Source organism: Bradyrhizobium sp. NBAIM08 (assembly GCF_020193935.1).
GTDB lineage: Bacteria > Pseudomonadota > Alphaproteobacteria > Rhizobiales > Xanthobacteraceae > Bradyrhizobium > Bradyrhizobium yuanmingense.
This window is the reverse complement of sequence record NZ_JADYVR010000018.1, coordinates 55,269-104,853: the sequence shown is the minus strand read 5'-3', so window position 1 is coordinate 104,853 and position 49,585 is coordinate 55,269. Positions and strand designations below refer to the sequence as shown.

Annotated in this window: 52 protein-coding genes and 5 pseudogenes (1 of these 57 running past the window's edge); 32 read left to right on the top strand and 25 right to left on the bottom strand. The window is 64.6% G+C overall.

The genetic code is table 11. The annotated features are described in order from the left end of the window. Positions 1-249: 249 nt before the first annotated feature. Positions 250-691, bottom strand: a pseudogene (locus tag I6F37_RS35545) (transposase); the annotation flags it as partial. 171 nt (positions 692-862) lie between these two features. Here I6F37_RS35545 and I6F37_RS35540 point away from each other — a divergent pair. The 3 genes and pseudogenes from I6F37_RS35540 to I6F37_RS35530 form a co-directional block, all read left to right on the top strand. Next, positions 863-1,048, top strand: a pseudogene (locus I6F37_RS35540) (transposase); the annotation flags it as partial. Between the two features lie 71 nt (positions 1,049-1,119). Further along, positions 1,120-2,490, top strand: a complete 1,371-nt coding sequence (locus I6F37_RS35535; RefSeq protein ID WP_225127598.1) for a transposase — start codon at positions 1,120-1,122, stop codon at positions 2,488-2,490. Between the two features lie 67 nt (positions 2,491-2,557). Then, positions 2,558-2,818 (top strand): annotated as a pseudogene (locus tag I6F37_RS35530) (transposase); the annotation flags it as partial. Positions 2,819-3,126: 308 nt separating this feature from the next. Here the strand turns inward: I6F37_RS35530 and I6F37_RS35525 are convergent. Further along, positions 3,127-4,345 (bottom strand): annotated as a pseudogene (locus I6F37_RS35525) (IS110 family transposase). A 264-nt stretch (positions 4,346-4,609) separates the two neighbouring features. On the opposite strand from I6F37_RS35525, the pseudogene I6F37_RS35520 reads away from it, so the two are divergent. Both I6F37_RS35520 and I6F37_RS35515 read left to right on the top strand, forming a co-directional pair. Next, positions 4,610-4,825, top strand: a pseudogene (locus I6F37_RS35520) (transposase); the annotation flags it as partial. Between the two features lie 794 nt (positions 4,826-5,619). Further along, positions 5,620-5,883 carry a reverse transcriptase/maturase family protein gene (locus I6F37_RS35515; protein ID WP_225154027.1) on the top strand — a complete coding sequence of 88 codons (264 nt, stop codon included), beginning with the start codon at positions 5,620-5,622 and terminating at the stop codon, positions 5,881-5,883. 11 nt (positions 5,884-5,894) lie between these two features. On the opposite strand, the gene I6F37_RS35510 is transcribed toward I6F37_RS35515, so the two are convergent. The 3 genes from I6F37_RS35510 to I6F37_RS35500 all read right to left on the bottom strand — a co-directional run bounded on the left by I6F37_RS35510 (position 5,895) and on the right by I6F37_RS35500 (position 8,264). Then, positions 5,895-6,233, bottom strand: coding sequence for a helix-turn-helix domain-containing protein (locus I6F37_RS35510; RefSeq protein WP_225127596.1), 339 nt, complete (start codon positions 6,231-6,233; stop codon positions 5,895-5,897). Between the two features lie 452 nt (positions 6,234-6,685). Further along, positions 6,686-8,104 (bottom strand): recombinase family protein, encoded by a 1,419-nt coding sequence (locus tag I6F37_RS35505; RefSeq protein ID WP_225139713.1) that lies wholly within the window; start codon positions 8,102-8,104, stop codon positions 6,686-6,688. After that, complete coding sequence (locus I6F37_RS35500; protein WP_225127594.1) at positions 8,097-8,264, bottom strand: hypothetical protein; 168 nt, start codon at positions 8,262-8,264, stop codon at positions 8,097-8,099. Before I6F37_RS35500 ends, I6F37_RS35505 begins: the two co-directional genes overlap by 8 nt. A 515-nt stretch (positions 8,265-8,779) precedes the next feature. On the opposite strand from I6F37_RS35500, the gene I6F37_RS35495 reads away from it, so the two are divergent. Next, positions 8,780-9,205, top strand: coding sequence for a reverse transcriptase domain-containing protein (locus tag I6F37_RS35495; protein ID WP_225127609.1), 426 nt, complete (start codon positions 8,780-8,782; stop codon positions 9,203-9,205). Positions 9,206-10,193: 988 nt separating this feature from the next. Here the strand turns inward: I6F37_RS35495 and I6F37_RS35490 are convergent. Beyond that, positions 10,194-10,397, bottom strand: a complete 204-nt coding sequence (locus I6F37_RS35490) for a hypothetical protein (protein WP_225154025.1) — start codon at positions 10,395-10,397, stop codon at positions 10,194-10,196. On the opposite strand from I6F37_RS35490, the gene I6F37_RS35485 reads away from it, so the two are divergent. Continuing rightward, positions 10,396-11,238, top strand: a complete 843-nt coding sequence (locus I6F37_RS35485; RefSeq protein ID WP_225154024.1) for a tripartite tricarboxylate transporter substrate binding protein — start codon at positions 10,396-10,398, stop codon at positions 11,236-11,238. The genes I6F37_RS35490 and I6F37_RS35485 overlap by 2 nt on opposite strands. A gap of 161 nt (positions 11,239-11,399) precedes the next feature. On the opposite strand, the gene I6F37_RS35480 is transcribed toward I6F37_RS35485, so the two are convergent. The 3 genes from I6F37_RS35480 to I6F37_RS35470 form a co-directional block, all read right to left on the bottom strand. Further along, positions 11,400-11,696: a hypothetical protein gene (locus I6F37_RS35480; protein ID WP_225154022.1), complete on the bottom strand. Its 297-nt coding sequence runs from the start codon at positions 11,694-11,696 to the stop codon at positions 11,400-11,402. Positions 11,697-11,855: 159 nt separating this feature from the next. Further along, the gene (locus I6F37_RS35475; RefSeq protein WP_036003836.1) at positions 11,856-12,182 is read right to left on the bottom strand and encodes a hypothetical protein; all 327 of its coding nucleotides are present in this window, start codon (positions 12,180-12,182) and stop codon (positions 11,856-11,858) included. A gap of 212 nt (positions 12,183-12,394) precedes the next feature. Further along, positions 12,395-12,748 (bottom strand): hypothetical protein, encoded by a 354-nt coding sequence (locus I6F37_RS35470; protein ID WP_225112605.1) that lies wholly within the window; start codon positions 12,746-12,748, stop codon positions 12,395-12,397. A gap of 129 nt (positions 12,749-12,877) precedes the next feature. Here I6F37_RS35470 and I6F37_RS35465 point away from each other — a divergent pair, with 129 nt between their 5' ends. The 5 genes from I6F37_RS35465 to I6F37_RS35445 all read left to right on the top strand — a co-directional run bounded on the left by I6F37_RS35465 (position 12,878) and on the right by I6F37_RS35445 (position 16,680). Then, positions 12,878-13,837: an N-carbamoyl-D-amino-acid hydrolase gene (locus tag I6F37_RS35465; RefSeq protein WP_225154020.1), complete on the top strand. Its 960-nt coding sequence runs from the start codon at positions 12,878-12,880 to the stop codon at positions 13,835-13,837. Between the two features lie 77 nt (positions 13,838-13,914). Beyond that, positions 13,915-14,535, top strand: coding sequence for a TetR/AcrR family transcriptional regulator (locus tag I6F37_RS35460; protein ID WP_036003843.1), 621 nt, complete (start codon positions 13,915-13,917; stop codon positions 14,533-14,535). A gap of 82 nt (positions 14,536-14,617) precedes the next feature. Then, positions 14,618-15,811, top strand: a complete 1,194-nt coding sequence (locus I6F37_RS35455) for an MFS transporter (RefSeq protein ID WP_225139710.1) — start codon at positions 14,618-14,620, stop codon at positions 15,809-15,811. A gap of 121 nt (positions 15,812-15,932) precedes the next feature. Beyond that, the gene (locus I6F37_RS35450) at positions 15,933-16,352 is read left to right on the top strand and encodes a hypothetical protein (protein ID WP_036003874.1); all 420 of its coding nucleotides are present in this window, start codon (positions 15,933-15,935) and stop codon (positions 16,350-16,352) included. 130 nt (positions 16,353-16,482) lie between these two features. Continuing rightward, positions 16,483-16,680 carry a hypothetical protein gene (locus I6F37_RS35445; protein WP_036003876.1) on the top strand — a complete coding sequence of 66 codons (198 nt, stop codon included), beginning with the start codon at positions 16,483-16,485 and terminating at the stop codon, positions 16,678-16,680. A 237-nt stretch (positions 16,681-16,917) separates the two neighbouring features. Here the strand turns inward: I6F37_RS35445 and I6F37_RS35440 are convergent, their stop codons facing one another. Then, entirely contained in the window at positions 16,918-17,895 is a 978-nt protein-coding gene (locus tag I6F37_RS35440) for a LysR family transcriptional regulator (protein ID WP_225154019.1), read from the bottom strand. 119 nt (positions 17,896-18,014) lie between these two features. Between I6F37_RS35440 and I6F37_RS35435 the strand changes: the two genes are divergently transcribed. From I6F37_RS35435 to I6F37_RS35390, 10 genes are all read left to right on the top strand, one after another. Beyond that, the gene (locus tag I6F37_RS35435; protein ID WP_057027006.1) at positions 18,015-19,052 is read left to right on the top strand and encodes a class 1 fructose-bisphosphatase; all 1,038 of its coding nucleotides are present in this window, start codon (positions 18,015-18,017) and stop codon (positions 19,050-19,052) included. Positions 19,053-19,064: 12 nt separating this feature from the next. Then, entirely contained in the window at positions 19,065-19,940 is an 876-nt protein-coding gene (locus I6F37_RS35430) for a phosphoribulokinase (RefSeq protein WP_036003856.1), read from the top strand. Between the two features lie 16 nt (positions 19,941-19,956). Continuing rightward, positions 19,957-21,975, top strand: coding sequence for a transketolase (gene tkt / locus I6F37_RS35425; RefSeq protein WP_225154016.1), 2,019 nt, complete (start codon positions 19,957-19,959; stop codon positions 21,973-21,975). Positions 21,976-21,987: 12 nt separating this feature from the next. After that, the gene (gene fba / locus I6F37_RS35420) at positions 21,988-23,073 is read left to right on the top strand and encodes a class II fructose-bisphosphate aldolase (RefSeq protein WP_036003862.1); all 1,086 of its coding nucleotides are present in this window, start codon (positions 21,988-21,990) and stop codon (positions 23,071-23,073) included. Between the two features lie 38 nt (positions 23,074-23,111). Next, entirely contained in the window at positions 23,112-24,572 is a 1,461-nt protein-coding gene (locus I6F37_RS35415; protein ID WP_036003865.1) for a form I ribulose bisphosphate carboxylase large subunit, read from the top strand. 11 nt (positions 24,573-24,583) lie between these two features. Next, positions 24,584-24,991, top strand: a complete 408-nt coding sequence (locus I6F37_RS35410; RefSeq protein WP_036003868.1) for a ribulose bisphosphate carboxylase small subunit — start codon at positions 24,584-24,586, stop codon at positions 24,989-24,991. A gap of 99 nt (positions 24,992-25,090) precedes the next feature. Continuing rightward, entirely contained in the window at positions 25,091-26,023 is a 933-nt protein-coding gene (cbbX, locus tag I6F37_RS35405) for a CbbX protein (protein ID WP_225154015.1), read from the top strand. Then, on the top strand, positions 26,020-26,757 hold the full coding sequence (gene rpe, locus I6F37_RS35400; protein ID WP_036003883.1) for a ribulose-phosphate 3-epimerase: 738 nt from the start codon (positions 26,020-26,022) through the stop codon (positions 26,755-26,757). Before cbbX ends, rpe begins: the two co-directional genes overlap by 4 nt. Before the next feature lie 252 nt (positions 26,758-27,009). After that, positions 27,010-28,866 (top strand): bifunctional diguanylate cyclase/phosphodiesterase, encoded by a 1,857-nt coding sequence (locus I6F37_RS35395; RefSeq protein ID WP_225154012.1) that lies wholly within the window; start codon positions 27,010-27,012, stop codon positions 28,864-28,866. Positions 28,867-29,034: 168 nt separating this feature from the next. Next, positions 29,035-29,247: a hypothetical protein gene (locus I6F37_RS35390; protein ID WP_036003891.1), complete on the top strand. Its 213-nt coding sequence runs from the start codon at positions 29,035-29,037 to the stop codon at positions 29,245-29,247. An 18-nt stretch (positions 29,248-29,265) separates the two neighbouring features. Here the strand turns inward: I6F37_RS35390 and I6F37_RS35385 are convergent, their stop codons facing one another. After that, entirely contained in the window at positions 29,266-30,102 is an 837-nt protein-coding gene (locus I6F37_RS35385) for a universal stress protein (RefSeq protein WP_036003894.1), read from the bottom strand. A gap of 205 nt (positions 30,103-30,307) precedes the next feature. Here I6F37_RS35385 and I6F37_RS35380 point away from each other — a divergent pair, with 205 nt between their 5' ends. Both I6F37_RS35380 and I6F37_RS35375 read left to right on the top strand, forming a co-directional pair. Then, positions 30,308-31,861: a Do family serine endopeptidase gene (locus I6F37_RS35380; RefSeq protein ID WP_225154010.1), complete on the top strand. Its 1,554-nt coding sequence runs from the start codon at positions 30,308-30,310 to the stop codon at positions 31,859-31,861. A 269-nt stretch (positions 31,862-32,130) separates the two neighbouring features. Beyond that, entirely contained in the window at positions 32,131-32,493 is a 363-nt protein-coding gene (locus I6F37_RS35375; protein ID WP_036003965.1) for a hypothetical protein, read from the top strand. 6 nt (positions 32,494-32,499) lie between these two features. On the opposite strand, the gene I6F37_RS35370 is transcribed toward I6F37_RS35375, so the two are convergent. Beyond that, entirely contained in the window at positions 32,500-32,817 is a 318-nt protein-coding gene (locus I6F37_RS35370) for a DUF6496 domain-containing protein (protein ID WP_036003905.1), read from the bottom strand. Positions 32,818-32,907: 90 nt separating this feature from the next. Further along, entirely contained in the window at positions 32,908-33,102 is a 195-nt protein-coding gene (locus I6F37_RS35365) for a DUF3072 domain-containing protein (protein WP_036003909.1), read from the bottom strand. 115 nt (positions 33,103-33,217) lie between these two features. Here I6F37_RS35365 and I6F37_RS35360 point away from each other — a divergent pair, with 115 nt between their 5' ends. Further along, positions 33,218-33,439, top strand: a complete 222-nt coding sequence (locus I6F37_RS35360; RefSeq protein WP_225154008.1) for a hypothetical protein — start codon at positions 33,218-33,220, stop codon at positions 33,437-33,439. 113 nt (positions 33,440-33,552) lie between these two features. Here I6F37_RS35360 and I6F37_RS35355 read toward each other — a convergent pair whose 3' ends face one another. Both I6F37_RS35355 and I6F37_RS35350 read right to left on the bottom strand, forming a co-directional pair. Beyond that, positions 33,553-33,795, bottom strand: coding sequence for a hypothetical protein (locus I6F37_RS35355; RefSeq protein WP_225154007.1), 243 nt, complete (start codon positions 33,793-33,795; stop codon positions 33,553-33,555). A gap of 96 nt (positions 33,796-33,891) precedes the next feature. Further along, a complete protein-coding gene (locus I6F37_RS35350; protein ID WP_036029986.1) occupies positions 33,892-34,149 on the bottom strand; it encodes a hypothetical protein in 258 nt (85 codons plus the stop codon). Positions 34,150-34,290: 141 nt separating this feature from the next. Between I6F37_RS35350 and I6F37_RS35345 the strand changes: the two genes are divergently transcribed. Continuing rightward, positions 34,291-34,512, top strand: coding sequence for a hypothetical protein (locus tag I6F37_RS35345; protein ID WP_225112618.1), 222 nt, complete (start codon positions 34,291-34,293; stop codon positions 34,510-34,512). Here I6F37_RS35345 and I6F37_RS35340 read toward each other — a convergent pair. Both I6F37_RS35340 and I6F37_RS35335 read right to left on the bottom strand, forming a co-directional pair. Next, positions 34,509-35,996 (bottom strand): HWE histidine kinase domain-containing protein, encoded by a 1,488-nt coding sequence (locus tag I6F37_RS35340; RefSeq protein ID WP_036003924.1) that lies wholly within the window; start codon positions 35,994-35,996, stop codon positions 34,509-34,511. The two genes, I6F37_RS35345 and I6F37_RS35340, sit on opposite strands and share 4 nt — an antisense overlap. A gap of 13 nt (positions 35,997-36,009) precedes the next feature. Beyond that, the gene (locus I6F37_RS35335) at positions 36,010-42,303 is read right to left on the bottom strand and encodes a HAMP domain-containing protein (RefSeq protein ID WP_074447528.1); all 6,294 of its coding nucleotides are present in this window, start codon (positions 42,301-42,303) and stop codon (positions 36,010-36,012) included. 283 nt (positions 42,304-42,586) lie between these two features. Here I6F37_RS35335 and I6F37_RS35330 point away from each other — a divergent pair, with 283 nt between their 5' ends. After that, a complete protein-coding gene (locus tag I6F37_RS35330) occupies positions 42,587-42,880 on the top strand; it encodes a hypothetical protein (protein WP_036030987.1) in 294 nt (97 codons plus the stop codon). Positions 42,881-42,882: 2 nt separating this feature from the next. Here I6F37_RS35330 and I6F37_RS35325 read toward each other — a convergent pair whose 3' ends face one another. Then, a complete protein-coding gene (locus tag I6F37_RS35325) occupies positions 42,883-43,395 on the bottom strand; it encodes a DUF4142 domain-containing protein (RefSeq protein ID WP_225112620.1) in 513 nt (170 codons plus the stop codon). Positions 43,396-43,490: 95 nt separating this feature from the next. On the opposite strand from I6F37_RS35325, the gene I6F37_RS35320 reads away from it, so the two are divergent. The 3 genes from I6F37_RS35320 (at position 43,491) to I6F37_RS35315 (ending at position 44,200) form a co-directional block, all read left to right on the top strand. Next, the gene (locus I6F37_RS35320) at positions 43,491-43,685 is read left to right on the top strand and encodes a hypothetical protein (RefSeq protein WP_074447527.1); all 195 of its coding nucleotides are present in this window, start codon (positions 43,491-43,493) and stop codon (positions 43,683-43,685) included. Positions 43,686-43,796: 111 nt separating this feature from the next. Then, positions 43,797-43,925 (top strand): hypothetical protein, encoded by a 129-nt coding sequence (locus I6F37_RS45655; protein ID WP_260346296.1) that lies wholly within the window; start codon positions 43,797-43,799, stop codon positions 43,923-43,925. Between the two features lie 71 nt (positions 43,926-43,996). Beyond that, positions 43,997-44,200 (top strand): hypothetical protein, encoded by a 204-nt coding sequence (locus tag I6F37_RS35315; RefSeq protein WP_036003938.1) that lies wholly within the window; start codon positions 43,997-43,999, stop codon positions 44,198-44,200. Positions 44,201-44,345: 145 nt separating this feature from the next. On the opposite strand, the gene I6F37_RS35310 is transcribed toward I6F37_RS35315, so the two are convergent. Then, positions 44,346-44,591 (bottom strand): hypothetical protein, encoded by a 246-nt coding sequence (locus I6F37_RS35310; protein WP_036003940.1) that lies wholly within the window; start codon positions 44,589-44,591, stop codon positions 44,346-44,348. 167 nt (positions 44,592-44,758) lie between these two features. On the opposite strand from I6F37_RS35310, the gene I6F37_RS35305 reads away from it, so the two are divergent. Beyond that, positions 44,759-44,926, top strand: a complete 168-nt coding sequence (locus tag I6F37_RS35305) for a hypothetical protein (protein WP_167361644.1) — start codon at positions 44,759-44,761, stop codon at positions 44,924-44,926. 97 nt (positions 44,927-45,023) lie between these two features. Here the strand turns inward: I6F37_RS35305 and I6F37_RS35300 are convergent, their stop codons facing one another. The 6 genes from I6F37_RS35300 to I6F37_RS35275 form a co-directional block, all read right to left on the bottom strand. Further along, the gene (locus I6F37_RS35300) at positions 45,024-45,512 is read right to left on the bottom strand and encodes a DUF3147 family protein (protein ID WP_225154005.1); all 489 of its coding nucleotides are present in this window, start codon (positions 45,510-45,512) and stop codon (positions 45,024-45,026) included. Beyond that, a complete protein-coding gene (locus I6F37_RS35295) occupies positions 45,512-45,859 on the bottom strand; it encodes a DUF3147 family protein (protein ID WP_036003946.1) in 348 nt (115 codons plus the stop codon). Before I6F37_RS35295 ends, I6F37_RS35300 begins: the two co-directional genes overlap by 1 nt. After that, positions 45,856-46,584: a phosphatase PAP2 family protein gene (locus tag I6F37_RS35290; RefSeq protein WP_225154003.1), complete on the bottom strand. Its 729-nt coding sequence runs from the start codon at positions 46,582-46,584 to the stop codon at positions 45,856-45,858. The genes I6F37_RS35295 and I6F37_RS35290 overlap by 4 nt, the downstream gene beginning before the upstream one ends. Before the next feature lie 14 nt (positions 46,585-46,598). Then, positions 46,599-47,153, bottom strand: coding sequence for a DUF4142 domain-containing protein (locus I6F37_RS35285; RefSeq protein ID WP_036003951.1), 555 nt, complete (start codon positions 47,151-47,153; stop codon positions 46,599-46,601). Positions 47,154-47,239: 86 nt separating this feature from the next. Then, complete coding sequence (locus tag I6F37_RS35280) at positions 47,240-47,467, bottom strand: hypothetical protein (protein WP_225154001.1); 228 nt, start codon at positions 47,465-47,467, stop codon at positions 47,240-47,242. Between the two features lie 8 nt (positions 47,468-47,475). After that, on the bottom strand, positions 47,476-49,263 hold the full coding sequence (locus tag I6F37_RS35275) for a thiamine pyrophosphate-requiring protein (RefSeq protein WP_225153999.1): 1,788 nt from the start codon (positions 49,261-49,263) through the stop codon (positions 47,476-47,478). A 145-nt stretch (positions 49,264-49,408) separates the two neighbouring features. On the opposite strand from I6F37_RS35275, the gene I6F37_RS35270 reads away from it, so the two are divergent. Continuing rightward, positions 49,409-49,585, top strand: partial view of a PRC-barrel domain-containing protein gene (locus I6F37_RS35270; RefSeq protein ID WP_036003959.1) — the beginning only. Its footprint extends 198 nt past the window's final position; 177 of the gene's 375 nt are visible here — the first part of the coding sequence; it begins with the start codon at positions 49,409-49,411; the stop codon falls past the right edge of the window.

The window sequence follows — 49,585 nt, the reverse complement described above, 5'->3', positions numbered from 1 at the left end:
TCAACGTCCTTCGTCACGTAAACGACGCGCTCGCCCGCTGGACGAGGCGGAAATACAAGCGGTTGAAAGGCCGGAAAGTCGCCTCAGTATATTGGTTGGGACGGCTCGCACAGCGCGATCCGAACCTACTCTATTTGTGGCGAGTCGGCATTCGACCTGCGGCTGGAAGATAGAAGCCGGATGAATCGAGAGGTTCACGTCCGGTTTCGTGAGAGCCTCGGGGTGCAATTCCCCGGGGGCTACTCGACCGACCGTGACCCGCTTGAGGTCCTGGCTGCGCAACGCGCCGGCCTCGTGTGCCACCCGCAAGCTCTCGGCCAGCAACAGCTCCAGCTTGTCGCCGAGCCGCTTGCGCCAGTGGCTCAGGTCCGAGCGCTCCTGCGGGAATGCGTGCTGGAAGAACTCTTCGCCGGTAAAGTACTGGAAATATGGGTCGTGGACCCAGCGCTCGCACACCCCCCTCATCGGACAGCCCGTAAATGTGCTTGAGCAGCAACAGCCCGATCATGAAGCGGCTCGCGATCCCGGGCCGACCATTCTCGCTGTAGAGCGGCGCGATCTCGCCGTCGATCCAGTCCCAATCGACCTTGCCGGCGAGCTGAACCAGCTCGTGCTTCATATTGATGATTTGGTCCAGCCTGGCCCGGAACAGATCGCCCGATCCCGTCGTCCTGTGCTTCTTCGGTCGCATCGCCACCTCCGATGCGATGACGGAATCATGGTTGGCGATTCGACCGAATCCTGAAAATGAAATTGCAAGGTTCCGACGCCCGAAGCATCAAACCCCTGCAAACGCAAAACAGTCCACAACGACAAATGCGATTCTAGCTCAATCGCTTAGCCACTCTTCACGGACGACTACGGCCGGCGTGAAGTTCTCGGCATGGACATCGGTCCCTCGGAGGCCGAGACGTTCTGGACCGCGTTCTTGCTCAAGCTCGCTCGGCGCGGGCTTCGTGGCGTCAAGCTCGTGATCTCCGATGCGCATGAGGGCATCAAGGCCGCCGTCAGCAAGGTGCTCAACACCGCCTGGCAGCGCTGCCGCGTGGGATCGTTGAAAAAGTCCGAATTGACTGATTCCATTCTTGTCGGCGATTCGCGATCGGCGGAGCAAACGAGATGCTGGGGCGCAAGGAGCGGGATCAGCTTGAGCTCTTCATCACCGGCTCGCTCAAACAACTCGTCCCAGACGAGCACGTGCTGGCGCGGGTCGATCGTGTGCTCGACCTGACTTGGCTAAGGCAAGAGGTCACCGACTGTTACTGCGCGAATGACGGCCGGCCCGGCATCGATCCCGAAGCGGCGGTACGGCTGATGCTCGCCGGTCTGCTCAGCGGCATCGTGCACGATCGCAAGCTGATGCGTGAAGCTCAGGTCAACATCGCGATCCGCTGGTTTGTCGGTTATGGCCTGCATGAGCAACTACCGCACCATTCAAGCCTGACGCGCATTCGCCAGCGCTGGGGCGAAGAGCGGTTCCGTAGGATCTTCAAGCGCACGGTCGAGGCCTGCCTGAAGGCCAAGATCGCCACTGCGGAGGTGGTCCACATCGATGCGTCGCTGATCCGCGCCAATGTGAGTTGGGACAGCCTCACCGAGCAGCATGTGGTGGATGTCCTGAGCGAAAATCAAAACGAGGATGAAAGCGAGGCTGAGAAAACGGGCCGACAGAGTGGCAAGTACAAGAAGGTCTGCACGACCGACCCCGATGCGACGATGGCCACGAATGCCCGCAACCGGCGGCTGGAGCCCTCTTACAAGCAGCACACGGCCGTCGATGACAAGGTCGGAGTCATTTTGGACGTCGCGGTCACAACTGGACAAACGAACGAAGGCGAGATGATCGAGCCGCAAGTCGACGAGGTTGAAGCGATTACAGGCATTGACATCAAAACGGTCACCGCCGATGCCGGCTATGCCTACGCTAAAGTATACGGTGCTCTCGAACGGCGCGGCATCGATGCCCTGATCCCAGCTAAAGCTGAACCGATCAAGAGTCGCGTACCGCTCAGGCGCTTCCGGTACGACGCCAAGCACGACATCCTGAAGTGCCCGCGAGGACGTGTCTTGCGGCCCGCGCGACCCATCAAGCACGGCCGTTTCTTTTACTCAAAGGCAAAGGATTGTGCCCGGTGTCCGCTCAAGGGTGATTGCCTATCGAAGGGGCGAGTTAATAAGGCAGTTGTTGTAGGGAACGATTATCCGGCACTGCTCCGCGCCCGGCGCCGTCGCGAACGATGGAGCTGGCAGGATCGACGGCTCTATCAGCGTCATCGCTGGCGTTCAGAGGGCTTCCATGGCGAAGCCAAGACCTGGCATGGGCTGGCGCGCGCCATACGGCGTGGTCTACCGAACATGAAGATCCAGGCCTATCTGACGGCCGCCGCCATCAACCTCAAGCGGCTGGCAGCCGCTCTTGTTGCGCTTCTTTTGTGCTTGATCGCCTCCCTCGACGCGTCTCCGTCGGCATCGCGCGGAGTGCCGGGTTGATGTGAAGGCATGAATGGGCCGGTCGCTGCATCGAGCGGATTCGGTGAACCACTTGTTCAACGACGCCCGCGTCCACTTCATGCGCAACGTCCTGGCCCATGCCGGCAAGAGCGGAAGACGCGTCGTCTCCGCCTTCATCGCCACCGCCTTTGCCCAGGACGATGCCGAAGCGGCCAGGGCTCAGTGGCGCAAGGTCGCCGACCAGCTCCGTCCCAAACTGCCAAAGCTCGCCGCCTTCATGGATGAGGCCGAGCCAGACGTGCTCGCCTATATGAGCTTCCCGCCTCAGCACCGTGCCAAGCTGCATTCGACGGATGAGATGGACAAGCGATTTTTAAATGATCGCCCCGATGACTATGCGGAAATCGCGTCCATTCTTTTGTTCGGCCGCGGCGCGGGCCATTCTTCCGTCCCGGTCACCGATCTCGCAGCCGCCGCGCGCAGGGTCGGTCAAGGCTGGCCGCGTTTGCGGCCACCGCACGGCTTGGCCTTGACCGGCCCGAGCACGGCGGCATGCTGGCGTGGAACGGGACTGCATTCCTGGCTGGCACTGCCGTCAGCGGCGGTTATGGTTGTCCGGCGCGGGCGACCTCGTGGCGAAGCGTGACGCGTCGGCTGAAAGCGTCACCGGACTGCCTATTTTGTCCTGCCGAGCTGAGGCGCCCGCGCGCCAGGTTTTGGCCGCCGCGGTTTCCATTGCGACACCAATTGTTCGTAGTTTCGCTCCGCCTGGGCGGCAATCAACATCTCACGGTCGCGCAGCGCCTTGATGTTGTAGGCATAGGCTGGTCCGCAGCCGGCTGCCCTTCTGTTGCGGATGTCCAGCTTGAAGTTGCATTGCGCGGGTCTTGTTGGCGACCAGCGCCGGACGCGCCCACAGCTAATCTTCGCCCTTCGTCAACAAATGCCAGCAGAGCACCGTGAGCTTGCGAGCCACGGCCACCGCGGCGACCTGATGGCCACGCCGGGCGCGAATCCGCACGAAAAAAGCATGCAGTGGACCGGGCGCCTTGGCCGCGGCCCAGGCGGCCTCGACCAGCATGGCGCGCGCGTGACTGCGGCCGATCTTGCTGATGCGACCGTGATGGGCGGCTCCCAGTCCCGACTGCCGCACCCGCGGGTTCAGCCCGAAATAGCTCACCAGCTTCTGCGGGCTGTCGAACCGGCTGATGTCGCCGATCGCCGCCACGATGCCGGCGGCGACCGCCAGATTGACGCCGGTGATCGTCATCAATCTGTTGACCGCGAGGTCGTCGATGGCGTCCTGAGCGATCTCACGGTCGAGCAGAGCCAGGTCTTCCGCCAGCCGGTCAAGCTCACGGACATGCCGATCGATGGCCGCGCGCTCATCGTGCGGCAGCTGTTGGGCGGCCAACCACGCCCGGCCGCGGGCGTTGAAAAGATCGGCATGCGGGCACTTCGGGATTAGGTGCGCGTGCAGGATCGAATGCACCTCGTTCTTGAGCCGCGTGCGATGCCGCACGACCTGGTAGCGCCGCGCCACCAGCCGACGCTTGCGTTCGGTCTCCGCGTCAGGCGTCCAGATCTGCGGCAGGTACCCGGCCGCCTGCAGACTGGCGAGCGTGCCGGCATCGATCTTGTCGGTCTTAACGTGAGCCTGGGCGATCGCCTTCACCTGCAGCGGATTGGCGATAATCACCCGTGCCACGAACGGCGCCAGAACCCGCGACACCGCCATGCTGTTGGCAGTCGCTTCGAGCACCACCTCATCACTGGCCAGCAGGGTCTTGCCAAATCCCTCCAGCGCAGTCCGCGTCATATCGATGCGGCCCGCATGTCGGAGCCTGCCGTCCTCCCAAAACACCACCTCGCCGAAAGTTCGGTGGACGTCGATGCCAATCACCCGTCGCATTCGCACCTCCTGCCAGACATAATGACGGGAGCTGCGGGCGACACGACAACTACGGATTCGCGCTCCCAGCGCAACCGGGCGAGTCGCAGAGGCGGCCAGCTACTAACTCGAGCTCTCGGCTCATCGAATAACATCGGCCTGCCCGCACTTCGTGCTCCCGGTGCCTCTGTCCCGATGGTCGCACCATACGCCACGATGTAGAACACCGCAGCGGGAACGTTGGCACCGAGACATCTCATACCGGTTACCAATCCGATCGAGCGCCTCAACGGCGAGATCAAGCGGCGGACCGAGGTGGTTGGCATCTTCCCAAATGAAGACGCCATCGTTCGCCTGGTCGGCGCGATCCTTCTCGAGCAGAACGACGAGTGGGCGGTTCAGCGGGCCCGCTACATGACGCTGGAAACCATCGCGCCGTTGAGTAATGATCCAACCGTCAGCCTCCCGGCTATCGCCAGCTGACTAGTCCGGCTCTTGCCGGCGAACGCGGTATCCCACCGCCAGTTACACCACGCTCAGGGAGTACGTCATGCCAAGCTGATGATTGCTTGTGGGTGCAAGTCCCATCCGGCCAAAGCCGTAGCAGGCAAGCCGGGACCGAGTCTTGCGGGCGTCGCGGCAACGCTGGAGTCCGAAGTGTAGACAGGAGTCGTGCGGGGTGCGGGAATGAGCCTCGAAAGGTGGATGTTCGCGGAGGCCGAGTGTGTTCCCTAAGCAGAGGCTGCATGAGCATCGTCGATACGCGAGACGATGCCGCTCCGTCGGGGTCGATGGCCGCATCACGCACGGAAGGCAATCATCGGAACATGAGAGGCCCGACCGGGTCCGCTGGATTGATCTCCAGCGGGGGACAGCGGCAAGGCACTGCCAGAGCCGTTGTCCGAGCTGAGGTCGGGAGTCGGACTGGTCCATACTACCTGTGAAGTCGTCGAAGGTAACGAGACGCATGGAGGGAAGGGACCAGCCCGAGGGGAGCCTGCGCGAGGAGGCCAAGGTCCGGACACAGAGCCGGGTTACCTTGCCGCCGAACCTCAAGCGGGTGAGCGCGGCAGCCAAGCAAGCTGTCCAAACCCGGTTCACGGCCCTGCTGCACCATGTCGATGACGACGCTCTTCTTCGGGCGTTTCGACGACAAAAGCGGCAGGCCAGCGCGGGGGTCGATGAGGTGACGGTGGCGAAGTACGAAGAGAGGCTGACGGATAACCTCCGCGACCTCTGCGGACGGGTCCACTCCGGTCGTTACCGGCCACAGCCCGGTGCGGCGCGTCTACATCCCCAAAGCCGATGGCGGTAAGCGGCCTCTCGGCGTGCCGGCGCTAGAGGACAAGATTGTCCAAAGCGCGGTGGCCGAGGTGCTGAGCGCCGTCTACGAGGCCGACTTCCTCGGGTTCTCCTATGGCTTCCGGCCGGGGCGGAATCCTCACATGGTGCTTGATGCTCTGCATACGGCGATCATGAGCCAGCACGTGAACTGGGTGCTCGATGCCGACATACGCAGCTTCTTGGACGTGGCTTCATAATACCCCCTGGTTCATGCGGTTTGGTCGAAAAGGCCGGCTTGCGGGGCTAAGACCTTGATGCGGAGTCCTTTTTGCTTCCCGCGCACAACGTGCACGGCTTCGAGTTCGCCGCGCTTGACTCGCTGCAAGACGGTTTGGCGCGAGACCCCGAGCGCCCGCATAGCCTCGCGCATCGGCAGAAAGTCGTCGGACGTTTCACTGTTGAAGCGGGCCTTGAGTTCATCGGTCAGGCGAATGCGCCAGGGAGCGCCTGGCGTGAGCTGCTCGCCGGCGATAATGCCGTCGTTGAGCAAACGATGGATCGTCGAGGGAGCGACACCAAGCGCGGCGGCGGCTTGCTTGATGGTCAAAAGATCGGGCCGGCGGCTTGCGGTTTATCTTGGAAGCCTGGGATCTTCCAGTGCCGGCGTAAATTACCGACGCGGTTGCGGTCGAGCGGTGGCCGTAGGCCGTTGTGCGGCTCTGCCGGTTGAGGATGCCGGCGATCACGGCATCGGGATAATGCACTGCCAGTCGTCGCAGGAGCGCAACTGTATCCTCGTCGGTGCGGATCGTCGCTGGCCGCGATCGGGGCAGGCCGAGATCAATCTCGGTCAGCGCGCCGCCCTTCCAGCGCAGCGTCAAATGGGCGGCAAAGGCCTCGCGATCGACTTTGACGATGACCTCGTCGAGGAGCGTCCGCAGCAACTCTTTCCGGTCGCGCGGCGTCGTCGTGCTTGCGTTCCAGACGGAGACGAGATCAGGTCCGAGCGCGAGCAGGCGGTCACGCTCCTGTTGGCTGATCGTATGGGGGCGAGCAGCCTCACGACGCGCAAGATCGGCCTTGGCGGCCTCCAGCGCCTTCAGGCACGCTTCCCACTCTCGCTCGAGAACCGCGCGCGACGAGACGGTTATCGGGATCGACGGCGCGATAGCGCCGTTCTGCACGCCGGGCTTCGTAGCTGGCGCGTTCCGCGGCAAGTCGCCATTGCTTGAGCCCCGCCTCGCGATCCGCCTCAAGCCGTTCCGCGGCGGTGAGTGTCGCGGTCAGCTTTGCGGGTTCTAAGGCGGCGATGAACGCTTGGGTGATGGCGTGGTCGATTTGAACGCCGCCGATATTGAGGCAGTAGACGCCTCGGTTCTCGACCAGCACTTTGCCAGCACAGTGATAGCCTGGCGAAGCATTGCGTCCGCGATAGTGGGTGTGCAGGCGGCGGCCGCAATGGCCGCAACTGGCAAGACCTTGCAGGAGGGCGCCACCCTCTCTCACGGCACCGCCGCCCTTGTGCGGCTGAGGTCGCGTGTTCGCGGCGAGACGTTGCTGATTTGCTTCATAGGTCTGCCAATCGATGAAGCCTGGATGATGCTCGGGGATGAGAACCTGCCATTGGGAACGCGGCAAGAATCGAATCCGCTGCTTGCGCGCGCCAGTGCCATCGAGAATCGTCTCATGGCGCGTTTTGCCATAGACATAGGCGCCGGCATAGACGGGATTGGTCAAGACCTGGTGGATGGCGGTGTAACTGGCCTCGACCCAGCGGATCTCGGCGCGGGCGTGCAGCTGCAGCGGGAACGTGAGCCCCTCGGACCGAAACCAGAGCCAAACGCGACGTGCCGATCCCATCTCGGCAAAGCGCGCAAAAACATGGCGAATGGCGGTAACGACAGCCTCATCGGGATGGAAGCGGACCTCGCCATCAGTCTCGCCCCAGACGAAGCCGACCGGCAGACCGCGGCGCAGTTCGCCGCGCGCCGCCTTGTTGCGGATTCCACCGTTGAGGCGAGCCCGCAGCACGTGCAGTTCGGCTTCGCTCATCGTGCCTTTGAGCCCCAGCAAGAGACGGTCATTGAACATGGCCGGATGATAAATGCCGTCGGCATCGCCGATCAGCGTGTCGGTGAATCCGGCCAGATCAATCAGGCGGTACCATTCGGCGTTATTACGCGCGAGCCGCGAGACTTCGAGACCGAGCACCAGTCCGACGCGCGCGAGCGCCACTTCGGCGGTGAGGCGGGCAAAGCCCGAACGCGCCACCGTGCCCGAACCGGAGAGGCCAAGATCCTCGTCGATAACGATGATGCGGTCATCGGGCCAGCCGAGGTCGCGCGCTTTGCCGACAAGTGCATATTGCCGCTCGGTCGATTCGCGGTTGTGCTCGACCTGTGCGGCGCTGGATTGGCGCAGATAGACGACGGCCTGTCGAGAGAGATGAATTGACGTAATCTTGACGTGCTCATTCATCGCTTGCCTCCGTCGCCGGGCCGCTCTGAAGCAGGCGTGACATGAGGCGCGCCAGAAGCTCGATTGCCGCGATGCGGGCGGCTTCGTCGATTTGGTCCCACGCGACTGGCGCGCTTGGTGGAACCTCGGGCTGATCGAACAAGTCCAGGTTCAATTGCATGGCGGCTCTCCTTGCACGGCGCCGACTCGGCACCCCGGATGCAAAGAGCGTCGACCAGCTTGCGCAAGTGGAGCAAATCACCGAGCCTGCCGAGATCGTGGACAGCGTCATCGGCATCGATTGGCGGCGTGCCTCCAAGCGGCTCCACCTTCCAATCGGTCCAGCTCGCCGGAATCAACGACCGACTGCCATCCGGCAGAACCGTGAGGAGAAAGTGGATGCCGCGCCGCCTGATGGTACTGATGACGGCCAGCGTCCGACCTTCGAAAGCGTGACGCGTGCGCGTGATCGTTACCGAAGCCGGAATATCTTGGCGATGGGCAGTCTGTGGCCGCTTCCTTCGACTCGGTCGACCACGAGTGGCTGTTGCGGATGCTGGCGCACAGGATCGCCGATCCTCGCATCTTGCAGCTCATCGGGCTGTGGCTGCGAGCCGGCGTTCTTGAGAGCGGCGAGAAGCAAGAGACGGACAGGGGCACGCCGCAAGGGGCGGGCATCAGCCCGCTCCTGCCAACATCTTCCTGCACTACATCCTCGATCTCTGGACCCAGAAATGGCGTCATCGCCACGCACGCGGTCGTATCGTGATCGTGCGCTACGCGGACGACTTCGTCATGGGCTTCGAGAACAAGGCAGATGCGCGGGAAATGCTGTTGGCCCTCAAGGCGCGGCTGGCCAGCTTCGGCCTGACGCTCCATGAGGACAAGACGCGGCTGATCGAGTTTGGCCGGTTCGCGGCCCTCTCGCGTCAGCGGCGGGGCGAGCGGCGGCCAGAGACCTTCGCCTTCCTCGGCTTCACCCACTACTGCGGGCGGACCCGAGATGGCCGGTTCATCGTGAGGCACAAGACGGAAGGGAAACGCCTGACGCGCAAGCTGACGGCGTTGCGCCAGGAGGCCTGGCGGCTCATGCACGCGCCACTGGCCACGCAGCACGAGTAGTTCGCCGCCGTTCTGCGCGGGCACTATGGCTATTATGGCAGGCCGCACAATTATCCAGCGCTCAACGGCTTCTACCGCGAAGTGCGTCGGACCTGGCTGCGTTGTCTGAGACGGCGTAGCCAGAAAAGTCGGCGCATGGGCTGGCCGGAGTTCGAGACCCTGACGGCACGCTTCCGCCTGCCAACTCCACGCATCACTCGCACATGGGCGCAGGCGCGGATATGACGCGGGTTACCCTCGGGAAGAGCCGGGTGCGGGAAAGCCGCCTGCCCGGATCTGTGAGGGCAAAGCCAAATGGCCGAGCTACTCGACCACGATCCCGCGACCCGGCCCCAGAGCGCGTGATCTACACATGTGACGGTTTGAGTCGCACGGAACGGACCGTCTTCAGTGATCTATTCGTTGGCTTCTCCCCTTTAGCAGTCCCGGATTTCGCATTTTCGTGATCACGGGCGCCTCCGGTGGCATCGATGGGCGGTGATTCTGACAAACGCGGCTAAATCAGCAGATCCAAGTTCAAACCAGCGCGCACACTTGTGCCCCGTTCCCCCAGAGAACGCCGCAACGAAATCGCAACGAATTGGGTGAAACGACCGTGAACAAAACGGGACGGTAACCGCTGCCACCTCGATAAAAATCAATAACTTAGAAGATATTCACTGCGTTCGGGACGCAGGGGTCGCAGGTTCGAATCCTGCCACTCCGACCATTCTTCCAAAAGTCGACGTTTTCCAGAGTCTTGGCAGACCGGCTGCCGGCGCGTCAGGACGCCTTTTTGCAACGATTTCGGGATTGGGTCCACGGCCGATTTGGCGGGGCAGGGTGGCCTGTCGCGGTAGCATGGCTTGCCAGAAGCGAGCGCCGGCGGTTCCGACTTGCGGAGCTAGGTCAGGGGCCTACCGCCGCGCCATCAGCACACCCACCAAAAACGCCACCATCAGCGCCGGGCCGTGGTGCCTCGCCGGTTGCCCTCCAGTCATCCCGACGGCTAGATGAGTCCCAAGCTGATCGCGCGCCTGAGGCGCGATCGGCCAATAACAAAAACAGGGCTGGAAATCATGAACAATAAAATCATCGCGCTCGCTACGGCTTTTGGCTTCGCGGCCTGCGGGTCGGCATGGGCCGCGTGGCCCGACGACAAGCCGATCGAAGTCGTCGTCGGCTTTGCGCCCGGCGGCGGCACCGATGTCATGGCGCGCAAGCTCCTTCCCTTTGTCGAGCGTGTGCTGGGCGGCAAGGCGAAGTTCGTCGTCCTGAACAAGCCCGGCGCCGGCGGAGAGATCGCGTTTGCGTCGATCGCGCGCGCGGCGCCCGAGGGCTATTCGATCGGTGTCGTCAACGTGCCAGGCTACAACTTCCTGCCAATGACCCGCAAAACCCAATACACCACGGATGAAATCCGGCTGGTCGCTCGCGTCGTCGAAGATCCGAATGTCATGGTGGTGCCTGCCGATAGCAGATTCAGCAATCTGCCGGATGTCGTTGCCGCACTGCGCAGCAAGCCGGGCTCGGTGACCTTCGGTCACAATGGTGCCGGCACGAACGGTCATCTGGCCATTCGCATGCTTGCGGCAGCCGCGAAAGTCGAGCCCAACGAGATCTCCTACAGAGGAACGGCCGCACAGCGGACCGATCTCCTGGGCGGGCATCTGGACGTCGGCATGGTCACCCTCAGCGAGATCCCCGAGTTGCATGGCACCAACAAGGGGCCACTTCGCGTCATCGCGATCCTATCGAAGAAGCGCTTTCCATCGCTGCCGGGCGTTCCGACGGCAGAGGAGGCGGGCTTTCCGGTCATGACGACGGCGGAACGCGGCTTCGCGGTCCCCAAGGGCGTTCCGGACGACATCGTCAAGAAGCTGGAAGCCGGGATCGCCGAGGGCCTGCGTAGTCCAGAGTACCTGACGGGTTCGCCCGGCGACGAGCCGGTGATCGCCTTCCTGCCTGGCGCGGAGTGGCAGAAACGCCTCGACGACATGTCCGAAGCCCTGCGTCCTTTTGCCGAGCAGATGCGGGCAAGCGAACAGAAGTGATTGATCCTGCTCTGGCAGGCGGTTGCTAAGACTATTCGTCATGCTTCGGGCCGCTGCAAATCAAGGTCTCGATGGCCGCGCCGCCTCATGTTTGCCACCCTCCAACGCAAACGGCGCGGCCGTGATCGACCGCGCCGCTGTGATCTTCTGATGTGAAGGGCCTAATCTTCGTAGGGTGCGTAGGCTGATGTGCCCCAGCGAGGCCCGTCATAGCCGTAACCCGGGCCCGGGTAACCGTAGGTGTTGGTGGGGTGCCAATCGCCGATGCGCTGGCATTGGCCGATGCCGGCCATCAACTGGCCGCCGCTCATGGCGGGCCCGGCGGCGCCGACTGCTTCTCCAGCCGGTGGGGTGCACGGGCCGGGACCGCGTGCCGCAGCGAGGCTGGGGCTTACAGTTGCGAGCGGCAAAATCGCGGCCAGAGTTGCGGCGACGCTCACGAGTTTCGTACGTGTCATGGTTGTCTCCATGTTCGAGGCTTAACGGGGGGACCAATCCCTCCTGCCGCGAGACGTTCCGCGCGGAACGGTCGCGTTTTCGCGAGCAAAAAAGGTTTCCTCGGGTTTCACGGAACGCCGCGATTTCCATTGACATGAGCGCGTCATCGCGAGCGCGCATTATCTGCGAGCGACCAGCACACCGACCAGAAAGGCCACCAGCAGCGACGGCAGCGGGGCGTCGCGCACCATGCCGCGGACGACGTCTTGCCAGTGCTGCTCCGGCACCAGTCTCGGCGATCGCACGTTGGGCGCGGGCTGGATACCCCAGTGTGATGCGAGCTCGGCGACCTCGCTTTGCGCGAGTCGCACGCCGTCGCGGACGCGATAGATCGCGGCCTCGGACCGCTCACGCGGTGCGAGCAGCATCAAGGTCTCGACCGCGGTGCGCAGCGTCATCTCGCCGTAGCCTTGCAGCCTGACCTGCTCCTCGGGATCGGACGTCATGCAAAATCCCTCACAGCGTCAAATTCTTCACAATGAGAAATGGCGCGCGATGGTGAAGGCCGCCGCCGTGCACAGAACCAGCGTGGGCCCGGCCACGTCGCGCGCGAGATCGGCGCGCGTCAGCTGCCTGCTCATGGTCTTGCTCCATGCTTTGCATGGAAATGGCCGCCGCCGCGCTTGGTTCCCTGCGCCGGCGCGAATCGGCAGGCCGACTATTTCCGCAGCAGCTCGCTCAAGGCCGCCGTCGCTTCGGCGCAGCGGATGTCGTCGATCTCCCGCGACAGGCTGAGCGCGCTCGATCTCAGCTCCTCGAGCTTCCAGCTGTCCGGATGCTGGTTTTCGAGCTGACCGAGACGCTTGTTCAGATCGTCTAATCTCGATTGAAGCTGCCCGATGCTGGCGGCCCCATTCACTTTCCAAACGCGTTGTGCGCGCATCGTCGTTCCCCTGATAGTCTCACGGCCTTGTGAGAGCGGTTCATGGCCGGAATGGGAGTTTGTTTTGTCCGGCTTCAGACGGCGGGGAACCGTTGCAGATCGGCAACGAAGTTCCTGTTTGGTGCTCACCCAGCGCCGCACGATGATACCCGCAGGCCCGGAATTTGATTGTGCCCTCAGTACGGGGCGCCGAGGCGGCCTGTGCGTGCGGGTGATAGGCTCTGGCCGGGCGCACTCGAAAAAGATGAGGAACGACGCGTGACGAGAACTGTGACCATTGCAGCCGGCCAGCTCGGACCGATCGCGAGGAGCGAGTCGAGGTCCGCGGTGGTGGCGCGACTGATGGCGTTGATGCGCGAGGCGCGGGCCTGCGGCTGCGACCTGATCGTCTATCCCGAGCTGGCGCTGACCACGTTCTTTCCGCGCTGGTACTTCGAGGACCAGGCCGAGATCGACAGCTTCTTCGAGCGCGAGATGCCGGATGCCGAGACACAGGCGCTGTTCGATCTCGCCCGCCAGCTCGGCATCGGCTTCTGCCTCGGCTATGCCGAACTGACGCCCGAGGTCGGGATTGTCAGGCGCTACAACACGTCCATCCTCGTCGACAAGAGCGGCGCGATCGTCCTGAAATATCGCAAGGTGCATCTGCCCGGCCATGCCGAGCACGAACCGTGGCGCGAATTCCAGCATCTGGAGAAGCGCTATTTCGAGCCCGGCAGCGGCTTCGGCGTGGTCGATGCCTTCGGCGGCGTGATCGGGATGGCGATCTGCAACGACCGCCGCTGGAGCGAGACCTATCGCGTGATGGGCCTGCAGGGCGTCGAGATGGTGCTGATCGGCTACAACACGCCCGTGCACAATCCGCCCGCGCCGGAGCATGACGATCTCTCGCTGTTCCACAATCATCTGGTGATGCAGGCCGGCGCCTATCAGAACGGCACATTCGTGGTCGGGGTCGCCAAGGCCGGTGTGGAGGAGGGCGTCGACCACATCGGCGGCAGCTGCATCATCGCGCCCTCGGGCGAGATCATTGCGGCCTGCACGACAAAGGGCGACGAGATCGCGCTGGCGCGCTGCGATCTCGATCTCTGCAGTTCCTACAAGCGCACCACCTTCAATTTCGACGTGCACCGCCAGCCGCGCGCCTACGGCATGATCGTCGAGCGGAAGGGCGTGACGATCATGGCGGATGGGACGCCGGTGCCGCGGAGGGGGTGACGCTCTCTCCTTCGTCATTGATTTTCTTCACGACCACGTGTGTTTATTCGGAAACGTTCATTCTCTATTATCCCGCAATGCAAAAGACCGCCCGCCGCTCCCGACCTGCCGCCCGTCTGCCCGGCCGTCCCCGGGAATTCGACATGGACACCGCGCTCGACCGCGCCGTGCGCGTGTTTCGTGAGCGCGGCTATCATGCCACCTCGATCGGGGACCTCACTGCGGCGATGCGGCTCGCGACGGGAAGCATCTACAAGGCGTTTCGCGACAAGCATGCGGTGTTTCTCGCCGCCTTCGAGCGCTACACGGCCCTGCGCCAGCAGCAGACCCGCAGCGCGGCGGCGCGTGGTGCAAACGGCCGCGAGCAAATCCGCAACGTGCTGCTGTCCTATGTCGAGCATTCCCGGGGCAGCGAGGGGCGGCGCGGCTGCCTCGTGGTCGGCAGCGCGGTCGAACTGTCCGCGCTCGATCCGGTCGTGGGTGCCCGCGTCAGCACACAGCTCGCGAGCAACGAGAGCTTCATCGCCGGCCTCATCCGCGCCGGACAGGCCGATGGCTCGATCCCCCGCCATGTCGTAGCCGACGACACCGCGCGGCTAATGCTCTGCATCACGCAGGGAATGCGCGTCGTCGGCAAGGCGCGTCTGCCGCTCGACGCAGAGCGTCTCGTCGGCGCCGCAATGAAGCTGCTCGCCTGAATTTTTTGTCAGAATAGGGAATGACCATTCCCTATACCTTACCTAACGGCCATTCCCTGCGCCTTACCTGGAGACCATGCGAATGACGATGAATGCCACGATCGAGACCGCGCCGGGGCCGGATGCGGTGTCGCAGCGCCTGACCTTCGTGCTTGCCGCGGCCTGTGGCATGGTCGCCGCCAACATCTATTATGCGCAGCCGCTGATCGCCCCAATCAGCGCCGCGCTCGGCCTGTCGCATGCAGCTAGCGGGCTGATCGTGACGATGACGCAGATCGGCTACGGCACCGGGCTGCTGCTGATCGTGCCGCTCGGCGATCTCGTCGAGAACCGCGCGCTGATCTGCTCGGTGATCATGCTCGGCGCCGCGGCGCTGCTCGCCGCGGCGTTCGCAACCCATGCGCTGCCGTTCCTGCTCGCCGCACTGTTCATCGGCCTCGGCTCGGTCGCGGTGCAGATCATCATCCCCTATGCAGCGCATCTGGCGCCCGAAGCCATCCGCGGCCGCGTCGTCGGCAACGTCTCGACCGGCCTGATGCTCGGCATCATGCTGGCGCGTCCGGTGTCGAGCTTCGTCACCGCCTTGCTGTCGTGGCACGCAGTGTTCTTCGCCTCCGCCGCGCTGATGATCGTGCTCGCAGCCGTGCTCTGGATGACGCTGCCGAAGCGCAAGCCGGTCACGCGGATGCATTACGGCCAATTGCTGCTGTCGATGCCGGACCTGGTGCGGGCCACGCCGCTGCTGCGGCGCCGCGCGCTGTACCAGGCGAGCCTGTTCGGCGCCTTCACCCTGTTCTGGACGGTGGCGCCACTCCAGCTCGCCGGCGAGTTCGGCTTCTCCCAGCGCGGCATCGCGCTGTTCGCGCTGGCCGGCGTCGCCGGCGTGTTCGCAGCACCGATCGCCGGGCGCCTCGCGGACCGCGGCCATAGCCGGATCGCGACGCTGGTCGCGATGCTGCTCACGGCCGCCGGCTTCCTGGTGACCTCCATCGGCGCGTCCGGCTCGATGCTGAACCTCGCCTGTCTGGTGGTGGCCGCGATTGCGATCGATATCGGGGTCCAGGGCAATGTGGTGCTGGGCTTCCGCGCCATCTTCGCGCTCGGGCACGAGCACCGCAGTCGCCTCAATGGTCTCTACATGGCGACGTTCTTCGCCGCCGGCGCGGTCGGCTCGGCGGTCGGAGCATGGGCGTTCGCACAGGGAGGCTGGATGCTCGCATCGGCCATTGGCCTTGCTTTGCCCGTCGCGGGGTTGCTCTACGCGCTGACCGAGTAGCGGCCGTCGCCCGAACGGTGCGACCGACCTCGCGATGACGCAATTTGCATCTCGCGGATTGGTTGCGGTTGTAGTACTTTCGTCGCAACGCACCTGGTTAACGGGCGGCAGGGGGATGCTGATGAAACGTGCGGGGCTGTTTGGCGCACGGCGGGTACGGCCATGGTCGTGGGGGGCGTTTCTGCTCGGGCTCGCCGTCGTCGCGGTTTCGGCCGTGGTTCAGGGCATCTGCGTCCTGCTCGGCGCAAAGTTCTATTTCGCAGCGTTCCTGCCCGGCCTGTTCGTGCTTGCGCTGATGGCGGGTGCACCGGCGGCGGCATTCGCCGCGCTGCTCACCGTGCCGCTGGTGTGGTGGGCGTTCATCCCGCCGTTCTTCGAGCTCAATGCGCTGACCAGCGCGCATGCCGATTCCATCAACCTGTTCTGTCTTCTTGCCGTCCTCCTGATCGGCCTTGCCGATCTCTGCCGCGCGACGATGACAATCGTCAGAAGCGGCGGGCTGAAGCCTTCGGGCGAGAGCGCGGCAACGAATCCGCAATAGATCGCGCCGCGCGCGTTGCGCCCCGAGCAACAGTCCGGCAACCATCCGCGAACTTGCCGCGCGCCGCTAACTTTTCGAAAAAGATTTGGCCGCAGTTTCTCCCGCGGGAATGACGAGGGAGTTTTCGGACATGAACGGTCACGCCATCCTGGAGAACGTGCGCCGCTACCGCGGCATCGCATCGCTCTATCGCCAGACCGCAGCGTTCCGCCCGGGCCAGAGCTGGTCGCTGCTGGAGCAGGCGAGCGAGTGGGAGGCGCGGGCGCTGTCGGAGCTGGAAGCCTATTTCGCCTCGCGCACGGACCACACCGCCCCGCTCGCGGCCTGATCGCCGGCCATCGGCGCGCCCTGAACCGGCTCGCCGAAGGCGCGACCGCCACGGGCAACTACGGAGTTGTCTCCGCATCCTTCTGTGCTAGCAACGGCCGAGAGATTCTTCTTCACGTCGGCCGGGGCACGCGATGACCACCTTCAACCGCATCTTCACGACGGAGCGCCTGCTCCAGATCATCGTGGTGCTGGCGGCGACGCTCGCCATGAAGCTGATGAGCTGAGCGAAGGCCGGCTATCGTCCGCCTAGCTCGGGCAAATCAGGCAGATAATTCGAGCCTTCCGAGCCGAGGAAATCGAACATCGCCTGCGCGGGCGGCAGCAGCACCTTGTCGCTGCGGCGGATCACGTACCATTGCCGCACGATCGGCAGGCCCGCGACGTCGAGCACGACGAGCCGGCCCTCGGCGAGCTCATGCGCCACGGTGTGAGCCGAGATGAAGGCGATGCCGAGCCCGGCGATGACCGCCTGCTTGATGGTCTCGTTGCTGCTCATCTCCATGCCGATGATCGGCTCGAGATCCGATTTCTGGAACATGCCCTCCATCAGCGTCCGCGTGCCCGAGCCGGGCTCGCGGGTGAGGAAGGTCTCGTGCACGAGATCGGTCAGGCTGAGGCCGGAATCCTTCTCCAGCCAATGGCCCTTGCGCGCGACGATGATGTGCGGGTTGCGCCCGAGCTGGCGGACGTCGACGGTGACGTCGGCCGGTGGCCGACCCATTACCGCGAAGTCGAGGTCGTAGCCGTGCATGGCCTCGCGGATCTCCTCGCGATTGCCGATGGTCAGCTTGATCTCGATCTTGGGGTAGCGCTTGGAGAACGCCGCGATCGCGTGCGGCACGAAATATTTCGCGGTCGAGACCGCGCCGAGATGCACGGTGCCGCCGGTCCGCCCCGCGAGCAGGTCGAGCGCGCCCTGGCAATCGGTGATCGCGGCTTCGACCCGTTCGGCCAGCGCCAGCACCTCCCTGCCGGCTTCCGTCAGCAGCATGCCGTCGCCGGTTCGCTGCACCAGGGGCAGGCCGGCCAGGTCCTGCAGCTGCCGCAGCTGCTGGGTCACGGCCGGCTGGGTCAGCCCGAGATGGCTCGACGCCGCCGTCACGCTGCCTTTGGCCGAGAGCGCCGCAAGCGAGCGCAGCTGCCGGATCGTCAGATGCCGGAGCTGGGCCGCTGCATGGCCGGCGCTATTATAAGAAAATTCTTTGAGGCTCATTATGATTAGAAATTTTCCTTATTAAGCCGCTCCTGTCAATCTCCTGAATGCCGGCACTGACCGTGACCTGCCTCCACCAGGAGGGAATGGTTGCGGCACCGGCAAGGGGATGGACGCAGATGACCGGGCAACTCAGGCTGGACGACCACCTTCAACGGTATTCTGAGACCGCGCCGCATGCGTTGGCCGTGGCAGCCGCGGTCGATGCCATCGCGGCCGCGGCGATCGAGATTGCCGATCTCATCGCCAGCGGCGATCTCGCCGACGCCTCGGGCCTGACCACCGGGCGCAACAGCGACGGCGATCTCCAACGCGACCTCGACGTCCAGGCGGACGCGATCCTGCGCCGCTGCCTCGGCCGGCTGCCGATCGCGGCGCTGGCGTCGGAGGAGATGCGTGAGGCCCAGATCGTCGATCGTCAGGGGCGAATCTGCATCGCGATCGATCCGCTCGACGGCTCCTCCAACATCGACATCAACATGACCGTCGGCACGATCTTCTCGATCCTGCCGGCCCCCGATGATCTCTCACTCGCCTTTCAGCAGCGGGGCTCGGCGCAGCTCGCGGCGGGCTTCGTCACCTACGGCCCGCAGACCTCGCTGGTGCTGACGCTCGGCGACGGCGTCGACATTTTCACGCTCGACCGCAAGGCGGGCTGCTTCCGCTTCGCGCGCAGCGGCGTGCAGATCGCCGAAGCCTGCGAGGAGTTCGCGATCAACGCCTCGAACCGCCGGCATTGGGATCCGCCGGTGCGCGCCTTCATCGACGAATGCCTCGCCGGCGTCGACGGGCCCGCCAACCACGATTTCAACATGCGCTGGATCGGGTCGCTGGTCGCGGAGGCCTATCGCATCCTCACCCGTGGCGGCGTGTTTCTCTACCCTTCCGATGCGCGGCCCGGCTACGGCGACGGCCGCCTACGCCTGACCTACGAAGCACACCCGATGGCGATGATCATCGAGCAGGCCGGCGGCTCGGCCTCGACCGGGCGCGAGCGCATCCTCGATCTATCGGCGCAGAGCCTGCACCAGCGCGTGCCGCTGATCATGGGCTCGAGCAACGAGGTGCGGCGCGTCGAGGAGCTGCATTGCGATCCGCTGCTGGTTGCCAGCGTCTCGGCGCCGCTGTTCGCGCGGCGCGGATTCTTCCGGCTCTGAGCGAGGCGTCCGATGTCCAGGAAGCATCCGATCATCTCCATCACCGGCTCCTCCGGCGCCGGCACCACCTCCGTCAAGAAGACCTTCGAGCAGATCTTTTTCCGCGAGAAGGTCAACGCCGTCTACATCGAGGGCGACGCCTTCCACCGCTACGACCGTGCCGAGATGCGTGCGCAGATGGCGAAGGAGGCCGAGCGCGGCAACAAGCACTTCAGCCATTTCAGCCCCGAGACCAATTTGTTCGAGGAGCTGGAACGCGCCTTCCGCGACTACGGCGAGACCGGCACCGCGGTGACGCGGCACTACGTCCACGACGCCGAGGAATCGGCGCTGCATGGTGCGGCACCAGGCACCTTCACCGACTGGAAGCAGCTGCCGGAGGATTCGGACCTTCTGTTCTACGAGGGCCTGCACGGCGCCGTAGTCACCGATAAGGTGAACGTCGCGCGCTATGCCGACCTCAAGATCGGCGTCGTGCCCGTCATCAACCTCGAATGGATCCAGAAGCTGCACCGCGACCGCAGCGCACGCGGCTATTCGACCGAGGCGGTCACCGACACCATCCTGCGGCGGATGCCCGACTACATCCACTACATCTGCCCGCAATTCACCGAGACCGACATCAACTTCCAGCGCGTCCCGACCGTGGACACCTCCAATCCATTCATCGCGCGCTGGATCCCGACGCCGGACGAATCGATGGTGGTGATCCGCTTCAAGAATCCGCGCGGTATCGACTTCCCCTATCTGCTCTCGATGCTGCCGCAGAGCTGGATGTCGCGCGCCAATTCGATCGTGTGCCCGGGCGCGAAGCTGGACCTGGCCATGCAGCTGATCCTGACGCCGCTGATCATGCAGCTGATCGAGCGCAAGCGCAGCCTGAAGTGAACAGGGAGAGACTCCGATGAACATCTCCGTCCATGCCGAAGCCGACCTCAATGCGGTCACGCACAACGATCTCGCCAATGCCGTCCGCTTCCTCGCGGTCGACGCCATCGAGGCAGCGCAGTCAGGCCATCCCGGGCTGCCCATGGGCATGGCCGACGTCGCGACTGTGCTGTTCTCGCGCTTCCTGAAGTTCGACTCGGCGCATCCGAACTGGCCGGACCGCGACCGCTTCGTGCTGTCGGCGGGGCACGGCTCGATGCTGCTCTATGCGCTGCTGCATCTCACCGGCGGCGATATCAGCCTCGACGACATCAAGGCCTTTCGCCAGTGGGGCTCGAAGACGCCGGGCCACCCCGAATATGGCCACACGGCTGGTGTCGAGACCACGACGGGACCGCTGGGCCAGGGCATTGCGACCGCGGTCGGCATGGCGCTCGCCGAGCGGATGGCGAATGCGCGGCATGGCGATGGGCTCGTCGATCACTTCACCTATGTTATCGCGGGCGATGGCTGCCTGATGGAAGGCCTCAGCCATGAGGCGATCTCGCTGGCCGGTCATCTCGGGCTCGGCCGGCTGATCGTGCTGTTCGACGACAACGGCATCTCCATCGACGGTCCGACCTCGTTGGCGACATCGGACGACCAGCTCGCGCGCTTCGCTGCCTCCGGCTGGTCGGTGCGCCGCGTCGACGGACATGATCCCGAAGCGGTGGCGCAGGCGATAGCGGAGGAGCGGGAGACCGCGAAGCCGTCGCTGATCGCCTGTCGCACAATCATCGGCTATGGCGCGCCTGATAGACAGGGCACCGAGAAAGTGCATGGCGCGCCGCTCGGCACCGAGCAGACGGCAGCGGCGCGGCGGACGCTGGGTTGGGACTATCAGCCTTTCGTGGTGCCGATCCCGGTGCTCAAGGCTTGGCGGATGATCGGGCAGCGCGGGCAGGTCGATCGCCTCGCTTGGCTCGATCGTTACGAAGGTGCGACGCCGGAGCAGCGCGACCTGTTCGTCGAGGGCAAAGCCGCGGCTCTGCCCGCCTCCTATGCGCTGGCCGCGGCGAAATTGCGTGAGCACTTTGCATCCGAGCGGCCGAAGCTGGCGACGCGGCAGGCCTCGCAACAGGTGCTCGAGGGAATCGCAGGAACAATTCCCGGCCTGGTCGGCGGCTCCGCGGACCTCACCCATTCGAACCTGACGCATGCCAAGGCGCAGGCGCCGGTCAAGAGCGGTGCGTTCGCCGGCGACTACATCCACTATGGCATCCGCGAGCACGGCATGGCCGCAGCGATGAACGGCCTGGCGCTGCATGGCGGCTTCATCCCCTATGGCGGCACGTTCCTGGCGTTCTCCGACTACAGCCGGCCGGCGATCCGACTTGCAGCCTTGATGCGGCTGCGCGTCATCCACGTGATGACGCACGATTCCATCGGCCTTGGTGAGGACGGACCGACGCACCAGCCGGTCGAGCATCTCGCGGCACTGCGCGTGATCCCCAATCTACTGGTGTTCCGCCCCGCCGATGCCGTGGAGACGCTGGAGGCCTGGGATTGCGCGCTCGCGGCGGAGCATCGCCCCTCAGTGCTATGCCTGTCGCGGCAGGCCTTGCCGACATTCCGCAGCGATGGGCGCGGCAGAAACCGCGTCGCGAACGGTGCCTATCTCGTCGTCTCGCCGGACGGCGGCCGTGACGTGACGCTCATCGCAACCGGCTCGGAAGTCTCGATCGCGCTGGAAGCCGCACGCCTGCTCGCGACCGAGCACGTTCGCGCCGCCGTGGTCTCGGCTCCGTGTTTCGCACTGTTCGAGGAGCAGCCGGAGGATTACCGCGCCTCGGTGCTCGGCACCGCGCCGCGCGTCGGCATCGAGGCAGCTGTCGCCGGCGACTGGCATCGCTGGATCGGCGCTGACGGCGAATTCGTCGGCATGCGCGGCTTCGGCGCCTCGGCCCCCGCCCCGGTGTTGTACCGCGAATTCGGCATCACACCGCAAAGCATTGCGGAAGCGGCTCGCCGGGCGATGGCCCGCAAGAGCCAATAAGGAGGACGAATCTTGGCCCGTATTACTCTCCGCCAATTGCTCGATCACGCTGCCAGCCACGGCTACGCCGTGCCGGCGTTCAACATCAACAACATGGAGCAGGGCATCGCGATCATGCAGGCGGCGGCCGCGGTCGATGCGCCGGTCATCATCCAGGCCTCGCGCGGCGCGCGCAGCTATGCCGGCGATCTCATGCTTTCGCACATGATCGACGCGCTGGAGCGGACCTATCCCGACATTCCGCTCTGCATGCACCAGGACCACGGCAATGACGAAGCGACCTGCGCCTCGGCCATCGCCCATGGCTTCACCTCCGTCATGATGGATGGCTCGCTCAAAGCCGACGCCAAGACGGCGGCCGACTATGACTATAACGTCGCGATCACGCGCCGCGTCGTCGATCTCGCTCATTGGGTCGGCGCGTCCGTCGAAGGCGAGCTCGGCGTGCTCGGTTCGCTCGAGCACGGCGGCGGCGAGCAGGAGGATGGTCACGGCGTCGAGGGCAAGGTCGGCCACGATCAGCTCTTGACCGATCCGGACCAGGCCGTCGACTTCGTCCGTGCAACCAAGGTCGATGCGCTCGCGATCGCGATGGGCACCTCGCACGGTGCCTACAAGTTCAGCCGCAAGCCGGATGGCGATATCCTGGCGATGCGGGTGGTCGAGGAGATCCACGGCCGGCTGCCGAACACGCATCTGGTCATGCACGGCTCGTCCTCGGTGCCGCAGCCGCTCCAGGACATGTTCAACCAGTTCGGCGGCGAGATGCCGCAGACCTGGGGCGTGCCGGTCGAGGAGATCGTTCGCGGCATCCGAAGCGGCGTGCGCAAGATCAACATCGACACCGATTGCCGGCTGGCGATGACCGCGGTGTTCCGGAAGGTGGCGGCGGAAGCGCGCTCCGAATTCGATCCGCGCAAATTCCTGAAGCCGGCGATGGACGCAATGCGCGAATTGTGCCGCGAGCGGTTCGAGCAGTTCGGTACCGCAGGCCACGCCAGCAAGATCAAGGTCATTCCAATGAGCGAGATGGCGCGGCGCTATCGCGCCGGCGAGCTCGATCCGCGCATCGACGCCCGCGAGCCGGTTGCCGCTTAGCCAATCAGAAAGAGCAGAGAAAAGAGCAGGAGAGAGACATGAACGCACATGCAGGCACGGTCCGCGGCAAAGAGCGCTATCGCTCCGGCGTGATGGAGTACAAGCGCATGGGCTATTGGGAGCCCGATTACACGCCGAAGGACACCGACGTCATCGCGCTGTTCCGCGTGACGCCGCAGGAGGGCGTCGACCCGATCGAGGCCTCTGCCGCGGTTGCCGGCGAATCCTCGACCGCGACCTGGACGGTGGTGTGGACCGATCGCCTGACGGCGGCCGAGAAGTATCGTGCCAAGTGCTATCGCGTCGATCCCGTTCCGGGCTCACCCGGCTCGTATTTCGCCTACATCGCCTATGATCTCGACCTGTTCGAGCCGGGCTCGATCGCCAACCTCTCGGCCTCGATCATCGGCAACGTGTTCGGCTTCAAGCCGCTGAAGGCGCTGCGCCTCGAGGACATGCGCTTTCCCGTCGCCTATGTGAAGACGTTCCAGGGACCGGCGACCGGCATCGTGGTGGAGCGCGAGCGGCTCGACAAGTTCGGCCGGCCGCTGCTCGGCGCGACGGTGAAGCCGAAGCTCGGTCTGTCCGGCCGCAATTACGGCCGTGTGGTCTATGAGGCGCTGAAGGGCGGGCTCGACTTCACCAAGGACGACGAGAACATCAACTCGCAGCCCTTCATGCATTGGCGTGATCGCTTCCTCTATTGCATGGAGGCGGTGAACCGCGCGCAGGCCGCCTCCGGCGAGGTGAAAGGGACCTACCTGAACGTCACCGCGGCCACCATGGAGGACATGTACGAGCGTGCGGAGTTCGCCAAGGAGCTCGGCTCGGTGATCGTGATGATCGACCTCGTGATCGGCTACACTGCGATCCAGTCCATGGCCAAGTGGGCGCGGCGCAACGACATGATCCTGCATCTGCATCGCGCCGGCCACTCCACCTATACGCGGCAGAAGAGCCATGGCGTGTCGTTCCGCGTCATCGCCAAATGGATGCGGCTTGCCGGCGTCGACCACATCCACGCCGGCACGGTGGTCGGCAAGCTCGAAGGCGATCCCAACACCACACGCGGCTACTACGATGTCTGCCGCGAAGACTTCAACCCGACCAAGCTCGAGCATGGCCTGTTCTTCGACCAGTCCTGGGCGAGCCTGAACAAGATGATGCCGGTGGCCTCCGGCGGCATCCATGCCGGGCAGATGCACCAGCTGCTCGACCTGTTAGGCGAGGACGTCGTGCTGCAGTTCGGCGGCGGCACGATCGGTCATCCCATGGGCATTGCGGCCGGCGCGACCGCCAACCGCGTGGCGCTGGAAGCGATGATCCTCGCCCGCAACGAGGGCCGCGACTATGTCCACGAGGGCCCGGAAATCTTGGCCAAGGCGGCCCAGACCTGCACGCCGCTGAAGGCCGCGCTCGAGGTCTGGAAGGATGTCACTTTCAACTATCAATCCACCGACACGCCGGACTTCGTGCCGACCGCGCTGGAAACCGTCTGAGGAGATTTGAGATGAAGATCACCCAGGGCTGCTTCTCGTACCTGCCGGATCTGACCGACGAGCAGATCACCAGCCAGGTGCAGTATTGCCTCGCCAATGGCTGGGCGGTGAACATCGAGTTCACCGACGATCCGCATCCCCGAAACACCTATTGGGAGATGTGGGGCCTGCCGATGTTCGATCTCCAGGACGCCGCCGGCGTGATGATGGAGCTGGCCGAGTGCCGCAGGGTCTACGGCGACCGCTATATCCGCATCAGCGGCTTCGATGCCAGCCACGGCTGGGAGTCGGTGCGGATCTCCTTCCTCGTCAACCGGCCGAAGCAAGAGACGGAGTTCGAGCTGGTGCGGCAGGAGGTCGGCGGCCGTGCGGTCCGCTACACCACCGTGCGCAAGCCGGTTGCGCACGCGCCAGCTTGAGTCATCCGCTTCCGCGCGGAGCTCTCCCTGCTCCGCATCCTGGCGGACCACTGCTTCGCCGCCTCGCTCGCGGCGAAGCTCTTTTCTTCGAGGGTAGCCATGCTCGATGTCCCCCACGCAACCACGACCGAACACAGCGAGACCCATTTCGATCTCCGCAAGGAGGCTGAAGCCGCCGGAATCACCGAGACGCTTCAACAGCTCGATCAGGAGCTGATCGGGCTCAAGCCGGTCAAGAACCGCGTGCGCCAGATCGCCTCGCTGCTGCTGATCGAGCGCATCCGGCAGCGTGCCGGCCTCGCCTCCGCGCCGCCGACGCTGCACATGTCGTTCACCGGCAATCCTGGAACAGGCAAGACCACCGTCGCGCTGCGCATGGCCGGGATCCTGCACGGGCTCGGCTTCGTGCGGCGCGGGCAGGTGATCTCGGTGACGCGCGACGATCTCGTCGGCCAGTATATCGGCCACACCGCGCCGAAGACCAAGGAGATCCTGAAAAAGGCGATGGGCGGCGTGCTGTTCATCGACGAGGCCTATTATCTGCATCGTCCCGACAACGAGCGCGACTATGGTCAGGAATCGATCGAGATCCTGCTCCAGGTGATGGAGAACCAGCGCGAGGACCTCGTCGTGATCCTCGCCGGCTATGGCGAGCGGATGACGAAATTCTTCGCCTCCAATCCCGGCTTCCGGTCGCGGATCGCCCACCACATCGAATTCCCTGACTATGCAGAGGCCGAGCTGCTCGTTATCGCCGAGCTGATGCTGAAGGAGCGCGGCTACCGCTTCTCGGCTGCGGCGCGCGAGGCGTTCGAGAAATACATCGCGCTGCGCCGGATCCAGCCGTTCTTCTCCAATGCGCGCTCGATCCGCAACGCCGTCGACCGCATCCGCCTGCGGCAGGCCGATCGGCTGGTGTCCGATCTCGATCGCATGCTCGATGTCGCCGACCTCGAAACCATCGATGCCATGGACGTCTTGGCGAGCCGAGTCTTCAGCGGCGGTGCGGATGCGCGGAGTGCAGTGCCATGACGAAGGAGATCATGATCGCTCCATCGATCCTCGCCGCGGATTTCGCGCGTCTCGGCGAGGAGGTCGCCGCGATCGACGCCGCTGGGGCCGACTGGATTCATTGCGACGTCATGGACGGACACTTCGTGCCGAACATCAGTTTCGGTGCCGAGGTCATCAAGGCGATCCGTCCCTATTCGAAGAAGCCGTTCGACGTGCATTTGATGATCGCGCCGACAGATCCCTATCTCGAGGCGTTCGCAAAGGCCGGAGCGGACATCATCACGGTGCACGCCGAAGCGGGGGCGCATCTCGACCGCTCGCTGCAGGCGATCCGTTCGCTCGGCAGCAAGGCTGGCGTCAGTCTTTGTCCATCGACGCCGGATGCGGTGATCGAGTATGTGCTCGATCGGATCGATCTCGTGCTGGTGATGACGGTCAATCCGGGCTTTGGCGGCCAATCCTTCATCGCATCGCAGATCGACAAGATCAGGCGGATCAGGACCATGATCGGCGGGCGGCCGATCCGGCTCGAAGTCGATGGCGGTGTCACGCGCGACAATGCCGCGGCCGTGGCTGCAGCGGGTGCCGACACGCTGGTCGCCGGCTCCGCCGTGTTTCGCGGCAAGAGCGCTGGCGAATATGCCGCCAATATCGCGTCTATTCGCATCGCCGCGGAGACCGGCCGGGTTCCGAAGCTGCAAGATAGTTCCGCGCCCGCGAAGCGGGCCGAAGAAAGTGCGCTCATCCGGTAGATTACGGATCAGCCCACCGCCGTGGCTCCGGTGTGTCAAGGCGCGCCACTTTCTCCGGATCTCTACGGAGCATGCCTTCCAAATCGATCGGCTCATTCAGGCCGGGGTAACCAACGCACCGGAGAAGGACAATCGATTAACGACCGCGCAATGCCAAGCGTCTCAATCTGTGGTTTAGGGACGCTATGAGAGCGCGGATGCGTAACGACGGAAACTGCGGCATGAAGCCCGCACGCGGCGCAAAGTGATGGCATGAGCATGCATCGCCTGTTCGCCGAGCAGCTCCGCTGCGCCACCGATGCCACCGGACAGGTCGATCTCGTCAAGCTGGGCAAGTTCGTCAGCGCGGCTTACGAGGCCGGTGATCGCGAGCGTCAGCGGATGATCGAAGTACGCGCGCAAACGCGCGACGAGGTCGAGCAGGATCTGCTGCGGACCCGCGAGTTCCTCGACACAATCATCGAAAACATTCCGATCGCCGTCTTCGCGAAATGTGCGGAGAGTTCGCGCTACATCCTGCTCAACCGCGCCGGAGAAGACTATTACGGCATGCCGCGCGAACAGATGCTGGGCCGAACGCCCGAGCAGATCTTCCCGGCTGACGTGGCCCGCGTGGTCAACGAGCAGGATAGACGCGTCGCGGCCAGCGGCATGCCGATGGTTCTGGAGGAGCATCTGCTCGAAGTCGGCGTCAAGGGCCGCGACCGGGTCGTCAATTCACGCAAGATGCTGATCACGGATGGCAACGGGGATCCGCAATATCTGGTCGGCGTGATCGAGGATGTCACGGAGCGTGTCACCACCCGGCAGCGGATCAGCCATCTTGCGCATCATGATGCGCTCACGGACCTGCCGAACCGCAGCGCCTTCAACGCGGCGCTCGACGAACGGCTGGAGCGGGCGCAGGAGGCATCGACCAGTTTCGCTGTGCTGAGCCTCGATCTCGACCGCTTCAAGGAGGTCAACGACGTGTTCGGTCACCCCGTCGGCGACATGCTGATGCGGGCGGCCGCCGACCGGCTTGCCGCGGAAGCCGAAGGCGCCTTCGTCGCCCGGATCGGCGGCGACGAGTTCATGATCCTGATGCCCGACAACGCCAGCCGTGAGGACGTTCTGGCGCTGGCCGAACGCCTGGTCGAGGCGATCGGCAAGGAGCTCGAGGTCGACGACTATCTCTCCCACGTGGGCCTCAGCGTCGGCATCGCGTTCTATCCCGACGATGGCGTGAACGCGGCGACGCTGCTCGCCAATGCCGACTCGGCTCTCTACCGCGCCAAGCGCGAGGGCAGGAGCCGGGTCCGCTGCTTCGAATCCGAGATGGACCAGGAGCTGCGCGATCGCAGGCTGTTGCAGCACGACCTGCGGCAGGCGCTGGAGCAGAACCAGCTCCTCGTCTATTTCCAGCCGCAGGCGCGGGTGGATGGCGAGGTCATCGGCTTCGAGGCGCTGCTGCGATGGAATCACCCGACGCGGGGCTTCGTGCCGCCGGACCAGTTCATTCCGCTCGCCGAGGAGAACGGGCTGATCGTCGAGATCGGTGAATGGGTGCTGCGCGAGGCGTGCCGCGAGGCGGCATCCTGGCCGCGGCCGTTGCAGGTCGCGGTCAATCTGTCGCCGGTCCAATTCCAGGCGGGCGATCTCGAGCGCTCGATCCACCAGATCCTGTTGGAGACGGGGCTGACGCCGACGCGGCTCGAGGTCGAGATCACCGAGGGCGTGCTGATCGGCGATTTCACCCGCGCGCTCAACCTGCTGCGGCGGCTGAAGGCGCTCGGCATCCGCATCGCCATGGATGATTTCGGCACCGGCTATTCCTCGCTGTCCTATCTGCAGTCGTTCCCGTTCGACAAGATCAAGATCGACCGCAGTTTCATCTCCAACCTGGAGGCGACGCCGCAATCGGCCGAGATTGTCCGCGCCGTCCTGAGCCTGGCGCACGCGCTGAAGATCCCGGTCATTGCCGAGGGGGTGGAGACGGAAGCCCAACGTGCCTTCTTGGCCCGCGAGGCCTGCGAGGAGATGCAAGGCTATCTCGTCGGCCGTCCCGACTTGATCGAGCGTTATCTCGACCTGGTGGGCGTCGCCGTGGAGCGCCGCCTCTACGCCTAGCACTAGGCACAGAGTTCCGAGCGGACGTTTGGAACTAAAATCCTTACCGGCACTTCTCGAAAATTAACTTGGTTCAGGCGCGTTGAGCGCGCAGCAAATGTTTTGCATAAACGCCATCGGCCTGACGCAAATCAGGGCAATAAGCCGGTGAACGCGAGGGAGGGTCTCATGGAGAACGTACGTCGCTACCGGGCGCTGGCGTCCCTCTGCCGTCAGCAGGCGGCCTACCGGCCGCTCCAGAACTGGGAACTCCTCGGCCAGGCCGAACATTTCGAACATCTTGCCGAAATCGAGCTCAAGGCGCACTTCGACGCGTGCAATGTGCACCGCGACAAGGACGCCGCCGCGCCCACGACATGGGAAGCTCCCGTCGCGGCGTGACGGCGCCAGGCCAGCGCGTCAATGCGACATCAGCGTCGGGACCGTCATGGCTTCCAGCATGGCGCGGGTGACGCCCCCGAGAAAGCGTTCCTGCAACCGTGAATGGCCGTAGCCGCCCATCACCAGAAGATCGAGACTCTCGTCGGCCGCCAGCGACAGAATGATCGGCTGAATGTCGGCGCGCGTGGCGGTCAGGCTGACCGTGCGGGTGGACAATCCGCGCCGGCCGAGATGTCTGGCCAAGCCGCTCGCTGAAGCTTCGCCGCAGACGTCGTCGGTCTCGTTGACGGTGATGATCACGATCTCTTCGGCGCGCGCCAGGAACGGAGCTGCGTCGCGCATAGCGCGGGCGGCAACGCGACTGCCGTCCCAGCAGATGCCGATCCGCTTCGCCTTGAAGGCTCCCCGGAAGGTGTAGGGCAGGAACAGCACCGGGCCGCCCGCGCGGAACAGGATCTCGCTCGGCATGTCGTTGTCGAACGAGCCTTGCGCCGGATCGGGCTGGAGCAGGACGCTGAGGTCGTGCAGCCGTGCCATCTCGCCGAGCGAGCCGGCGGCATCTGCCGGGATCGCGCCGAGTGCGTGGCAGGTATAGGCGATGCCGGCGTTCGCCGCCTCGCTCTTGAATACCGCGAGCGCCGCCTCGGCCCGCTCCACGGCGCGCTCGCGCTCCAGCTCGAAAACGGCCGCCACCGCCGCGCCGCCTTCCATGACGTAAGCCGTACTGGTGGCGACATAGCCGACCGCGACCGCGTCGAGATGCGCGTTGAGCTTCGCCGCGAGCGAGACCGAGCCCTCGATCGCGGGACGCATGGGACGTTCGGTGGGAATGTGGACGAGAATGTCTTTGTACATGGCGCGCCTCCGCTGAGCATCATCCGATGGTCGCAGTTTTTCACTGCGCGAAGGCGGCGCGTTGAGCTGTATCAAACGTCCGGATTGCCTGCTGCGACCGCTCATCCATTCTTTGCCGAGATTTAATCGGACGGACGGGACGCCGTAAGGTGGCAGCGACCATGTTGCGGGCAAGGCGACACCTGCTCAACATGGACATTTCGACATGAACGATCGCGTCAATTCCGACATCACCACGTCTCGCAAGATCTTGCGGCCGCGGCGGCTCGCGCTGCTCGGCACCGTGGCCGCGCTGGGCGTGGCCGCCCTGGCCATTGCGCCAGGCGCCTCGCCGTACGGCATCAACTCCTTGATTGCGCCGGCTCAGGCGGCCGAAGCCGCCGCGACGCCGCCCGGCTTCGGCGATCTCGTCAGCAGGGTCAAACCCGCTGTGATCTCGGTGCGGGTCAAAATCGATCAGGACAACGACAAGAGCGCGATGCTGCAGCAGAACCGGATGGATTCGGACGAGGACACGCCGTTCGACCAGTTCTCGCGACAGTTCGGTTTCCGCTTTCCGGGCGGCGCGAACGGCATGCCGCGCCAGCGCCACCAGATGATCACGGGCGAAGGCTCCGGCTTTTTCATCTCCGCCGACGGCTATGCCGTGACCAACAATCACGTCGTCGATCGCGCCGAGTCCGTGCAGGTGACGATGGACGACGGCACGACCTACACCGCGAAAGTGGTCGGCACCGATCCGAAGACAGATCTCGCGCTGATCAAGGTCGACGGCAAGAAGGACTTTCCGTTCGTCAAGTTCTCCGACCAGAAGCCGCGCATTGGCGACTGGGTGGTCGCGGTCGGCAATCCCTTCGGTCTTGGCGGTACCGTGACCGCCGGCATCGTCTCGGCCAGCGGCCGCGACATCGGCAACGGTCCCTATGACGACTTCATCCAGATCGACGCGCCGATCAACAAGGGTAATTCCGGCGGCCCGGCCTTCGACATGAACGGCAACGTGATCGGCGTGAACACTGCGATCTTCTCGCCCTCGGGCGGCTCGGTCGGCATCGGCTTCGATATCCCGGCTTCGACCGCCAAGCTCGTCGTCGCGCAATTGAAGGACAAGGGCGCGGTCACCCGGGGCTGGCTCGGCGTGCAGGTGCAGCCGGTGACGTCGGATATCGCCGACAGCCTCGGGCTCAAGGAGGCGCGGGGCGCGATCGTCGACAATCCGCAGGATGGCAGCCCGGCGGCGAAGGCCGGCATCCAGGCGGGCGATGTCATCACCGCCGTCAACGGCACCACGATCAAGGACTCCCGCGACCTCGCCCGCACCATCGCGGGCTTGACGCCGGGCACGTCCGTGAAGCTCGATGTCTTCCGCAAGGGCGACAGCAAGACGGTGACGCTGGCGCTCGGCGAGTTGCCGAACGAGCGGCAGGCCAAGGGCAATGGCAGTGGCAATGCCGACGAGGGCAGCGGACAGCCGGGTGCCGGCACGCCGCGCCTCGGCCTCAGCCTGGCGCCCGCCGGTGACGTCCAGGGCGCAGGCCAGAACGGCGTCGTCGTCACCGAGGTTGATCCGCAAGGCCCGGCCGCGCAACGCGGCATCCGGACCGGCGACGTCATCCTCAATGTCGGCGGCAAGGCTGTCAGCAATGTCGGCGAGGTGCGCTCCGAGCTGGCGCAGGCCAAATCGTCGGGCAAGCGCAGCGTGCTGCTTCAGGTCAGAAGCGCGGAGGCCACCCGCTTCGTTGCGGTGCCACTCGCATAACGTCAACTCGACCCTTACCAATCCAGGAAGGCGGCCTTCGGGCCGCCTTTTGCACACACGTCACGTCCGCACCAGGCCGGTCACATTCTCGTTAACGGCAGGGATGATGACCTGGTGCGTCCGAAAAAGCCGTGTTCGCTGATCACACTCGCAGGGCGCCTCGGTGCTCTGCGCCAACGTCGCCGCTGAGAGGGGTTGCAAGCGTGGAACTTCGAGCCTCCCGGCGCTTTGTGGAACTCGCCGGTGGTTCACAAGTGATCGGTGCCGACATGGATCGATTGAAGCTCTCGCTCAGGAGTGCGCTGCTCGTGGCGCCATTGGTGCTCTCGGGGGGAAACGCGCTCGGGCGCGACGACGGCCGCTACGCGAATTCTCCTCTGAAGCCATGGTTCGACAGTTTGCGCAGCCATCTCGGTCCGTGCTGCTCGGACGCGGACGGTTTCGCCCTTGCCGATCTCGACTGGGAGTCGCACAACGGGCGCTACCGTGTCCGCATCGACGGACAGTGGATCGATGTGCCGGATGAGGCCGTCATCACCGAGCCCAACCGGGCCGGCCGCACGATGGTGTGGCCGGTCAAGACTGCGTTCGGGATTTCGATCCGCTGCTTCATGCCGGGGAGCATGATCTGAGGCGGGTCAGCGCGACCGCTTGGATTTGCGCTTCGATGATTTCTTGTTCGACGATTTCTTGGACGACGTCCCGGACGTTTTCTTGGATGCTTTCTTGGACGTCTTCTTGGCGCTCTTGCGCTTCGAAGCCTTCTTCGGGACCTTCTTGCCCTTCTTGCGTGCCTTCGACAGTCCGATCGCGATGGCCTGCTTGCGGTTCTTGACGCGGCCGCCGCGCCCGCCACGGCCGCTCTTCGCGGTGCCCTTCTTGTAACGCCGCATCTCGGTGGCGACATCGCTTCCCGAGCTGCGTGAGTAGCGGCGCTTTTTTGCCTTGCGTGCCATGCATATTCTCCCTCGGCGGGGAGAACCATTCTGCACAGCCATGGTTCCGGGAGCGTGGAACGGCGCAGGCCTAAAGCGCGATGCGATGCTCTAGAAGGAGTTTGCCAGCTCGATCTCCGCTTCCAGCACCTGGATGCGCCGGGCGGCCTCGGTGAAGGACAGATCCCGCGCATATTGGCCGGGCTGATAGGCCTCTTCGCTGAGCCGCTTTAGCTTTAGGCCCTGCGCCCGCGTCATCTGCTCGCCCAGGAAAAATCTGGCGTCGTATTTACCTTGAACCTGCATCTGGCGTCTCCGTCCTGAAATCGTGACTTGACTATATGTTCTTATTTTGTTCTAACAAGGCATGGACAACAGAATTAATGAAATTCGACGTAAAATCAGAGCCTTGAGGCTTGAGATGGCCGACGTCGAGGCGTCGGTGCGCGACCTCGTCGAGCGCGATCACGACTGTACGGAAAGGGCCCTGGCGCAGATGGACCTGCGCCGGAAGATGAATCTCTTGATCGCCGAATGGAAGGCTGCCGGCGGCAGCGACGTACTGCCGAACGTCCGCGACCGGGTGCGGCTTCGTGCCGTGAAGACAGGCGGCAACTCCGCGCGCGCAGCCGAGCGCCGCTGAGATCCTTGGCGCCGGATACTGAAGGCCGAGTGCCGAACCCGCCGAGTGCCGAACCCAAAGATAGAAGACAAAGGGCTCCGCAATGCGGAGCCCTTCATGATTCCTGGGAGCGCCTATTTGGTGTTGGTCAGGCCGCCCGTGTTGGTCATGGTGCCGCCCTGATCGGAGCCGGGACCGGCGCCGCCTTGGCCGGAAGGATCAGCGCCCTTGGAGGACTTGGTGTTGGCGCCGGTGGTCTGTGCCGACGACATCGAGGATTCATGCTTGGCCTTGTGCGATTTGGCCTGGGCGGCAAACGGCGCGGCGGCAAGGCCGGTTGCCAATATTACGGCGAGAGCGAGCTTGGTCGTGTTCATGCGGGGGAACTCCCTGAGTTAAATTGACGCAGGCAGCAAAACGGCGCGTCGCGGCAGGAGTTCCCGGCGAAGTATCTTCCGTACGTCACGCACGCTTCAAGTTTGCTTGTCCTCGGCCAGGATGAACACGGCGCCGGTGAGCGTCGCGCCGATCGCAAAGGTCGTCACCAAGGTGAGGGCGAAGACCATCGCGGCCTGGCTTCCGCCATTGTTCAGCAGGTTGGCGACGGCTGGATTGGACAGGACGAGCGTGAGGCTGAAAATGAGGCCTAGCGCTGCGCCCATCATTGCATGCGTCATCAGCTTGATAAGGCCGCTGGCAGAGATCAGCTCAGACGACTTCTTGGTGCGCATGGGACGGCATCCCGAACTTGCCACGCCAACGCGCATGTGATCGCCGGGTTCCGTTCCGCTGAAGGAATTGTTACCGCCCGTTTCATCCGGCGTTCATGCCGGGCTTGCCAAGATGGGCGCCAGCAAAACGGGAACATCGATATGGGTAAGGTCGTCTTTCTTTACCGCTCGCTGGCCTATCGCAACGCGGCCGCGGACATCCTGCGCAAGGCGCGCAAGCTTCCGCTTGGCGCGGAGCGAAGCGCGGCCCGCCGCTACGCGAGGGCGCTGCGCGATCTCGCCCGAACGGAAGCTTGGCTCGAAGGGCGCGTCGCGCGCGAACCACGCACGGTGCAGCGCATGAGCAGCGCAGCGTCAGGTTAACCGGATGCGCGTTGCAATTCGGCAGCGCCGGCGGTGTCGAACTTGCTTGGTGCAGCCGCCGCGGTCTTGCGTGTCAACGGCACCTCAAGACGGCACAGCAGGCCCTCGGCGCGCCAATCGAACTGCGCCTGTCCGCCAAGCTGGGACTCGATGCTCGCAAGCAGGCTTCGCGTGCCGAAGCCGCGCGATTTCGGGGTCTTGACCAGGGGACCGCCGGATTCCTCCCAGCTCAGCGTGAGCAGCTCCTCGTCGACCTGCCAATCGATCGCGAGCCGCCCCGCTCGCGTGGATAGCGCGCCGTACTTTGCCGAGTTGGTGAAGAGCTCGTGCAGTGCGAGCGCCAGCGTCTGGGCCGTCGCCGGCAGCAACTGAACTTCGGGCCCTGCCAATTTGATCTGGTCGCCTAGCGAGTAGGGCGCAAGCTCCTCGTCGATCAGCCTGGAGAGCTCGGCGCCTTGCCAGCTCGACAGCGACAGGATGGTGTGCACGCGCGCCAGCGCATTGATGCGCCCCTCGACGGCGTTGACATAGGCCTTGACCTCGTCGGCCCGGGTGAGGCGCACGATCGACTGCGCCAGCGCCAGCGCGTTCTTCGCGCGATGATCGACTTCCCGCGCCAGCAGGTTCTGCCGCTCCTCGGCGCGCTTGCGCTCGGTGATGTCGACGGTCACGCCGCTGACGCGCACCACGCGCCCGCTCTCGTCCGTGGTTGCGGCCGCCGTGCCGACGCACCAGCGCACCTCGCCGTCGGGCCGGATGATGCGGAACTCCGTCTCATAGGCGCGTGTGCCCTTGTTGAACTCGGCGATCGCCTTGCGCAACTGGTCGACGTCGTCGGGGTGCAGCAGGGCCTGAACGTTGGCCGGATTGATCTCGAAATTGTCGGGGCTGACGCCGAAGATATTGTATTGCCCCTCGTCCCACATCCAATCGCCGCTGATCCAGTCCCAGTCCCAGGACCCCATCTTGCCTGCCGCGATCGCCATGCTGCGCCGCTGCTCGCTCTCGCGCAGCTTCGCGGTGGAAGCCTCCAGTTCCGCGGTGCGGGCGCGGACGCGATCCTCGAGCTCGTGGTTCAGCCGTTCGAGCTCGCGCGTCTTGCGGTAGAGCTCGGCAAACACCTTGATCTTGGCGCGCAGTACCTCCGGCACGACCGGAACCGGCACGTAATCGACCGCGCCCATCTCGTAGCCGCGCAGCCGGTCGATGTCGCTGACCTGGATCGCCGAGATGAAGATCATGGCGGTCTTCTGGAAACGCGGATGCTCGCGGATCATCGCGGCGAGCTCGAAGCCGTCGAGCTCGGGCATGCAGACGTCGACCAGGATCACCGCGATCTCGGTCTTGAGCAGCACCTCCAACGCCTCGCGGCCCGAGGAGGCGATCACGAGGTTCTCGCCGAGATCCTTCAGGATCACCTCATAGGCGAGCAGCTTGGCCGGCTGGTCGTCGACGAGCAGGATGTTGACCTTTTCCTGGTCCATGCGCGTGTCCAACTCAGCGATGCAGCCACATGCGGATCGCAAGCAGCAATTGGTCGGTGTTGACCGGTTTGGCGAGGTAGTCGGACGCGCCGGCTTCGAGGCATTTCTCCCGGTCGCCCTTCATCGCCTTGGCCGTCAACGCGATGATCGGCAGACGGGCGAAGGCCGGGTTCTCGCGGATCACGCCGATGGTCTGGTAGCCATCCATCTGCGGCATCATGATGTCCATCAGCACGATCGCGATCTCCGGATTGGATTCGACCAGTGTCACCGCCTCGCTGCCGGTCGTGGCCGTCAGCACCTTCATGCCGCGTCGTTCCAGCACGCTCGAGAGCGCGAAGATATTGCGGGCATCGTCGTCGACGAGCAGGGCGGTCTTGCCGATCAGGTCCTCGTCGGAACTGTTCAGCTTCTCCAGCATGCGCTGCTTCTCGAGCGGCAACTCCGTGATCACGCGGTGCAGGAACAACGCGGTCTCGTCGAGCAGGCGCTCGGGCGATTCCACGCCCTTGACCACGATGCTGCGTGCCATGGTGTGGAGTTCCGCATCCTCCTCGGCCGAGAGCTCGCGGCCGGTGAACACCACGACGGGGATGTTCGACAGCGCCTCGTCGTTGCGGATCTGATCGAGCACCTCGAAGCCGCTCATGTCGGGCAGCCTGAGGTCGAGCACCACGCAATCGCAGGGTTGCTCGCGCAACGTCGTGAGCGCGCCTGCCCCGGTATCCGTGGCCAGGATCTCGATGTCGTCGTGGTGCAGCAGCTCGCGGATCGAGAGCCGCTCGGCCTCGTTGTCCTCGACGATCAAGAGCCGCTTGCGCCGCGGCCGCGCATATTCCTTGATCTGCGTCAGCGCGGCCGAGACGCCCTCGGTCGTCGTCGGCTTGTTGACGAAGGAGAAGGCGCCGCGCGCCAGCGCATGCTGGCGGTCCTCGTCGAGCGTGATGATCTGGACCGGGATGTGGCGGGTGAGCGGATTGTGCTTGAGCTGGCTCAGCACGGTCCAGCCGAGCATGTCGGGCAGGAACACGTCGAGCGAGACGGCCGTCGGCTGGTATTGCTTGGCGAGCTCGAGGGCCTCGGCGCCGCGCGCGGCGACCAGGACCTTGAAGCCCTTGTCGCGGGCCAGATCGACCAGCACGCGGGCATAATGCGGATCGTCCTCGACGATCAGGAGAATGGTGTCGCCGGGCTCGAGGTTGAGGCGGTCGTCGGGCAGCTGCTCGATAACGCGCTGCTGGTCAGGCGCGGCAGGCTGCAGCGCCGGCGGCTGGCCGTATTGCTGTGACGCCGGCGCCCGCGGCGCGAGGGTCGGGCCGGAATATTTCAAGGGCAGATAGAGCGTGAAGGTCGAGCCCTTGCCCGGCGCGCTGCGCAGGTGGATCTCGCCGCCGAGCAGGCTGGCAAGCTCGCGGCTGATCGCAAGGCCGAGGCCGGTGCCGCCATATTTGCGGCTGGTGCCGGCATCGGCCTGCTGGAACGCCTCGAAGATCAGCTTCTGCTTCTCCAGGGGAATGCCGATGCCGGTGTCGGACACTTCGAAGGCGATCACGGCCGGCGCCGAGTTCAGCACCGGATGATCCGACCCCCAGCCGCCGATTGCGCCGGCGACTTTCAGGCGCACTTCGCCGTCGGCGGTGAACTTGAAGGCGTTGGAGAGCAGATTCTTCAGAACCTGTTGCAGCCGCTTGGAGTCGGTCACGATGCTGCGCGGCAGGTTCGGATCGACGTCGATCTTGAACGACAGGTTGCGGTTGTCCGCCTCGTGCCGGAACGGCCGGCCGACGGTCTCGAGCAGGTTCGCGGTCAGGATTTCCTCGGCGTCGACCGTCACGGTGCCGGACTCGATCTTGGAGAGATCGAGAATGTCGCTGATGAGGTTGAGCAGGTCGGTGCCGGCACCATGGATGGTGCGGGCGAACTCGACCTGCTTGGCCGAGAGGTTGCCATCGGGATTGTCGCTGAGCTGCTGTCCGAGGATCAGGATCGAGTTCAGCGGCGTACGCAGCTCGTGGCTCATATTGGCGAGGAATTCGGACTTGTACTTCGACGTCAGCGCGAGCTCGGTCGCCTTCTCCTCGAGCGCGCGGCGGGCCTGCTCGATTTCCTGGTTCTTGCGTTCGACCTCGACGTTGCGCTCGGCGAGCTGCTGCGCCTTCTGCTCGAGCTGGTCGTTGGTCTGCTGCAATTCGCGCTGCTGGGTCTGCAGCTCGCCGGCGAGCTGCTGCGACTGCTTGAGCAGGCCTTCGGTCTGCATCGTGGCTTCGATCGAATTGAGCACGATGCCGATGGAGTCGGTGAGCTGCTCCAGGAACGTCATCTGCGAGGTCGTGAAGGAGACCAGCGAGGCGAGCTCGATCACGGCCTTGACCTGGCCTTCGAACAGGACCGGGAGCACGACGAGGTTCTTCGGGGCGACGCGGAACAGCGCCGAGTTGATCGGCACCACGTCCGAGGGAATGTCGGAGACGACGCGCGGCCGCTTGTCGAAGGCGCATTGGCCGATCAGGCCTTCGCCGAACTGCAGCACCGGCTGATAGGGGTAGACGCCGTCGCTGGCGTAGGAGGCGAGCAGCAGGAGCTGGGGATCGTTCTCGTTCTCGACCTGGTAGATCACGCCCGTATGGGCGTTCACCAGCGGCGACAATTCGGTGAGCAGCAATCGGCCGACCGTGGTGAGATCGCGCTGTCCCTGGAGCATGTTGGTGAACTTGGCGAGGTTGGTCTTGAGCCAGTCCTGCTCGGTATTCACGTCCGTCGTGAGACGGAGGTTGGTGATCATCGTGTTGATGTTGTCCTTCAGCTCCGCCACTTCGCCGCGGGCGTCGACCTGGATCGACCGCGTCAGGTCGCCCTTGGTCACCGCAGTTGCGACTTCCGCGATCGCGCGCACCTGCGAGGTCAGGTTGGCCGCGAGCAGGTTGACGTTGCCGGTGAGATCCTTCCAGGTGCCGGCAGCGCCGGGCACGTTGGCCTGGCCGCCGAGCCGGCCTTCGACGCCGACCTCGCGCGCCACCGACGTCACCTGATCGGCGAAGGTCGCGAGCGTCTCGGTCATGTTGTTGATGGTGTCGGCGAGCGCCGCGACCTCGCCCTTCGACTTCACCGTGAGGTTCTGCTTCAGATCGCCGTTGGCGACCGCGGTCACCACCTTGACGATGCCGCGCACCTGCTCGGTCAGGTTCGCCGCCATGAAGTTGACGGTGTCGGTGAGATCCTTCCAGGTGCCGGCGACGCCGGGCACCTGGGCCTGGCCGCCCAGCTTTCCTTCCGTGCCCACCTCGCGTGCGACGCGCGTCACTTCGCCGGCGAAGGCGTTGAGCTGGTCCACCATGGTGTTGATGGTGTTCTTCAGCTCCAGGATTTCGCCCTTCACATCCACGGTGATCTTGCGCGAGAGGTCGCCGCGCGCGACCGCCGTGGTGACTTCGGCGATGTTGCGGACCTGGGTGGTGAGGTTCGCAGCCAACAGGTTGACGTTGTCCGTGAGATCCTTCCAGGTGCCGCCGACGCCGGGCACCACGGCCTGACCGCCGAGCCGGCCCTCGGTGCCGACCTCGCGCGCCACGCGCGTGACTTCGGCGGCGAAGGAGCGGAGCTGCTCGACCATGGTGTTCAGCGTGTCCTTCAGGAGAAGGATCTCGCCGCGTACGTCCACCGTGATCTTCTTCGACAGGTCGCCGCCGGCGATCGCGGTTGCGACCTCGGCGATGTTGCGGACCTGCGCCGTCAGGTTGGAGGCCATGAAGTTGACGTTGTCGGTGAGGTCCTTCCAGGTGCCGGCGACGCCGGGCACCTCGGCCTGGCCGCCGAGCTTGCCTTCGGTGCCGACCTCGCGCGCCACGCGCGTGACTTCGCCGGCAAAGCCGTTGAGCTGGTCCACCATGGTGTTGATGGTGTTCTTCAGCTCGAGGATTTCGCCCTTCACGTCGACGGTGATCTTGCGCGAGAGGTCGCCGCGCGCCACCGCGGTCGTCACCTCGGCGATGTTGCGGACCTGGGCGGTGAGGTTACCCGCCATCGAGTTGACGCTGTCGGTGAGATCCTTCCAGGTGCCGGCGACGCCGGGCACGTTGGCCTGACCGCCGAGGCGGCCTTCGGTGCCGACCTCGCGCGCCACGCGCGTCACCTCGCCCGCGAAGCGGTTGAGCTGGTCGACCATGGTGTTCAGCGTGTCCTTGAGCTGAAGGATCTCGCCGCGCACGTCCACGGTGATCTTGCGCGACAGGTCGCCGCCGGCGATGGCGGTGGCAACTTCCGCGATGTTGCGGACCTGCGCGGTGAGGTTACCCGCCATCGAGTTCACGGAGTCGGTCAGGTCCTTCCAGGTGCCGGCGACGCCGGGCACGTCGGCCTGGCCGCCGAGCTTGCCGTCGGTGCCGACCTCGCGCGCCACGCGCGTGACTTCGCCGGCGAAGGCGTTGAGCTGGTCGACCATGGTGTTGAGCGTTTCCTTCAGCTGAAGGATTTCGCCCGAGACGTTCACCGTGATCTTCTTGGACAAGTCGCCCTTCGCCACCGCGGTTGCGACCTCGGCGATGTTGCGTACCTGGCCCGTGAGGTTCGAGGCCATCGAGTTGACGCTGTCGGTGAGGTCCTTCCACGTGCCGCCGACGCCGCGCACCACCGCCTGACCGCCGAGCTTGCCTTCGGTGCCGACCTCGCGCGCCACGCGCGTGACTTCGCCGGCGAAGGCGTTGAGCTGGTCCACCATCGTGTTGATGGTGTCCTTCAGCTCGAGGATCTCGCCGCGCACGTCCACGGTGATCTTCTTCGAGAGATCGCCGCCGGCGACCGCGGTGGTCACCTCGGCGATGTTGCGGACCTGCGCGGTCAGGTTCGAGGCCATCGAGTTGACGCTCTCGGTGAGGTCCTTCCAGGTGCCGGCGACGCCGAGCACGTTGGCCTGGCCGCCGAGCCGGCCCTCGGTGCCGACCTCGCGGGCGACGCGCGTCACTTCGCCGGCGAAGGCGTTGAGCTGGTCGACCATGGTGTTGAGCGTCTCCTTCAGCTGAAGGATCTCGCCCGAGACGTTCACCGTGATCTTCTTCGACAAGTCGCCGCTCGCGATGGCGGTCGCGACGTCGGCGATGTTGCGGACCTGCGCGGTCAGGTTGGAGGCCATGAAGTTGACGTTGTCGGTGAGGTCCTTCCAGGTGCCGGCCACGCCGGGCACCTGGGCCTGACCGCCGAGCTTGCCCTCGGTGCCCACCTCGCGCGCGACGCGCGTGACCTCCGAGGCGAACGAGTTGAGCTGGTCCACCATGGTGTTGATGGTGTCCTTCAGCTCCAGGATCTCGCCGCGCACGTCCACGGTGATCTTGCGCGAGAGGTCGCCGCGCGCCACGGCGGTGGTGACGTTGGCGATGTTGCGGACCTGTGCGGTCAGGTTGCCGCACATCGCGTTGACGGAGTCGGTCAGGTCCTTCCAGGTGCCGGCGACGCCGGGCACGATGGCCTGGCCGCCGAGCTTGCCGTCGGTGCCGACCTCGCGCGCCACGCGCGTCACTTCGGAGGCGAAGGAGCGCAGCTGGTCCACCATCGTATTGATGGCTTCCTTGAGCTGGAGGATCTCGCCGCGGACGTCGACCGTGATCTTCTTGGAGAGGTCGCCGTTGGCGACCGCGATCGTCACCTCGGCGATGTTGCGAACCTGGTTGGTCAGGTTGTTCGCCATCGAGTTGACGCTCTCGGTGAGGTCCTTCCAGACGCCGGTCACCTCCGGCACCTGGGCCTGGCCGCCGAGCTTGCCTTCGGTGCCGACCTCGCGCGCCACGCGCGTCACCTCCGAGGTGAACACGCCGAGCTGCTTGATCATGGTGTTGACGATCGTCGCCGACTGCAAGAACTCGCCGCGGAGCGGACGGCCGTCGACGTCGAGCTTGACGGTCTGCAGCAGGTCGCCCTGGGCGACAGCGGCAACCGCGCGTGTCACCTCGCGCGTCGGCCACAACAAGTCGTCGATCAGCGTGTTGACCGAACCTTCCATGTCGGCCCAGGAGCCCGAGGCGAGGCCGAATTTCACGCGCTGGCGGGTCTTGCCTTCGCGTCCCACCACCTGGCCCACCAGCTCGAGCTGCTGTGCCATGCGCTGGTTGGCGGCGATAATTTCGTTAAAAGTGTCGGCGATCTTGCCGTCGATACCGAGATAGTCGCCGCTCATGCGCACCGAAAAGTCACCGCTGCGCATCGCCTGGAGGGCGAGCAGCAGTTCCGCTCGGGAATCTGACTCGGACGTACCGTTGATTTTTGGCTTTGGGACGCGACGACCGGAGCGTGATGCAGTTCCGGAATCGAGGTCGCTCATACTGTTTCCCCCGCAGGCGTCGGCCGAATCTGAGGCAAGACGCGTTCGACGAAATAAGAGCGTCAGCCAAATTCGAAATCAAGCGCCAACGTACGGCGCAAGGAAATGGAACCCGCTTTGCTCAGCCCGGCCGAGTTAACAACGGACCGACCGGTTTGTTCCATACCGCTCGAAAGGAAAAAGGCCGCAGGGGCGGGTCGTCAACGCGTCCGACGTCCGCAGCCCTGCTTCGGAACGGAGCGCCGAGCCTGACGGTTAGCCAGCGCAGACAGGGAGAACGGACATGAAGGCAGCAATTTTCGCCATCGCCATCACGGCGCTTGCCGCGGGGTCGGCTCTGGCGCAGGGCGGTGCGCCAAGCGGGCGCGGCTCCGTGACGGGCGACCCCGCCGCAAGCTCCGCCAACCCGCAGGCGGACACGCCGACCACCGGAGCGGCCACCCGCTCGAATCCAAGCGGAAGCGGCACGTCCTCGTCCGGCGGCAAGGACGACAACGGCGATGCGGGTCGCGACAAGATGCCGGAGAGCGACCGCACCGTGCGGCCGCAGAGCCAGCAACATCCGAACGCCAAGTAGAGTTATTTGTCCGCCATGGTGCGCTCGGCGTCCCTGACCTGCGCGCGCAGCAGCGGCAGTTGTTCGCGCGCGAACGCTGCGAGCGCTGCATTGTCGGGCGCCGTCAGATAGCGTTCGAGCAGGCTGATGATCGACTCATACTCGGGAATCTGCGCGGCATAGAAGCTTCTGACATAGGCCGGACCATCCGACATTTCGGGCTCGACGAGGCTCGCGCTCGAGGATGTTGCCCTGCCGAGCTGCAGTTCCGCGCCGATCGCCTCCTGGACCTCTTTCAGTCGCTTGTCGCGCTTAGCCGCTTCCTCGGCGCGCAGGGCGGCGAGGTTCTTGACCTCGGCGTTGCCCTTGAGGTCGGTGTTCTCGAGCAGCCCCTGTTGAAACCGGCTGAAATTGTAGGCGCCGCTGATCACCTCGATCGCGGAGGGCGCCCGTGCGCCGGGCTTTCGTTCGCCAAGGCTGTCGGCAAGCGCCGAGGTGCTGATCAATGCCAGAATGATTGCGGCGACAACTCGCATCGATCTTCAATGACGAACCGCGTGCGAAAGTTCCCCGACCATTACGATCCGGTAAGCGGGTTGCGGCGCAAGAGTTCCGTCCCCACGTCCTCTATATGAAACAGTCTGACGTCTTCAGAGACAACGCTGACAATTGTCTTCAGCTTGCCGAGCGCGCTGACGGACAGCCCGCCCATAAGCGCTATTCGCGCATGGCCGACGCCTGGACGGCACTCGCCAACGAGCAGGATTGGCTCGACGGCGAAATTTCGCCCGTTCCCGTCCATGCAGCTCCAAAGCGGAACGGGTGAGCTCGTCTTCAAGAATCTGCATGTGAGACCGCTCACGGAAGGCGCACAACTGATTGGGATCATCCGGGAACGTCGATCGCGGAGATTCCAATTGCAGAAGGAGGTTTGGCGATGGCTCCGCGTCTGGCTCTTCTCTCCCTCATTCTCGCCTTTGGCGTCTCCGTCGCGTTCGCGACGGTGACCACGGTGCGACAGGTGCATCTCGAGAGCGCATCTCCCGTCCACGCCGTGCGCAGCTGATTGCCGCAGCGGAACATTCGACGCCGCTATGCGTAAGCGCTCCGACACATCAGCAGAAGCGAGAGCGCATCATGGCCCATTCCGACCAAGGCATCGTCAAGGACAAGCGTGGGGAGGTGCAGCCCCGCGACAAGGAACGTGCGCAATCCGTGCACAAGGCGGATCCGAAAGGCTCCCCCTCGCGTGAAGCGACGCGCGATCCCAAGCTGAACGACAACATCAAGACGCCGGGTTCCGGCGCCATGCCGGACGGCTCGAGCGACGCCACGGGCTAGCTCTCACCAGGAACGAATTTCCGCGGGAAGTGTCGACGGATTGCTTCCGGCAGTCATGCCCCCGGTGCGCCGGAAGCAATCTCCAAGGACGGCCCTGGCACCCACCGTGCCGGGGTCGTTTGCTTTTGGAGGGGCTTTCCGTGCGTCATTCGGCGCCGCTCTCCGGATCCCCCTGAGTATGTCCTTCAGGCCCGCGGCCGAATACGCCGAAGCTGCTCGACTTCACGCCGGCAGCGGCATCGACGCCCACAGCGGCCAGTCCGAACTTCAGGAGTTCGCGGACTGCTGCCGCCCGCGTCGGCATGCGGTGCTTGAACCGGAAATCGTCAATGGCGGCCAACTCTTCCGGCGAGAGCATGACCTGAAGGCGCTCGGCGCGAAGGTCGTTCATGGCGATCACGCAAATTGAGTAGGTTGAGTAGCTTACTCAACGAACCAAACTTGATTGAGTTCCGCGAAAGCCGACGAAGTCTGCAAGTGAATAGGAAATCCAATAAAATCAATAATTTATTGAAACGCATGCCGCCGTAAGGCATTGTTCCGGAAGGGAGAGAGACCATGACGGACGAAGTCAGGTTACCTCGCAAGCTTTCCGAAGAACCCGCAGCGCCCGAGCCGGTGCGGCCAAGCCAGCAGAAGATCATCGATGAGGTCGAGCGCTGGGCCAACAGCCCGGGCCTCCAGCCGCCGCAATCGCAGCCTTCGACGGGAGCGAAAGCGAGCTAGGGCATGATCCGAAAAAGTGCGAAGCGGTTTTCCGCAAAGATCATGCGTAAACAACAATCTAAAGCGCGATGACGATTCATCCAAATCTCATCGCGCTTTAAGGCTCTGCGAAGCGAGAGCCCGTTGCCGACGGCGAATGGCCTGATCGGCGCGATTTGTGGGAGACACTGCGAAGCTTGCGTCTGAGCCACCAGGCCGACACGGACACGATGGCCCAGACCGTCAGCGCGGCGAAAAAAGCGAGCGCGACGCTTGCCCCGACGATTAAATGGAAGATAGCGGCGAACGCGGCGAGGCCGATGCTACCGAGCGCGGCGCCGGCAGCATCGAGCGCCGCGGCCTTCTGTCCGCGACGCCGCCCGCTCAGGCCGGCCTTCTCCTTGGCGTGACGCTCGTGGCTTTCGATCAGCGTCGCGCTGGCGCAGAAGATGGCCGGAAGAGCAAGAAAGAGCCCGCCGACGGACGGGCCGAACTTCGAGCCGATAACGCCCGCGAGCACCGTCGCACCGCCGCCGAGCACGAAGCGAATGGCGTACTCGTACCACCGCGTCTCTTTCAGCGCCGATGTCGATAGCTTCACCAGCATCAGGCGGCACCTCCCAGGCCGGCGAGCAGGCCGAAGGCGACAACGAGCCATGCGGCAAAGGCAAGGATCGTGGCTGGAAGCGCGCCGAAACGGAACCTCATCAGGAGGTGGCAGACGACGACGCTGTAGCAGGCGAGTGCGACGGCGCCATAGATCATCGTCCAGCTCTGGGCCGCAGCATATTGCGGGCCGTGCTGGACCACTGCGATGGAGAGGGTGGCAAGCGCCACCGACGGTGCGGCGCCGAGCAGCCCGGCAAAGCTCTTCGGCCGCAGCATGTCACCGAGGATCGCGAAGACGGATACGATCAGGCCGCCTGCGACGAAGCGCACGAGATATTCAGTCATGGCTGTCCCCCGGCCCTGCGCTGCCGCTGCCGTGACTTCGCCATCGTGAACGGCCGGAACAGGCGCTCGACAACGATGCCCAGCATGAAACCTGCCACGACATCGCTGGCCCAGTGCGCGAGCAGCGCGACGCGCGTCAGGGACAGCGCTACCGCAAAGGAGCGCGCCAGGTTGCCCGGGGCCGGCGGCAACAGGCCTGCGGCCGAGGCAAGGGCGCCCATATGCACGGCGTGACCTGAGGGAAATGCATCGTGCGCGCGCCCCGAAAAGGGAACACCGCGCCCATGGCCGCTCACCGTCAGCCGGTCGGGCCTCGTCTGATCGAACACGGATTTCAAGACATGTGGTAACACGGCCGTCGCCAGCGACACGATCAGGACGTGATCGGCAACGGGGCGCTGCTGCGGGTGCCGGAAGCGGGTGTAGAGCCATCCTGCTGCCGCGAGCGCAACCAGGACATGCTCGTCGGCGCCCCAGGTCATGGCCTGGGCGGCATGCTCGAGCCCCGAGTTGGTATTGTGCGCGATCTCGTTGGCGATCGCCGTGTCGATCCGGGTGGGTTTGACTATTACAAGGGCCATCGGTCCGTCGGCGACTGTTCCTCCGTGACAGTTTGTAAAGCCTGGAAACAAAGAAGGTTCCTGGCTCAACCGGCAGGCACCGCCCAGCGGCAGCGCGATGACGTTCTCATCGCGCGCGAGAAGGGACGCCGGCAGGGCCGGCATCCCTCAGCAATGCGTTACTTGCTGGATTGGCCGACGCTCGGCGCCCGGCCGAGGTTCTTGGCCATCTCGAGGTGGTGCTTCAACGCCGGGAGCGTCTTGCCGGCCCAATCCTTGAGCTCGGCATTGTCGCCGCCCTTGGCGTAGCGCTCGAACAGCGACACGGCATCTTCATGCGCGCTGACCTGATAGGAATTGTAGTCCGAGCTGAAATCCTTGCCGCTCGCATTCTTGAGCTTGTCGATCTTGCTCTGATGCGAGCTGTCGAGCGCCGTCGGCAGCTTGGCCTGCACCTTGCCATTGCCGACCAGTCCCTTGAGCTCGTTGCTCGTCTTGGTGTGATCGGTGATCATCTGCTGCGCGAAGGCTTTCTCTTCCGCGTTGCCCTTCTGCTGGGCGAGCTTGCTCGATTCGATCTCAAACATGTCGCTGATCGCGACCTGCGTCACGAAGTCCGCGGTCGCAGGCGCAACGCCGAGCGCCGAATTCACGCCGGTCTTTTCGCCCAGCGACTGGGCGAGAGCGGGGCCTGCGAGAATCATGCAGGCAAGAGCGATGATTGTGCGTTTCATGGTCAAATCCTTCCGAAAAGGTCGCGTGGCCGCTTGCCGGCGACGTGCGGCGACCAACACGCCGCCGGGGCCGAGGTTCCTAACGGCTAATCCGCGCGATTCCGTCCGGTGCGCGGATTGATGGGATCTGTCGGCTTGCGTCGAAGCCGTTCGGGCAGGAACGGTTCGGCCGCCGTGGCGGTCGCGTCGGCCCGTACGTCCGCGTAGTGCTGCGCCTGCTCGCGGGAGGTGGGGTTGTCACTGATCCGGCGCTTGACGTCGAGACCGTCGACCGGATCGTTGACGCCGTGCCGGATGTCGCGGAAATCACTCATGGCTGGCCTCATTGCTTTCCTGGCAGGATCGATTCCAGCACCTGCCGCGCTGCTCCCTTGATCATCCCGCTCTCGTTCGGGTCGCCCTTCATCAGGGCGAGCGAGAAGTTCTTCGCCTGCTGCAAGGTGATGTGCGGCGGCAGCGGCGGCACCTCGGGATCGGTTTTCACTTCCAGCACGACGGGCATCTCGCTTGTTAGCGCCTGTTCCCAGGCCGAGCCGAGCAGCTGTGGGCTGTCGACGAAGATGCCGCGCAGGCCGATCAGTTCGGCGAAGCGCGAATAGGAGACGTCGGGAATGCGCTGTGACGCCTCGAACTTGGGATCACCGTTGATGATGCGTTGCTCCCAGGTGACTTGGTTGAGGTCCTCGTTGTTGAAGACGCAGACGATGAAACGCGGGTCCTTCCAGTCGCGCCAATACTTCGCCGCGGTGATCAGCTCGGCCATGTTGTTCATCTGCATGGCGCCATCGCCGACGAGTGCAATCACGGGGCGGTCGGGCTGGGCGTATTTGGCCGCGAGCGCGTAAGGCACCGCAGCGCCCATCGAGGCGAGCCCGCCGGAGAGCGAGGCTGTCATGCCGCGCCGCATCTTCAGGTCGCGGGCGAACCAGTTGGCGCATGAGCCGGAATCGCTGGTGATGATGGCGCGGTCGGGCAGGCGCGGCGACAATTCCCAGGCGACGAGCTGCGGATTGACTGGCGCGGCGGGCTGATGCGCGCGGCCATCCAAAGTCTTCCACCAGGTCGCAACGTCGTCCTGAATGCCCTGGCGCCAGGCGCCGTCGCTCTTGGGCTTCAGCCGCGGCAGCAATGCGCGCAGCGTCTCGGCGGCATCTCCGATGAGGCCGACCTCCATGGGAAAGCGGATCGACATCATGCCGGCGTCGATGTCGATCTGGACGCCGCGCGCGCTGCCTTCCTTCGGCAGGAATTCGGCGTAAGGAAAGGCCGAGCCCACCATCAGCAGCGTGTCGCATTCCATCATCATGTTGTAGCTGGGCTCCGTGCCGAGCAGGCCGATCGAGCCGGTGACCCATGGCAGGTCGTCGGGCAGCGCCGCCTTGCCCAGCAGCGCCTTGGCGCAGCCGGCCGACAGCCGGTCGGCGACCGCGATGACGTCGTCGGTGGCGCCGAGCGCTCCGGCGCCGACGAGCATTGCGACCTTTTTGCCGGCATTGAGGATCTCCGCGGCGCGGTCGAGATCGGCATCACGAGGAATGACTTTAGGCGCGCTATATCCAACGCCCGAGTGCAGCGTGCCGTGGGCGCGGGGCGGGTCCTCGTAAGCCTCCTCCTGCAAGTCGTTGGGCAAGATGATGACGGTGGGAGTCCGCCGCGCCAGTGCGATCCGCACCGACCGATCAATCAGGTGCCGCACCTGCGCAGGCGAGGAGGCCTGCATGACATAGGCGCCCGCGACGTCCTTGAACATCGAGAGGAGGTCGAGTTCCTGCTGATATTGACCGCCGAGGGCGTTGCGCGACTGCTGGCCGACGATCGCCAGCACCGGCTGGTGATCGAGCAGCGCATCGTACAGCCCGGTGACGAGATGCGAGGCGCCGGGACCGGAGGTCGCAATGCAGACGCCGAGCTGACCTGAGAATTTTGCGTAGGCGGTTGCCATGAATGCCGCCATCTCCTCGTGCCGCGCCTGCACGAAGCCGATGTTGCCGCCCGCCCGGTTCATCGCACCGAACACGCCGTTGATGCCGTCGCCGGGATAGCCAAAGATGTGGCGCACGCCCCATTGGTGCAGGCGCTGAATGATGAAGTCGGAGACGGTCTGGGACATTGCGGGCGGCTTTCTCTGTTGCGGCCTCGATAGCCTCAGAGAACCGGTTCTTTGTGGCGATGTTCCCAAGCATTTCCGGAACACGCGCCGGAACGATCGCGCACCCCTTTCGGTTGATTCACAAATGGCCGAGTGGAGAATAACGATGCTCAATCAGAGCGAACTGGACCGTAACGAGATGGGCCGGCTGATCGGAAGCGACAAGGTCGAGGGAACCGCGGTCTACGGTGCCGATCGCAACAAGATCGGTTCAATCGAACGGGTCATGATCGACAAGATCAGCGGCAAGGTCTCATATGCGGTGCTTGGTTTCGGCGGCTTT

What these genes read in the sequence shown, in the direction of transcription:
- I6F37_RS35535 (WP_225127598.1), top strand. Translation starts at nt 1,120, where the DNA reads ATGCTGGGGCGCAAGGAGCGGGATCAGCTTGAGCTCTTCATCACCGGC.
- I6F37_RS35505 (WP_225139713.1), bottom strand. Translation starts at nt 8,104, where the DNA reads ATGAATGAGCACGTCAAGATTACGTCAATTCATCTCTCTCGACAGGCC.
- I6F37_RS35500 (WP_225127594.1), bottom strand. Translation starts at nt 8,264, where the DNA reads ATGCAATTGAACCTGGACTTGTTCGATCAGCCCGAGGTTCCACCAAGC.
- I6F37_RS35485 (WP_225154024.1), top strand. Translation starts at nt 10,396, where the DNA reads ATGGCGCGCAAGCTCCTTCCCTTTGTCGAGCGTGTGCTGGGCGGCAAG.
- I6F37_RS35490 (WP_225154025.1), bottom strand. Translation starts at nt 10,397, where the DNA reads ATGACATCGGTGCCGCCGCCGGGCGCAAAGCCGACGACGACTTCGATC.
- I6F37_RS35480 (WP_225154022.1), bottom strand. Translation starts at nt 11,696, where the DNA reads ATGACACGTACGAAACTCGTGAGCGTCGCCGCAACTCTGGCCGCGATT.
- I6F37_RS35475 (WP_036003836.1), bottom strand. Translation starts at nt 12,182, where the DNA reads ATGACGTCCGATCCCGAGGAGCAGGTCAGGCTGCAAGGCTACGGCGAG.
- I6F37_RS35460 (WP_036003843.1), top strand. Translation starts at nt 13,915, where the DNA reads ATGCAAAAGACCGCCCGCCGCTCCCGACCTGCCGCCCGTCTGCCCGGC.
- I6F37_RS35455 (WP_225139710.1), top strand. Translation starts at nt 14,618, where the DNA reads ATGACGATGAATGCCACGATCGAGACCGCGCCGGGGCCGGATGCGGTG.
- I6F37_RS35450 (WP_036003874.1), top strand. Translation starts at nt 15,933, where the DNA reads ATGAAACGTGCGGGGCTGTTTGGCGCACGGCGGGTACGGCCATGGTCG.
- I6F37_RS35445 (WP_036003876.1), top strand. Translation starts at nt 16,483, where the DNA reads ATGAACGGTCACGCCATCCTGGAGAACGTGCGCCGCTACCGCGGCATC.
- I6F37_RS35440 (WP_225154019.1), bottom strand. Translation starts at nt 17,895, where the DNA reads ATGAGCCTCAAAGAATTTTCTTATAATAGCGCCGGCCATGCAGCGGCC.
- I6F37_RS35435 (WP_057027006.1), top strand. Translation starts at nt 18,015, where the DNA reads ATGACCGGGCAACTCAGGCTGGACGACCACCTTCAACGGTATTCTGAG.
- I6F37_RS35430 (WP_036003856.1), top strand. Translation starts at nt 19,065, where the DNA reads ATGTCCAGGAAGCATCCGATCATCTCCATCACCGGCTCCTCCGGCGCC.
- tkt (WP_225154016.1), top strand. Translation starts at nt 19,957, where the DNA reads ATGAACATCTCCGTCCATGCCGAAGCCGACCTCAATGCGGTCACGCAC.
- I6F37_RS35415 (WP_036003865.1), top strand. Translation starts at nt 23,112, where the DNA reads ATGAACGCACATGCAGGCACGGTCCGCGGCAAAGAGCGCTATCGCTCC.
- I6F37_RS35410 (WP_036003868.1), top strand. Translation starts at nt 24,584, where the DNA reads ATGAAGATCACCCAGGGCTGCTTCTCGTACCTGCCGGATCTGACCGAC.
- cbbX (WP_225154015.1), top strand. Translation starts at nt 25,091, where the DNA reads ATGCTCGATGTCCCCCACGCAACCACGACCGAACACAGCGAGACCCAT.
- rpe (WP_036003883.1), top strand. Translation starts at nt 26,020, where the DNA reads ATGACGAAGGAGATCATGATCGCTCCATCGATCCTCGCCGCGGATTTC.
- I6F37_RS35395 (WP_225154012.1), top strand. Translation starts at nt 27,010, where the DNA reads ATGAGCATGCATCGCCTGTTCGCCGAGCAGCTCCGCTGCGCCACCGAT.
- I6F37_RS35390 (WP_036003891.1), top strand. Translation starts at nt 29,035, where the DNA reads ATGGAGAACGTACGTCGCTACCGGGCGCTGGCGTCCCTCTGCCGTCAG.
- I6F37_RS35385 (WP_036003894.1), bottom strand. Translation starts at nt 30,102, where the DNA reads ATGTACAAAGACATTCTCGTCCACATTCCCACCGAACGTCCCATGCGT.
- I6F37_RS35380 (WP_225154010.1), top strand. Translation starts at nt 30,308, where the DNA reads ATGAACGATCGCGTCAATTCCGACATCACCACGTCTCGCAAGATCTTG.
- I6F37_RS35375 (WP_036003965.1), top strand. Translation starts at nt 32,131, where the DNA reads ATGGATCGATTGAAGCTCTCGCTCAGGAGTGCGCTGCTCGTGGCGCCA.
- I6F37_RS35370 (WP_036003905.1), bottom strand. Translation starts at nt 32,817, where the DNA reads ATGGCACGCAAGGCAAAAAAGCGCCGCTACTCACGCAGCTCGGGAAGC.
- I6F37_RS35365 (WP_036003909.1), bottom strand. Translation starts at nt 33,102, where the DNA reads ATGCAGGTTCAAGGTAAATACGACGCCAGATTTTTCCTGGGCGAGCAG.
- I6F37_RS35360 (WP_225154008.1), top strand. Translation starts at nt 33,218, where the DNA reads ATGGCCGACGTCGAGGCGTCGGTGCGCGACCTCGTCGAGCGCGATCAC.
- I6F37_RS35355 (WP_225154007.1), bottom strand. Translation starts at nt 33,795, where the DNA reads ATGAACACGACCAAGCTCGCTCTCGCCGTAATATTGGCAACCGGCCTT.
- I6F37_RS35350 (WP_036029986.1), bottom strand. Translation starts at nt 34,149, where the DNA reads ATGCGCACCAAGAAGTCGTCTGAGCTGATCTCTGCCAGCGGCCTTATC.
- I6F37_RS35345 (WP_225112618.1), top strand. Translation starts at nt 34,291, where the DNA reads ATGGGTAAGGTCGTCTTTCTTTACCGCTCGCTGGCCTATCGCAACGCG.
- I6F37_RS35340 (WP_036003924.1), bottom strand. Translation starts at nt 35,996, where the DNA reads ATGGACCAGGAAAAGGTCAACATCCTGCTCGTCGACGACCAGCCGGCC.
- I6F37_RS35335 (WP_074447528.1), bottom strand. Translation starts at nt 42,303, where the DNA reads ATGAGCGACCTCGATTCCGGAACTGCATCACGCTCCGGTCGTCGCGTC.
- I6F37_RS35330 (WP_036030987.1), top strand. Translation starts at nt 42,587, where the DNA reads ATGAAGGCAGCAATTTTCGCCATCGCCATCACGGCGCTTGCCGCGGGG.
- I6F37_RS35325 (WP_225112620.1), bottom strand. Translation starts at nt 43,395, where the DNA reads ATGCGAGTTGTCGCCGCAATCATTCTGGCATTGATCAGCACCTCGGCG.
- I6F37_RS35320 (WP_074447527.1), top strand. Translation starts at nt 43,491, where the DNA reads ATGAAACAGTCTGACGTCTTCAGAGACAACGCTGACAATTGTCTTCAG.
- I6F37_RS45655 (WP_260346296.1), top strand. Translation starts at nt 43,797, where the DNA reads ATGGCTCCGCGTCTGGCTCTTCTCTCCCTCATTCTCGCCTTTGGCGTC.
- I6F37_RS35315 (WP_036003938.1), top strand. Translation starts at nt 43,997, where the DNA reads ATGGCCCATTCCGACCAAGGCATCGTCAAGGACAAGCGTGGGGAGGTG.
- I6F37_RS35310 (WP_036003940.1), bottom strand. Translation starts at nt 44,591, where the DNA reads ATGAACGACCTTCGCGCCGAGCGCCTTCAGGTCATGCTCTCGCCGGAA.
- I6F37_RS35305 (WP_167361644.1), top strand. Translation starts at nt 44,759, where the DNA reads ATGACGGACGAAGTCAGGTTACCTCGCAAGCTTTCCGAAGAACCCGCA.
- I6F37_RS35300 (WP_225154005.1), bottom strand. Translation starts at nt 45,512, where the DNA reads ATGCTGGTGAAGCTATCGACATCGGCGCTGAAAGAGACGCGGTGGTAC.
- I6F37_RS35295 (WP_036003946.1), bottom strand. Translation starts at nt 45,859, where the DNA reads ATGACTGAATATCTCGTGCGCTTCGTCGCAGGCGGCCTGATCGTATCC.
- I6F37_RS35290 (WP_225154003.1), bottom strand. Translation starts at nt 46,584, where the DNA reads ATGCCGGCCCTGCCGGCGTCCCTTCTCGCGCGCGATGAGAACGTCATC.
- I6F37_RS35285 (WP_036003951.1), bottom strand. Translation starts at nt 47,153, where the DNA reads ATGAAACGCACAATCATCGCTCTTGCCTGCATGATTCTCGCAGGCCCC.
- I6F37_RS35280 (WP_225154001.1), bottom strand. Translation starts at nt 47,467, where the DNA reads ATGAGTGATTTCCGCGACATCCGGCACGGCGTCAACGATCCGGTCGAC.
- I6F37_RS35275 (WP_225153999.1), bottom strand. Translation starts at nt 49,263, where the DNA reads ATGTCCCAGACCGTCTCCGACTTCATCATTCAGCGCCTGCACCAATGG.